Origin of the sequence: Nakamurella deserti (genome assembly GCF_003260015.1) — a bacterium.
Lineage (GTDB): Bacteria > Actinomycetota > Actinomycetes > Mycobacteriales > Nakamurellaceae > Nakamurella > Nakamurella deserti.
On the sequence record NZ_QCXS01000004.1, the window covers coordinates 114,879 to 170,226 of the forward strand.

General features: G+C 73.2%; 60 protein-coding genes (2 of these 60 only partly in view). 31 read left to right on the top strand and 29 right to left on the bottom strand.

Annotated elements, in window-relative coordinates:
• The 4 genes from modA to DB033_RS18980 form a co-directional block, all read left to right on the top strand.
• A protein-coding gene (modA, locus tag DB033_RS18965; RefSeq protein ID WP_240615985.1) for a molybdate ABC transporter substrate-binding protein crosses the window boundary here: on the top strand, window positions 1-619 show its 3' portion. The gene continues 173 nt to the left of window position 1, outside the view; the window shows 619 of its 792 coding nt (coding positions 174-792); its start codon lies off the left edge, out of view; it ends in the stop codon at window positions 617-619.
• Window positions 620-668: 49 nt separating this feature from the next.
• Complete coding sequence (locus DB033_RS18970) at window positions 669-1,427, top strand: ABC transporter permease (protein ID WP_240615986.1); 759 nt, start codon at window positions 669-671, stop codon at window positions 1,425-1,427.
• Window positions 1,424-2,512 carry a sulfate/molybdate ABC transporter ATP-binding protein gene (locus tag DB033_RS18975; protein ID WP_111768531.1) on the top strand — a complete coding sequence of 363 codons (1,089 nt, stop codon included), beginning with the start codon at window positions 1,424-1,426 and terminating at the stop codon, window positions 2,510-2,512. Before DB033_RS18970 ends, DB033_RS18975 begins: the two co-directional genes overlap by 4 nt.
• 86 nt (window positions 2,513-2,598) lie before the next feature.
• Entirely contained in the window at window positions 2,599-3,159 is a 561-nt protein-coding gene (locus DB033_RS18980; protein ID WP_111768532.1) for an SHOCT domain-containing protein, read from the top strand.
• A gap of 33 nt (window positions 3,160-3,192) precedes the next feature.
• On the opposite strand, the gene DB033_RS18985 is transcribed toward DB033_RS18980, so the two are convergent.
• The gene (locus DB033_RS18985; protein ID WP_170315599.1) at window positions 3,193-4,617 is read right to left on the bottom strand and encodes a sensor domain-containing phosphodiesterase; all 1,425 of its coding nucleotides are present in this window, start codon (window positions 4,615-4,617) and stop codon (window positions 3,193-3,195) included.
• 423 nt (window positions 4,618-5,040) lie between these two features.
• Between DB033_RS18985 and DB033_RS18990 the strand changes: the two genes are divergently transcribed.
• Window positions 5,041-5,274 carry a hypothetical protein gene (locus DB033_RS18990; protein WP_111768534.1) on the top strand — a complete coding sequence of 78 codons (234 nt, stop codon included), beginning with the start codon at window positions 5,041-5,043 and terminating at the stop codon, window positions 5,272-5,274.
• A gap of 75 nt (window positions 5,275-5,349) precedes the next feature.
• Here DB033_RS18990 and DB033_RS18995 read toward each other — a convergent pair whose 3' ends face one another.
• Entirely contained in the window at window positions 5,350-5,538 is a 189-nt protein-coding gene (locus DB033_RS18995; protein WP_111768535.1) for a hypothetical protein, read from the bottom strand.
• Window positions 5,539-5,803: 265 nt separating this feature from the next.
• Between DB033_RS18995 and DB033_RS19000 the strand changes: the two genes are divergently transcribed.
• Complete coding sequence (locus DB033_RS19000; protein WP_111768536.1) at window positions 5,804-6,607, top strand: DUF2127 domain-containing protein; 804 nt, start codon at window positions 5,804-5,806, stop codon at window positions 6,605-6,607.
• A 250-nt stretch (window positions 6,608-6,857) separates the two neighbouring features.
• The gene (locus DB033_RS19005) at window positions 6,858-7,805 is read left to right on the top strand and encodes a manganese catalase family protein (protein ID WP_111768537.1); all 948 of its coding nucleotides are present in this window, start codon (window positions 6,858-6,860) and stop codon (window positions 7,803-7,805) included.
• A 163-nt stretch (window positions 7,806-7,968) separates the two neighbouring features.
• Here DB033_RS19005 and DB033_RS19010 read toward each other — a convergent pair whose 3' ends face one another.
• From DB033_RS19010 to DB033_RS19020, 3 genes are all read right to left on the bottom strand, one after another.
• Window positions 7,969-8,664, bottom strand: coding sequence for an NAD(P)H-binding protein (locus tag DB033_RS19010; protein ID WP_111768538.1), 696 nt, complete (start codon window positions 8,662-8,664; stop codon window positions 7,969-7,971).
• 4 nt (window positions 8,665-8,668) lie between these two features.
• The gene (locus tag DB033_RS19015; protein ID WP_111768539.1) at window positions 8,669-9,646 is read right to left on the bottom strand and encodes an aldo/keto reductase; all 978 of its coding nucleotides are present in this window, start codon (window positions 9,644-9,646) and stop codon (window positions 8,669-8,671) included.
• Between the two features lie 83 nt (window positions 9,647-9,729).
• Complete coding sequence (locus tag DB033_RS19020; RefSeq protein ID WP_111768540.1) at window positions 9,730-10,311, bottom strand: NYN domain-containing protein; 582 nt, start codon at window positions 10,309-10,311, stop codon at window positions 9,730-9,732.
• Between the two features lie 57 nt (window positions 10,312-10,368).
• Between DB033_RS19020 and DB033_RS19025 the strand changes: the two genes are divergently transcribed.
• The 4 genes from DB033_RS19025 (at window position 10,369) to DB033_RS19040 (ending at window position 14,348) form a co-directional block, all read left to right on the top strand.
• Window positions 10,369-11,238 (top strand): class I SAM-dependent methyltransferase, encoded by an 870-nt coding sequence (locus tag DB033_RS19025; protein ID WP_157970804.1) that lies wholly within the window; start codon window positions 10,369-10,371, stop codon window positions 11,236-11,238.
• Between the two features lie 80 nt (window positions 11,239-11,318).
• Window positions 11,319-12,941 carry a Na+/H+ antiporter gene (locus DB033_RS19030; protein ID WP_111768542.1) on the top strand — a complete coding sequence of 541 codons (1,623 nt, stop codon included), beginning with the start codon at window positions 11,319-11,321 and terminating at the stop codon, window positions 12,939-12,941.
• Between the two features lie 106 nt (window positions 12,942-13,047).
• Complete coding sequence (locus tag DB033_RS19035) at window positions 13,048-13,566, top strand: DUF2243 domain-containing protein (protein WP_111768543.1); 519 nt, start codon at window positions 13,048-13,050, stop codon at window positions 13,564-13,566.
• The gene (locus DB033_RS19040; RefSeq protein WP_111768544.1) at window positions 13,563-14,348 is read left to right on the top strand and encodes a cytochrome c oxidase assembly protein; all 786 of its coding nucleotides are present in this window, start codon (window positions 13,563-13,565) and stop codon (window positions 14,346-14,348) included. The genes DB033_RS19035 and DB033_RS19040 overlap by 4 nt, the downstream gene beginning before the upstream one ends.
• A 19-nt stretch (window positions 14,349-14,367) precedes the next feature.
• Here the strand turns inward: DB033_RS19040 and rocD are convergent, their stop codons facing one another.
• Together rocD and ddaH are read right to left on the bottom strand one after the other, a co-directional pair.
• Window positions 14,368-15,618 (bottom strand): ornithine--oxo-acid transaminase, encoded by a 1,251-nt coding sequence (gene rocD, locus DB033_RS19045; RefSeq protein ID WP_111768798.1) that lies wholly within the window; start codon window positions 15,616-15,618, stop codon window positions 14,368-14,370.
• 8 nt (window positions 15,619-15,626) lie between these two features.
• The gene (ddaH, locus tag DB033_RS19050; RefSeq protein ID WP_205844075.1) at window positions 15,627-16,490 is read right to left on the bottom strand and encodes a dimethylargininase; all 864 of its coding nucleotides are present in this window, start codon (window positions 16,488-16,490) and stop codon (window positions 15,627-15,629) included.
• Window positions 16,491-16,619: 129 nt separating this feature from the next.
• Between ddaH and DB033_RS19055 the strand changes: the two genes are divergently transcribed.
• Window positions 16,620-17,078 (top strand): Lrp/AsnC family transcriptional regulator, encoded by a 459-nt coding sequence (locus DB033_RS19055; protein WP_111768546.1) that lies wholly within the window; start codon window positions 16,620-16,622, stop codon window positions 17,076-17,078.
• 530 nt (window positions 17,079-17,608) lie between these two features.
• Complete coding sequence (locus DB033_RS19060; protein WP_111768547.1) at window positions 17,609-18,637, top strand: NADPH:quinone reductase; 1,029 nt, start codon at window positions 17,609-17,611, stop codon at window positions 18,635-18,637.
• Between the two features lie 381 nt (window positions 18,638-19,018).
• Here the strand turns inward: DB033_RS19060 and DB033_RS19065 are convergent, their stop codons facing one another.
• Window positions 19,019-19,771 (bottom strand): hypothetical protein, encoded by a 753-nt coding sequence (locus DB033_RS19065; RefSeq protein WP_157970805.1) that lies wholly within the window; start codon window positions 19,769-19,771, stop codon window positions 19,019-19,021.
• Window positions 19,772-20,081: 310 nt separating this feature from the next.
• Here DB033_RS19065 and DB033_RS19070 point away from each other — a divergent pair, with 310 nt between their 5' ends.
• From DB033_RS19070 to DB033_RS19085, 4 genes are read left to right on the top strand one after another with little or no spacing between them, the layout of a single operon-like run.
• Complete coding sequence (locus DB033_RS19070; protein WP_111768549.1) at window positions 20,082-21,245, top strand: AI-2E family transporter; 1,164 nt, start codon at window positions 20,082-20,084, stop codon at window positions 21,243-21,245.
• A gap of 45 nt (window positions 21,246-21,290) precedes the next feature.
• Complete coding sequence (locus tag DB033_RS19075; protein WP_420814096.1) at window positions 21,291-22,148, top strand: cation efflux transmembrane domain-containing protein; 858 nt, start codon at window positions 21,291-21,293, stop codon at window positions 22,146-22,148.
• A 21-nt stretch (window positions 22,149-22,169) separates the two neighbouring features.
• Complete coding sequence (locus tag DB033_RS19080) at window positions 22,170-22,463, top strand: ArsR/SmtB family transcription factor (RefSeq protein ID WP_111768550.1); 294 nt, start codon at window positions 22,170-22,172, stop codon at window positions 22,461-22,463.
• Window positions 22,460-22,846 (top strand): VOC family protein, encoded by a 387-nt coding sequence (locus tag DB033_RS19085; RefSeq protein WP_111768551.1) that lies wholly within the window; start codon window positions 22,460-22,462, stop codon window positions 22,844-22,846. The genes DB033_RS19080 and DB033_RS19085 overlap by 4 nt, the downstream gene beginning before the upstream one ends.
• Window positions 22,847-22,849: 3 nt before the next feature.
• Here the strand turns inward: DB033_RS19085 and DB033_RS19090 are convergent, their stop codons facing one another.
• The 5 genes from DB033_RS19090 to DB033_RS21195 form a co-directional block, all read right to left on the bottom strand.
• Window positions 22,850-23,425: a hypothetical protein gene (locus DB033_RS19090; protein ID WP_111768552.1), complete on the bottom strand. Its 576-nt coding sequence runs from the start codon at window positions 23,423-23,425 to the stop codon at window positions 22,850-22,852.
• 2 nt (window positions 23,426-23,427) lie between these two features.
• A complete protein-coding gene (locus DB033_RS19095) occupies window positions 23,428-24,579 on the bottom strand; it encodes a zinc-dependent alcohol dehydrogenase (RefSeq protein WP_111768553.1) in 1,152 nt (383 codons plus the stop codon).
• A gap of 95 nt (window positions 24,580-24,674) precedes the next feature.
• Window positions 24,675-25,760, bottom strand: a complete 1,086-nt coding sequence (locus DB033_RS19100) for a cation diffusion facilitator family transporter (protein ID WP_111768554.1) — start codon at window positions 25,758-25,760, stop codon at window positions 24,675-24,677.
• Entirely contained in the window at window positions 25,757-26,104 is a 348-nt protein-coding gene (locus tag DB033_RS19105) for an ArsR/SmtB family transcription factor (protein ID WP_111768555.1), read from the bottom strand. Before DB033_RS19105 ends, DB033_RS19100 begins: the two co-directional genes overlap by 4 nt.
• Before the next feature lie 120 nt (window positions 26,105-26,224).
• Window positions 26,225-27,121 carry a Rid family hydrolase gene (locus DB033_RS21195; protein WP_205844041.1) on the bottom strand — a complete coding sequence of 299 codons (897 nt, stop codon included), beginning with the start codon at window positions 27,119-27,121 and terminating at the stop codon, window positions 26,225-26,227.
• A 64-nt stretch (window positions 27,122-27,185) separates the two neighbouring features.
• On the opposite strand from DB033_RS21195, the gene DB033_RS19115 reads away from it, so the two are divergent.
• The 5 genes from DB033_RS19115 (at window position 27,186) to DB033_RS19135 (ending at window position 30,659) form a co-directional block, all read left to right on the top strand.
• Entirely contained in the window at window positions 27,186-28,049 is an 864-nt protein-coding gene (locus tag DB033_RS19115) for an alpha/beta fold hydrolase (RefSeq protein WP_111768557.1), read from the top strand.
• A 26-nt stretch (window positions 28,050-28,075) separates the two neighbouring features.
• On the top strand, window positions 28,076-28,495 hold the full coding sequence (locus DB033_RS19120) for a VOC family protein (protein ID WP_111768558.1): 420 nt from the start codon (window positions 28,076-28,078) through the stop codon (window positions 28,493-28,495).
• A gap of 156 nt (window positions 28,496-28,651) precedes the next feature.
• On the top strand, window positions 28,652-28,837 hold the full coding sequence (locus tag DB033_RS19125; protein ID WP_111768559.1) for a hypothetical protein: 186 nt from the start codon (window positions 28,652-28,654) through the stop codon (window positions 28,835-28,837).
• A gap of 147 nt (window positions 28,838-28,984) precedes the next feature.
• The gene (locus DB033_RS19130) at window positions 28,985-30,043 is read left to right on the top strand and encodes a LacI family DNA-binding transcriptional regulator (RefSeq protein ID WP_205844042.1); all 1,059 of its coding nucleotides are present in this window, start codon (window positions 28,985-28,987) and stop codon (window positions 30,041-30,043) included.
• A gap of 25 nt (window positions 30,044-30,068) precedes the next feature.
• Complete coding sequence (locus DB033_RS19135) at window positions 30,069-30,659, top strand: GNAT family N-acetyltransferase (RefSeq protein ID WP_111768561.1); 591 nt, start codon at window positions 30,069-30,071, stop codon at window positions 30,657-30,659.
• Window positions 30,660-30,714: 55 nt separating this feature from the next.
• Here DB033_RS19135 and DB033_RS19140 read toward each other — a convergent pair whose 3' ends face one another.
• From DB033_RS19140 to DB033_RS19160, 5 genes are all read right to left on the bottom strand, one after another.
• Window positions 30,715-32,316 (bottom strand): carbohydrate-binding domain-containing protein, encoded by a 1,602-nt coding sequence (locus DB033_RS19140; protein ID WP_111768562.1) that lies wholly within the window; start codon window positions 32,314-32,316, stop codon window positions 30,715-30,717.
• A gap of 14 nt (window positions 32,317-32,330) precedes the next feature.
• Window positions 32,331-33,443, bottom strand: coding sequence for a bifunctional glycosyltransferase family 2/GtrA family protein (locus tag DB033_RS19145; RefSeq protein ID WP_111768563.1), 1,113 nt, complete (start codon window positions 33,441-33,443; stop codon window positions 32,331-32,333).
• Window positions 33,440-34,456 carry a phosphodiester glycosidase family protein gene (locus DB033_RS19150; protein ID WP_111768564.1) on the bottom strand — a complete coding sequence of 339 codons (1,017 nt, stop codon included), beginning with the start codon at window positions 34,454-34,456 and terminating at the stop codon, window positions 33,440-33,442. The genes DB033_RS19145 and DB033_RS19150 overlap by 4 nt, the downstream gene beginning before the upstream one ends.
• Window positions 34,457-34,714: 258 nt before the next feature.
• Window positions 34,715-34,930: a hypothetical protein gene (locus DB033_RS21200; protein ID WP_205844043.1), complete on the bottom strand. Its 216-nt coding sequence runs from the start codon at window positions 34,928-34,930 to the stop codon at window positions 34,715-34,717.
• Between the two features lie 30 nt (window positions 34,931-34,960).
• Window positions 34,961-35,191: a hypothetical protein gene (locus DB033_RS19160; RefSeq protein ID WP_111768565.1), complete on the bottom strand. Its 231-nt coding sequence runs from the start codon at window positions 35,189-35,191 to the stop codon at window positions 34,961-34,963.
• A 142-nt stretch (window positions 35,192-35,333) separates the two neighbouring features.
• On the opposite strand from DB033_RS19160, the gene DB033_RS19165 reads away from it, so the two are divergent.
• The 3 genes from DB033_RS19165 (at window position 35,334) to DB033_RS19175 (ending at window position 39,040) form a co-directional block, all read left to right on the top strand.
• A complete protein-coding gene (locus tag DB033_RS19165) occupies window positions 35,334-36,224 on the top strand; it encodes a helix-turn-helix domain-containing protein (protein ID WP_111768566.1) in 891 nt (296 codons plus the stop codon).
• A gap of 162 nt (window positions 36,225-36,386) precedes the next feature.
• A complete protein-coding gene (locus DB033_RS19170; protein WP_111768567.1) occupies window positions 36,387-38,204 on the top strand; it encodes a cation:proton antiporter in 1,818 nt (605 codons plus the stop codon).
• 50 nt (window positions 38,205-38,254) lie between these two features.
• Window positions 38,255-39,040 (top strand): GNAT family N-acetyltransferase, encoded by a 786-nt coding sequence (locus DB033_RS19175; protein WP_111768568.1) that lies wholly within the window; start codon window positions 38,255-38,257, stop codon window positions 39,038-39,040.
• 111 nt (window positions 39,041-39,151) lie between these two features.
• Here DB033_RS19175 and DB033_RS20990 read toward each other — a convergent pair whose 3' ends face one another.
• Window positions 39,152-39,301, bottom strand: coding sequence for a hypothetical protein (locus DB033_RS20990; RefSeq protein WP_170315600.1), 150 nt, complete (start codon window positions 39,299-39,301; stop codon window positions 39,152-39,154).
• A gap of 384 nt (window positions 39,302-39,685) precedes the next feature.
• Between DB033_RS20990 and DB033_RS19180 the strand changes: the two genes are divergently transcribed.
• Window positions 39,686-41,449, top strand: coding sequence for a serine/threonine-protein kinase (locus DB033_RS19180; protein WP_170315601.1), 1,764 nt, complete (start codon window positions 39,686-39,688; stop codon window positions 41,447-41,449).
• Between the two features lie 72 nt (window positions 41,450-41,521).
• Here the strand turns inward: DB033_RS19180 and DB033_RS19185 are convergent, their stop codons facing one another.
• Window positions 41,522-42,073: a DUF2231 domain-containing protein gene (locus DB033_RS19185; protein ID WP_111768570.1), complete on the bottom strand. Its 552-nt coding sequence runs from the start codon at window positions 42,071-42,073 to the stop codon at window positions 41,522-41,524.
• Window positions 42,074-42,901: 828 nt separating this feature from the next.
• Here DB033_RS19185 and DB033_RS20845 point away from each other — a divergent pair.
• Window positions 42,902-43,093 carry a hypothetical protein gene (locus tag DB033_RS20845; protein ID WP_157970807.1) on the top strand — a complete coding sequence of 64 codons (192 nt, stop codon included), beginning with the start codon at window positions 42,902-42,904 and terminating at the stop codon, window positions 43,091-43,093.
• A gap of 308 nt (window positions 43,094-43,401) precedes the next feature.
• On the opposite strand, the gene DB033_RS19190 is transcribed toward DB033_RS20845, so the two are convergent.
• The 3 genes from DB033_RS19190 to DB033_RS19200 form a co-directional block, all read right to left on the bottom strand.
• On the bottom strand, window positions 43,402-44,283 hold the full coding sequence (locus DB033_RS19190) for a manganese catalase (RefSeq protein WP_111768571.1): 882 nt from the start codon (window positions 44,281-44,283) through the stop codon (window positions 43,402-43,404).
• Window positions 44,284-44,438: 155 nt separating this feature from the next.
• The gene (locus tag DB033_RS19195) at window positions 44,439-44,903 is read right to left on the bottom strand and encodes a DUF4383 domain-containing protein (RefSeq protein WP_111768572.1); all 465 of its coding nucleotides are present in this window, start codon (window positions 44,901-44,903) and stop codon (window positions 44,439-44,441) included.
• 187 nt (window positions 44,904-45,090) lie between these two features.
• On the bottom strand, window positions 45,091-46,017 hold the full coding sequence (locus DB033_RS19200; RefSeq protein ID WP_111768573.1) for a hypothetical protein: 927 nt from the start codon (window positions 46,015-46,017) through the stop codon (window positions 45,091-45,093).
• A gap of 165 nt (window positions 46,018-46,182) precedes the next feature.
• Here DB033_RS19200 and DB033_RS19205 point away from each other — a divergent pair, with 165 nt between their 5' ends.
• A complete protein-coding gene (locus DB033_RS19205) occupies window positions 46,183-46,875 on the top strand; it encodes a response regulator transcription factor (protein ID WP_240615989.1) in 693 nt (230 codons plus the stop codon).
• Entirely contained in the window at window positions 46,872-48,374 is a 1,503-nt protein-coding gene (locus DB033_RS19210) for a HAMP domain-containing sensor histidine kinase (RefSeq protein ID WP_111768575.1), read from the top strand. Before DB033_RS19205 ends, DB033_RS19210 begins: the two co-directional genes overlap by 4 nt.
• Here DB033_RS19210 and DB033_RS19215 read toward each other — a convergent pair.
• From DB033_RS19215 to DB033_RS19240, 6 genes are read right to left on the bottom strand one after another with little or no spacing between them, the layout of a single operon-like run.
• On the bottom strand, window positions 48,280-49,122 hold the full coding sequence (locus tag DB033_RS19215) for an NAD-dependent epimerase/dehydratase family protein (RefSeq protein WP_111768576.1): 843 nt from the start codon (window positions 49,120-49,122) through the stop codon (window positions 48,280-48,282). The two genes, DB033_RS19210 and DB033_RS19215, sit on opposite strands and share 95 nt — an antisense overlap.
• Window positions 49,119-50,225 (bottom strand): mandelate racemase/muconate lactonizing enzyme family protein, encoded by a 1,107-nt coding sequence (locus DB033_RS19220; RefSeq protein WP_111768577.1) that lies wholly within the window; start codon window positions 50,223-50,225, stop codon window positions 49,119-49,121. The genes DB033_RS19215 and DB033_RS19220 overlap by 4 nt, the downstream gene beginning before the upstream one ends.
• On the bottom strand, window positions 50,222-50,848 hold the full coding sequence (locus tag DB033_RS19225; RefSeq protein WP_111768578.1) for a helix-turn-helix domain-containing protein: 627 nt from the start codon (window positions 50,846-50,848) through the stop codon (window positions 50,222-50,224). Before DB033_RS19225 ends, DB033_RS19220 begins: the two co-directional genes overlap by 4 nt.
• Window positions 50,845-52,479, bottom strand: coding sequence for an ABC transporter permease (locus DB033_RS19230; protein WP_170315602.1), 1,635 nt, complete (start codon window positions 52,477-52,479; stop codon window positions 50,845-50,847). Before DB033_RS19230 ends, DB033_RS19225 begins: the two co-directional genes overlap by 4 nt.
• A gap of 5 nt (window positions 52,480-52,484) precedes the next feature.
• Window positions 52,485-53,138, bottom strand: a complete 654-nt coding sequence (locus DB033_RS19235) for a hypothetical protein (RefSeq protein ID WP_205844044.1) — start codon at window positions 53,136-53,138, stop codon at window positions 52,485-52,487.
• Window positions 53,139-53,173: 35 nt separating this feature from the next.
• Window positions 53,174-54,202 (bottom strand): ABC transporter substrate-binding protein, encoded by a 1,029-nt coding sequence (locus DB033_RS19240; protein WP_111768580.1) that lies wholly within the window; start codon window positions 54,200-54,202, stop codon window positions 53,174-53,176.
• Between the two features lie 258 nt (window positions 54,203-54,460).
• Between DB033_RS19240 and DB033_RS19245 the strand changes: the two genes are divergently transcribed.
• A complete protein-coding gene (locus DB033_RS19245) occupies window positions 54,461-55,111 on the top strand; it encodes a 1-acyl-sn-glycerol-3-phosphate acyltransferase (protein ID WP_205844045.1) in 651 nt (216 codons plus the stop codon).
• 80 nt (window positions 55,112-55,191) lie between these two features.
• On the top strand, window positions 55,192-55,348 hold the 5' portion of the coding sequence (locus tag DB033_RS19250) for a hypothetical protein (RefSeq protein WP_111768581.1). It continues 569 nt past the right edge of the window; the window shows 157 of its 726 coding nt (coding positions 1-157); its start codon is at window positions 55,192-55,194; its stop codon lies off the right edge, out of view.

Genomic DNA, 55,348 nt, shown 5'->3' on the forward strand with positions numbered 1-55,348 from the left:
CGGCGCCACCTTCGAAGCGGAGAACCCCGGTGTCGCGGTCACTTTCGGTTTCGCCGGGTCGTCGGACCTGGTCACCCAGCTGACCGACGGGGCGCCGGCCGACGTGTTCGCCGCCGCCGACACCGCGACCATGGACAGGGTGGTCGCCGCCGGGTTGGCGGCCGACCCGGTGGCCTTCGCCCGGAACACCCTGGTCATCGTCACCCCGCCCGACAACCCGGCCGCGATCGCGTCCTTCGGCGACCTGGCCGGCGTCGGGGTCAGCGTCGTCGTCTGCGCCGACGCCGTCCCGTGCGGCAGCGCGACCGCGAGGGTCGAGGACGCGACGGGTGTGCGGCTCACCCCGGTCAGCGAGGAGCAGTCGGTCACCGACGTGCTCAACAAGGTCCGCACCGGGGAGGCCGACGCGGGCCTGGTGTACGTCACCGACGCCCGGGCGGCGGGCGACGCGGTCCACACCGTGCCCTTCGCGGAGTCCGGCGAGGCCGTCAACACCTATCCGATCGCGGCCCTCACGGACGCCGCCGACCCCACGGCCGCGGCGGCGTTCATCGCCCTGGTGACCGGCACGACCGGACGGGCCGTCCTCGCCGACGCCGGGTTCGCCCCGGGCGCCTGACGTGGCGGGGCGCCGTCCGGGAGCGGCGGAGTCGGGGGTACCCCGCTGGGTGTTCGTCCCGGCGGCCCTCGCCGTCCTGTTCGTGGTGCTGCCCCTGGCGGCGATGCTGACCCGGGTGCGATGGTCGGACTTCTGGTCGCTGATCAGCTCGGAGTCCTCGCGGGACGCGCTGTCGCTGAGCCTGCGGACGGCCGCGGCGAGCACCGTGCTGTGCGTGCTCCTCGGTGTGCCGCTGGCCCTGGTGCTGGCGCGCGCCGGCTTCCGTGGCCTGCGGGTGCTGCGGGCGTTCGTGCTGCTCCCGTTGGTGCTGCCCCCGGTGGTGGGCGGTATCGCGCTGCTGTACACCTTCGGCCGACGTGGCCTGCTGGGGGACACGCTGGAGTTCCTCGGAGTCCGCATCGCCTTCTCGACCACCGCCGTGGTCATCGCCCAGACCTTCGTCGCGCTGCCGTTCCTGGTGCTGAGCCTGGAGGGTGCGCTGCGGACCGCCGGCCGCCGCTACGAGGCGGTCGCCGCCACTCTCGGGGCGCGGCCGACCACCGTGCTCCGGCGGGTGACGATCCCGCTCGTGCTGCCCGGCCTGGCCTCCGGCGCGGTGCTGGCCTTCGCCCGGGCCCTCGGGGAGTTCGGCGCGACCCTGACCTTCGCCGGCAGCCTCCAGGGAGTCACCCGCACCCTGCCTCTGGAGATCTACCTGCAACGCGAATCCGACGCCGACGCCGCCGTCGCCCTGTCGCTGGTCCTCGTCACGATCGCGGTGGTCATCGTGCTGGTGACGCGCGGCCGCGGCACCGAGGGCAGCCTGTGAGCGCCGGGGCGTTGTCGGTGGACGTCGCCCTCGCCGCGCGCGGTCTCGAGCTGCGCTGCGAGGTCGCCGCCGGTGAGGTGCTGGCCGTGCTCGGCCCGAACGGCGCCGGCAAGAGCACCCTGTTGTCGTTGGTGGCGGGCCTGGAGCGGCCCGACCGCGGCCGGATCGTCCTGGACGGCGCCGCGCTCGTCGACACCGACGCGGGCGGCTGGCGGGCCCCGCACGAACGGCGGACCGTGCTGCTCGCGCAGCAGGCGATGCTGTTCCCGCACCTGACCGTGGCCGCCAACGTCGCCTTCGGCCCGCGCAGCCGGGGCGTGGGGCGCGTCGCTGCCGCCGCCGCGGCGACGGTGTGGCTGGCCGCGGTCGACACCGGTGATCTGGCCGACCGACGGCCCGGGGAGCTGTCCGGCGGGCAGGCGCAGCGGGTCGCGGTGGCCCGGGCGCTGGCCGCCGACCCCGCCCTCCTGCTGCTCGACGAACCCCTGGCCGCGCTCGACGTCGCGGTCGCCCCCGCCCTGCGCCGGCTGCTGCGTACGGTGCTGCGGACCGGCGACCGCAGTGCGCTGCTCGTCACCCACGACATCCTGGACGCCCTGACGCTCGCCGACCGGGTCATCGTGCTCGAGGCCGGCCGGATCGTGGAGCAGGGACCCGTCCGCGAGGTGCTCAGCCGCCCCCGGTCCGCCTTCGCCGCCCGGATCGCCGGCGTCAATCTGGTCGCCGGCACGCTGGACGGACACAGCCTGGTGACCCCTCGCGGCGAGCGCCTGCACGGCGTGGTCGACGCGCCCGCCGGTGGGGCCGGCGTGGCGTTGTTCCGGCCGTCCGCGGTCGCCGTGCACCTGACGCCGCCGGGCGGCAGCCCCCGCAACCGGCTGCCGGTCACGATCGGCGAGATCGAGCCGCGGGGCGAGCTGGTCCGGGTACGGGCCCTGGACGGGCCGGACGGCGCCGCCGGCCCGGTCGCCGACCTGACCGCCGACGCGGCCGCGGATCTGGACCTGGTGCCCGGTCGGGAGGTCTGGTTCGTGGTGAAGGCGACCGAGGTGACGCTCTACCCGTCGGCGTCCCCGACCGGCTGACGGCGCCGGCTCGTCGACCTCGCCCGCCACCGGCGGAATACTGGTCCGGTCGGTGGCGTCGTGGCCACCGGGAGGAGAGGCGTCCGATGAAGAACCCGCTGGCCCGGCTGCTGGCCCGGCCCACCCGGTCCGAGGAGCTGCGGCAGCTGGGCGTCCGCGCGGACCTGGTCCGGGCGGTCGAACGCACCGCCTTCGGCCGCCAGACCGACCGGGACCTGCTCGCCCTGGACGCCGTCCTCGACGACGACGAGGCCGTGCTGCGCCTGCTGGAGGGCCGCGCCGGCCGGTCGGTCGGCCTGCTGGCGCTGACCAGCCGCCGGCTGGTGTTCCTGCCCAGGGGCGCGGGTGACGTGGTCGAGGTGCCGCTCACCGCGGTCCGCGCGGCCACCTCGGCGACGCACCGGGGGATGGGACGGCTGACCGTCGAGCGCGACGGCGACGCGTTCGTCGTCGACCAGATCCTGGGGATCCAGGCCGGCTGGATGTGTGACGACATCACCGCGGCCGGACGGGCACCCGCGGACGCCCCGGCGCCGGTCCGGGACCCGCTGGAGGAACTGGCCGAGCTCCGGGCGCTGCACGCCGGTGGGCTGGTGGACGACAGCGAGTACGACGCGCGCAAGCGGGAGTTGTTCGGCCGCCTGTAGCCACCCCCGGCGCCCGGGGCCGGCCGGCCGGACCTAGGCGGCCGCGTCGCCGACGGACACCGGTGCGACCCGGGCCCGCTCGCCGCCGACCCGCGCCATCAGGGACGCGGCCGCCCCGACCACCGCGGCCCGGTCGTAGGTGAGCACGAACTCGAAGCGGCGGTCGCCGTCCGGCTCCCCGTCGACCTCCCGCGCGATCAGCGCCGCGGCGAAATGGGGTGACAGCACGACGATGTCCCACTCGGCGCAGAGGTAGTCGGACGCGTCCAGGTGGGCGCCCCGGACGCCGGGCGCGACGTCGTCGGGCATGTCGGTGCCGAAGGCGGCCACGAACCCGACCTGCATGCCGAGGGCGGCGTAGCGACGCCGCGTCGCCGGCGTGAAGAACCGCGCGTGCTGGAACGTCGAGAGCACCACGCAGGTGGCGCCGAGGTCGGCCGCCTGCCGTTCCAGGTGCTGGCTCACCTGGATGAGCAGTGGCTTGGTCGCCGTCCGGGTCCGCATGGTCGGCACCGACGCGAACGGGGTGACCGACACCGGGGCCGACGCCACCGCGGGGAGCGTGAGCCGCCCCACGGTCCCGTCGCACCGCGCGTCGGGGGTGGGCCGGCCGAAGTACCAGCCCTGCCCGAGGGTGGCCCCCAGGGCGAGCGCGACCGCGAGGTGCTGCGCGGTCTCGATGCCTTCCGCGAGGATCACGCAGCCGGTCGACTCGGCGTGCGCGTTGACCGCGCTCATCAGCGTCGCCACCGCGTCGTCGGGCCGGCGCTGCACGATGTTCATGTCGATCTTGAGGATGTCCGGCCGCAGCATCGCCATGAACGCCAGCGACATGTCGTCGGCCCCGACGTCGTCCAGGGCGATGCGCCACCCCGCGGCGCGCAGGATCTCGACGACCGCGAGCAGCTCGGCGGGGGCCGTGGCCAGCGCCCGCTCGGTGATCTCCAGGACCAGCTGCCGCTGGGAACCGACGGCGTCGGCCACCTCGAGCAGCTCCTGCAACGCCGACCGGCGCAGGGCCTGCGGCTCCACGTTGACGAACAGCGCCGCCGCCGCGGGCATCTCCACCGCGGCGGCACCGCGGATGGCCGTCACGCGGCACAGCTCGTCGAGGTCGGTGAGCAGACCCGCATTCCGCGCGGCGTCGAACAGCGCGTCCGGCGCCTGCAGCGGCCCTACCGGGCCGCGGGCGAGCGCCTCGAATGCCACCACCGCACCGCCGTCCAGCTCGACGATGGGCTGGAAGACGCAGTGGATCTCACCGCGGCGGATGACCCCCGCGACGTCGGCCATCCGCTCCGGGTCGCCCGGCAGGCTCCGTACCGCGGCGCCGCCGCCGACCCGGCCGGTGGTCCCGAACGGCCGGCTCCGGCCCACGAGCAGGTCGCCCCCGGGCAGCGGCCGCCCCCGGGTGCGGCGCAGCGCCCCGGTGGCGAGTTCGGCGGGATGGTCGATCACGGTCATGTGTGTGGCGACGCCCGGATCGGTCGGCGGTCACGGCGCGGCGACCGACCGGCCCGCAAAGCCCCGGTTCGGGTGGTCGGCGGTCACGCTGCGCAACCGTCGGAGGGGCCCGGCGCTGCCGGAAGGCTGACCGCGCGCCGCCGGGTGGGGACGGCGCCCAGGACGGTGCCCAGGACGGCCGCGGTACGCGACGACGAGGACACCAGGCACCGAAGACGCCTAAAGAAAACGTTTACATTAATTGAGAGCCGTGTCACCACCGGGTCCGCCGCAGCGCGGTGAGCTGCGCTGACAGGACCGGCAGCCGGCCCGGAGACCCGGCTCACACGCCGGAACGGCATTTCCGGTCCGCGCCGGACGTCTCATGGAATGACGGAGCACAGAACGTGCCCCGCACACCTGAGGAGAGAAGCAGCAATGACTTTCGCGGACCGCATCGCCCAGGCCCGTCACGATCGTGGCGCCCGCCGGGCCGCCCGCGCCGAGATGAACAAGCTCACCCACGAGCTGGCCGCCTACTCGAGCCCCGCCGACCGGCGTGAGATCGAGCTGTTGGCTTCCCGCAGCACCGAGCCGGGAGCGGACGTCGTCCGCTCCATCCTGGACCGGATGCGCGTCCAGGACGCCGTCACCGGCCGCCAGGTCCGCTGACGCACCCGCGGCCCGTCGGGCCGCACCGCACCACCGACGCCGGTGTCCGCTTCCGCGGACACCGGCGTTTCCGCGTCAGGCGGGTCCCTCGGCGGGCTCCTGCGGAGCGGCTCCCTCACCGGGAGCGTCGCCGGTGGCGGTCGACCCCGACTGACCGGCGTCGGTCGGGTCGGCGTGCTCACCCGCCGCGACGGAGCCCTCCGCGGGCTCCCTGCTCCCGGCGTCGCCGGCCTGGCTGATCGTCGTCGCGCTGTCCTCGGTCACTGGAACCCCGGTTCCGGGCGGTTCTCCACGGCCCGGCGCCGGACCGGAGGGTCACCGGGGCGCCGGCTCACACCGCCACGGACCTGATCTACCCCGACGCCCGCTCCGATGCGCAGTGCCGCCACAGCTGCCCGGCCGGCCGCCGGGTTCCCGCCGTCGCGTCGCCGGCACCGACCCACGGCCACCGCTCCCCGACCGCCGACCGGCACGGCCCGACCGTCCGGAACGCCCTCGTCCGGCACACCCGCTCCCCCACAATGAGCACATGTCACCCCGATGGAGCGCCTGGGAGCTGCGCGCCTGCGCGCGGCACGGCCACCTCACCTACCGGCCGGACGAGACCGAGCTGGCCGCGCGGTTGTCGGTGTCGACCGCCGTCGGCGAGGCGTGGCGGTGCCTGCGCTGCGGCGACTTCGCCGTCGGTCCGCCGCGGTCGTCCGGTCCCGCGGAGGACGCGCCGCTCGTGCTGCGCGGCGCCGCCCTCCGGCAGGCCGTCGTGATCCGTTTCCTCGCCGTCGAGCGGGACTTCCGGTTCGTACTGCTGGGGCTGGGGGTGTGGGGGGTCCTGCAGTTCCGCGACTCCCGGCAGTCCATCCAGGCGACCGTCGACCGCGACCTCCCGCTGCTGTCGGCGATGGGGATCCACGTCGAGCAGTTGGCGCTCGTGCGGGACCTGCAGAACGCGCTCACCGAGTCCCCCGGGCGGCTCACCCTGGTGGCGGTCGGGCTGGCCGCGTACGCCCTGCTGGAACTGGCCGAGGCGGTCGGTCTGTGGACCATGAAGCGCTGGGGTGAGTACCTGGCGGTGGTGGCCACCTCGGTCTTCCTGCCCTGGGAGATCCGTGAGCTGGCACGAGGTCTCACGGCGTTCCACATCGGCCTCTTCGTGGTCAACCTGGCGGCGGTGGGATACCTCCTGTGGTCCAAGCGGCTGTTCGGGCTCCGTGGTGGCCGGGCCGCCTACGACGCCGGACGCCGCGGCGAACAGCTCCTCGAGGTCGAGGCCGGTGCCGTCCGTGGCGCGCCGGTCGGCCGCGCTCCCCGCCCGCAGGCCGACGCCGCCCGCTGACCGCGGCACCGTCCCGCGGCGGGTTTGCCGCGCGGAGGGGTCGGGCAGACACCCGGTTGTCGATCCAAACAGCGGTCGGCCGCCATGCCGTCAGGTCGTCACCGGTGGACCGACGGCGAATGGGAATAGCCCTCAGGACGATCCGCGACGCCGGCCGACGATCCCGTCGGCGCGTCCTCTCCGCATCAACCGCGTTCCGCTCCCGGCGGGACGGGTTGATCTGCGCCTTCCGACAGCGAGGAGCCCGTCGATGTACCTGCACACCGAACTCTTGATCAACCAGATCGCCCAGGACGAGCCGGACCCGGCAGCCGCCAACGCCCTCCAGGAGGGCCTCGGCGGACAGTTCGGCGAGATGCGCACGATGATGCAGTACCTGTTCCAGAGCATGAACTTCCGTGGTGACCCCGCCTCCAAGCCCTACAAGGACCTGATCCAGGGCGTCGGCACCGAGGAGATCAGCCACGTCGAGCTGATCGGCACCACCATCGCCCGGCTGCTGGACGGCGCCCCCGGCTACAGCGGCAAGAAGACCGACCCGGTCGACGCCCCCGGCGCCAAGGGCGCGACGCCGCTGACCATCGCCAAGGACACCGGCAACATCCACCACTTCCTGGTCGGCGCGCAGGGCGCGCTGCCGGTCGACTCCGTGGGCAACCCCTGGTCGGGGTCCTACGTCTACAACAGCGGCAACCTGGTCCTGGACCTGCTGTACAACCTGATGCTGGAGTCCACCGGCCGGCTGCAGAAGTGCCGCATCTACGAGATGACCGACAACAAGACGGCCCGCTCGACCATCGCCTACCTGATCGTGCGCGACCAGGCCCACGAGAACGCCTTCGCCAAGGCGCTGGAGAGCCTCGGGGTGAACTGGGGTGCGATGCTGCCGATCCCCAAGACCAACGCCGAGGCGTTCCCCGAGGTCAAGGCCCTCACCGACAAGGGTCTGCAGAGCATCCAGTACACGTTCAGTGCCGACAACAAGAGCGAGGCGGACAAGCTGTACCGCGGCGCCTCGCCGTCCAACGACGGCACCGAGCTGACCACCGAGTTCATGCCGCAGGGCGGCGAGCCGATCACGATCGCCCCCGAGCGGCGTGAGGAGTTCGCGCCCGGTCTCGATCCGGCGCTGCTGGCGCTGATCCAGGCCACCGCCGAGGAGGAGATCCGCACCGCGGACCGCCCGACGATCAGCTGATCCGTCCGGCCACAGCGGCGCCGGTGTCGGGACTCCCGACACCGGCGCCGTCGTCGTCTGGTGACCACCTCGGGCAGGCGGACACCGGGCCGGCGTCGGGACTCCCGACACCGGCGCCGTCGTCGTCTGGTGACCACCCCGGGCAGGCGGACACCGGGCCGGCTCAGAGCCGCTGCAGTGCGACCGGGATCGGTTCCGGACCGCTGACGACCTCGAACTGGCGGCGGATCGCGAGCCCCTGGTCGAGGGCGACGGCGATCACCTCGGCGACGTCGGACCGCGGGATCGTACCGCGGCCGGTCGACGCCGCGACGGTCACCGACCCGGTCGGGGCGTCGTCCACCAGACCACCCGGCCGCACGATCGTCCAGTCCAGGTCACGGTCGCGCACCGCGGCGTCGGCGGCGCCCTTCGCCCGCTGGTAGACGGTGAACACGTCCAGACCGTCGGGATCGTCCCGCAGGCCGGCGGCGACGTCGGCGTCCAGGCCCTCGGCGGGACCGAAGTCGTCGGCGCCCATCGACGAGACCACCAGCAAGCGGCGCACTCCCGCGGCGACCGCGGCGTCGGCCAGCAGGACGGCCCCGTCCCGGTCGACGGCCAGCTTGCGCGCCGCTCCGCTGTCCGGGCCGCCGCCGGCCGCGAAGACCGCGGCATCCGCCCCGGCGAGCACCGCGGCGACGGCGTCGACGCCGGACGACTCCAGGTCCAGCACCACCGGTTGCGCACCGGCGGCCGCGAGATCGGCGGCGTGGTCGGCGTTGCGGATCAGTCCGACCGGCTCGTGACCGCGGTCGCGCAGGCGGCGGGCGAGCAGCAGGGCGATCCGGCCGTGACCGCCGGCGATGACGATGCGCACGGTCTCAGAACCCTTCCGGATCGCGGCTGACGTAGGAGCTCCCCAGCCTCGACAACTCGTCGCCGGTCAGCTCCACGTCCACGGAGGCGACCGCGTCCTCCAGGTGCGACATCTTCGTGACCCCGACGATCGGCGAGGTCACCGCGGGCTGCTGACGCACCCAGGCCAGCGCGACCTGGGCCCGCGGGATGCCGCGCGCCGCCGCGATCTCCGCGACCGCCGCGATGGTCGCGCGGTCGCTGTCCTCGCGCTGCCGGTACAGCTGCCTGCCGAACTCGTCGGTCTCGCTGCGACCGGTGGTCTCGTCGGGATCCCGGGTGAGCCGGCCGCGGGCCAACGGCGACCAGGGCAGCACCCCGACCCCCTGGTCGAGGCAGAACGGGTGCATCTCGCGTTCCTCCTCCCGCTGGATGAGGCTGTACTGGTCCTGCATGGAGACGAACCGGGTCCAGCCGTTGAGGTCGGCGGTGTACTGCGCCTGCGCGAACTGCCACGTCCACATCGACGACGCCCCGAGGTAGCGGGCCTTGCCGGACCGGACGACGTCGTGCAGCGCCTCCATCGTCTCCTCGATCGGCGTCTGCGGGTCCCAGCGGTGGATCTGGTACAGGTCGATGTAGTCGGTGCCGAGCCGCCGCAGGCTGTCGTCGACGGCACTGAGGATGTGCCGACGGGACAGCCCGCCGCCGTTGGGCCCCGGCCGCATCCGGCCGTTGACCTTCGTCGCCAGCACGACCTCCTCGCGGACCGCGAAGTCGCGCAGCGCCCGGCCGACGATCTCCTCGCTGGTGCCGTCGGAGTAGACGTCGGCGGTGTCGAAGGTGGTGATGCCGAGCTCCAGGGCCCGCTGGATGAAGGGCCGCGACTGCTCCTCCGGCATCGACCAGGGATGGCCACCGCGGTCCGGCGTCCCGAAGCTCATGCAGCCGAGGGTGACCGTCGAGACCTGCAGACCGCTGCGGCCGAGGCGTGCGTACTCCATGGGGATGTCCTTCCGTCGTCGGCGGCCGGAACCGCCCTGCATGGTCTACCCGGGACACACCCGGTCGCGACGCCGGGGTGCGGTCAGATCGGGCCCAGGAACTGCGTCGGGTCGAACTCCTCGATCGGGATGACCCGCAGCCGCGGCAGTTTGCGGTTGAACGCCTGCACGTCGTACTCCAGGTCCAGGAACTCCAGCCCCTGCGACCGCAGGTCGAGGTAGCGGCTGTTGAAGTGCTCGGGGAACCCGAGGAGGCCGACGCGCCGGGCGCCGCCGAGCAGCGGGGTGAGGCCGGGCAGGAAGTCCTGGTCGTGGCTGGCCAGGATGACGTCCGCGCCGTCCTCCTGCGCGGCGATCGCGGCCAGCGTGCGCAGGATCGCCGCGTCGACCACCTTGACCTCCGACGGGCCGCTGAGCAGCACCGGCCGGTACCGCATCCCCACCAGTGCCTGCACGAAGGCGCTCGGCAGCTGCAGGTTGGCGGCGTTGAGGAAGAACAGCGGCCGCACGTCGCCGCCCCACCGGGTGCGCGCGTACTCCGTGAGCCGCTCCCAGCGCGGCCGCTCGCTGGACTCCGGCCGGTGCCGCAGGATCGTGTTCCCCAGGGTGCTGTCGAGGTTCTCGCCGTCGACCAGGATGTAGACGACGCGCGCGGGATCGGTCATCGGCTGAGTCTGGCAGGCGCGGGGCCGCGCGTGGGGCGGGCCCGGGATACTCGGGCGATGCCGCACCGTCCCGTGGTCACCGCCCTGCAGGCCCTCGTCGACGACGACCGTGGCGCCGCCCGCTCCGCGCTGACCGGCGACCCCTCACTGCTGGGTCGCGCCCTCAGCCGGTTCCTCGACGACGATCCCCTGGCCGGCTCGGTCTACGACCGGCCGGCGGCGTTCGCGGCGTTCATCCGTGGTGGCGGCAACGTCGCGCTGTACGAGGCGACCAGCGCGGCCCTGGCCGCCGAGTACGCGACGCACGGGGTCGGCGCGCTGCTGGACATCGGCTGCGGGGACGGCACCGCGCTGCTGCCCGCCCTGACCCGTCGACCGGTCCCCCGCGTCGACGTGGTGGAGCCCTCCGGTGAGCTGCTCGCGGCCACCGCCGCGGCGCTGGCCGCGCTGTCCGGGATCACCGCCACCACCGCGGGCACCACGGTGCAGGAGTTCCTCGGCGACCTGGCGCCCGACCGCCGCTGGGACCTCGCGGAATCGACCTTCGCGCTGCACGCCCTGGCGCCGGGCGAGCGCACCCGGGTTCTCGAGGTGCTGGCCGGACGCGTCCGCCGGATCGCCGTCGTCGAGTTCGACGTCCCGGATCTGCCGCCCCGCGGTCCCGCGGCGCTGGCCTTCCTGGCCGACACCTACGAACGCGGCCTCGCCGAGTACACCGCCGACCGCGACCTGGTCGCCCAGGGGTTCCTGATGCCGGTGCTGGTCGGGCAGTTGGCCCCGGGCGCCGTCCGGTCGACGTGGGAGCAGCCCGCGCCCGCGTGGGCCGCGCAGTTCGCCGCCGCGGGGTTCACCGACGTCGCCGTCCGTCCCGTGGACGACTACTGGTCGTCACCGGCGTTCCTGCTGACCGCCGCCGGCTCCGGCTGACCGCGTCACCTCCCGGACTTCCGGCCGAGGGAGACTGCAGGGACCGACGCGCCCACCGGGGTCGCCGGAGGAGGGTGCTGATGACGACGATCCTGATCTTCGTGGTGGCGTCGGTGGCGGTGGTCGTCACGGTCGAGCTGCTGGCCGAACGGACCGGACTGCCGGCGGCGGCCATCCTGACGTTGGTCGGTGTCGTCTACGCGCTGCTCCCCGGGCCCAACGTCGAGCTCGACCCCGAGGTCGTGCTCGCGTTCGTCCTGCCGCCGCTGCTGTACAGCGCCGCGCTGCACGCCTCGCTGACCGCGATCCGGACGAACCTGCGGGCCGTCATCAGCCTGTCCGTCGGACTGGTGCTGGCCACCGCGCTGTTGGTCGGATGGGGCGTCGAGCTGCTGGTACCGGGGATCTCGCTGGCCGCCGGTATCGCCCTGGGCGCCGCGGTGGCGCCGCCGGACCCGGTGGCGGCGCTGGCCATCGGCCGCCGGGCGGGGCTGCCCGGACGGCTGGTGACGCTGATCGAGGGCGAGGGCCTGCTCAACGACGCCACCGCGCTGACCACCTTCACGGTGGCGGTGACCGCCGCGGTCAGCGGCACGTTCTCCGGTCTGGACTTCCTCGTCGAGTTCGCGGTGATGGCCCTCGGCGGCCTCGTCGTCGGACTGCTGGTGGCGTTCGGGGTCCGGCTGGTCAAGTCGCGGCTGCACGAGCCGGTGCTGGTCAACAGCGTCAGCCTGGTGACGCCGTTCGCCGCGTACGCGCTCGGTGAGGCGGTCCACGTGTCGGGCGTGCTGGCGGTGGTCATCGCCGGGCTGGTGGTCGGCCACGACACCCCGCGCTACAGCTCCGGGGCGAGCCGGCTGCAGACCAGCGCCGTGTGGCGGCTGGTCGACTTCCTGCTGGAGGGGTTCGTCTTCCTGCTCGTCGGACAGCAGCTGCCCACCGTGGTCGCCGGTCTCGGCGCCTACGAGACGTCGACCGTGGTGACCGCGGCGGCGGTCACCCTGGGCGTCGTGGTGCTGCTCCGGCCGCTGTGGCTGTTCGTGACCCAGTACCTGCCCCGGGGCCTGCACGCGCGCCTGGGCGGTCGGTCGAACAGCCCCGACCGGCGGCTGGGGGCCCGCCAGATCGTCGTGCTCAGCTGGGCCGGCACCCGCGGCATCATCACGCTGGCCGCGATCTTCACGCTGCCGCTGACCGTCGCCGACGGCTCGCCGTTCCCCGGACGCGACCTGATGCTGTTCTGCGCCTACCTGGTGGTGCTGTTCACGTTGGTCGTGCAGGGCATGACGTTCGCGCCCATCGCCCGGGCGACCGGGCTGCGACAGGACGCCGCGGCCGACGCGTTCATCCGCAACGAAGCCCGCATCGGCGCCGTCTCCGCGGCGCTGACCCGGTTGGACCAGCTGGCCGACGACCCGGAGCTGCAGCTGTCCGACACCGCCCGGGAGGCGTTGCGCCGCATCCTGGACCACCGGCTGGAGCGCTACCGGTCACGGCTGGAGCTGCTGGAGACCGCGGAGAACGGCGAGATCCCGGAGTCGCCGACCTACGACGCCGCGGTCCGGGCGCGCCGGATGCTCATCGAGGCACAGCGCGACGAGCTGCTCCGCTGGCGCGACGCCCGGCGCCTCACCGACGCCAACCTGCGCATCCTCGAGCACGAGCTGGACCTCGAGGAGCGCACACTGCCCCGCGCCCGCTGACGGTGCGGTGCCGCTGGGTAAGGCACCCCTAGACCCGGACACCGCCGCGAGGCCGTGCCCACGCAGACAGCGCGTGCCCCCGGGGTCGCCTCGACAGGAGGCGCCGATGGCCGCGCGCACGACCGACACGAGAAGCATCAGGGCTCCCGGGATCGTCCTCGGGGTGGGGCTGGGCGGCTTCGTCGACGGCATCCTGCTGCACCAGCTGCTGCAGTGGCACCACCTGCTCAGCAGCACCGACACCGACCGGGTCGGCGTGCCGACGTATCCCGTCGACACCGTCGAGGGACTGCAGATGAACACGCTCTGGGACGGGCTGTTCCACACCGTCACCTGGCTCGCGGTGCTGACCGGGCTGGGACTGCTGTACGGGAGGGTGACCCGGTCCCGCGGGCGGCTGTGGACCTCGCGGGCGCTGTGGGGCTGGATCCTGGTCGGCTGGGGCGCGTTCAACCTCGTCGAGGGCGTCGTCGACCACCACATCCTCGGGATCCACCACGTCCGCGGCGGGCCGCACCAGCTGTGGTGGGACCTCGGCTTCCTGGCGCTGGGCGTGGTGCTGATCGCGCTCGGGTGGCTGCTCCAGCGCAACGCCCGGGTGGTGGACACCACCCGGTCCCCGTGAACCACGGTGACGCCGGGGCGGGTTACGGCGGTTCCGGTGTCGCGACCATCCTGCTGCTGACGGCGGCGCTGCTGGCCTACGTGCTGCCGGCGGTGGACCGTCGCGCCGAGCCGCGCGGCTGGAGCGGTTGGCGCACCGCCAGTTTCGCCCTCGGGGTGGTGCTGGTCGGCGTCGCCCTGCAACCCGGGCTGCTGCCGACCGACGACTTCCGCGGGCACATGGCCCAGCACCTGGTGATCGGCATGGTCGCGCCGCTGCTGCTCGTGCTCGGCGCGCCCGTGACGTTGCTGCTGCGGTCGGTGACACCACGGGTGGGGCGGTTCGTCGGTGAGCTGTTGCGGTCCCGCCCGGCACACCTGATCGCGTCACCGGTCACCGCCCTGGTGCTCAACCTCGGCGGGTTGGCCGCGATCTACGGCACCCCGCTGTACGCGGAGATGCTGCGCAACGGCGCCGTGCACACCCTGGTCACGGTGCACGTCTTCCTGGCCGGCTACCTGTTCGCCTGGGTCGTCGCCGGTCCCGACCCGGCGCCGCGGCGGCCGTCGGTTCCGGTGCGTCTGGTGGTACTGGGGATCGCCGTGGCCGGCCACGCGGTGCTGTCGCAACTGCTCTACGCGGGCGTCCTGGACGTGCCGGTGCCGGCCGACCAGCGCCGGGGAGCCGCGGAGCTGATGTACTACGGCGGCGACATCGCCGAACTGCTCGTCGCGGTCGCGCTCGTGAGTCGCTGGCGGCCCCGGCGGCGGGCGCGGACGGGTACAGCCGGGGCGGGCGGCTGAGCCACCCGCCCCGACCGCGTCAGGAGGCCAGTACCTCGGCCAGTTGCGCCACGGCCCAGTCGATCTCGTCGGCCGTGACGACCAGCGGCGGCGCGAAGCGCAGGGTGTCGCCGTGGGTGTCCTTGACCAGCAGGCCGCGGGCGGCGAGCCGCTTGCTCACGGCCTTGCCGCCACCGGCCGCCGGGTCGATGTCGACCCCCGCCCACAGCCCCAGGCCGCGGACGGCGGTGACGCCGGAGCCGATCAGCCCCCGCAGACCCGCCTGCAGCTGCGCGCCGCGCTCGCGGGCCATCGCCTGGTACTCGCCGCGGGCCAGCATCCGGACGACGGCGGTGCCGACGGCGGCGGCCAGCGGGTTGCCGCCGAACGTCGATCCGTGCTCGCCCGGGTGCAGCACGCCGAGCACGTCGCGGTCGGCCACGACGGCCGACACCGGGACGATGCCGCCGCCGAGCGCCTTGCCGAGGGTGTAGATGTCGGGCACGACGCCCCAGTGCTGGGAGGCGAAGGTGTACCCGGTACGGCCGAGCCCGGACTGGATCTCGTCGCAGACGAGCAGCACGTTCTCCCGGGTGCACAGGTCGCGCACGGCGGGCAGGTAGTCCGCCGGCGGGACCAGCACGCCGGCCTCTCCCTGGATCGGCTCGAGCAGCACGGCGACGGTGTGCTCGTCGATCGCGTCGGCGATCGCCCGGGCGTCGCCGTAGGGCACCGTCCGGAAGCCGGGGGTGAACGGACCGAACCCGCCCCGGGCCTGCGGGTCGTCACTGAAGCTGACGATGGTGATGGTGCGGCCGTGGAAATTGCCGCTGGCGACGATGATGTTCGCGCGATCGGCGGCGACGCCCTTGACGTCGGCGCCCCACTTGCGGGCCACCTTGAGCGCACTCTCGACGGCCTCGGCGCCGGTGTTCATCGGCAGCACCATGTCCTTGCCGGCCAGCGCGGCCAGTTCGGTGGTGAAGGTGCCGAGCTTGTCGGAGTGGAAGGCGCGGCTGGTGAGCGTGAGAGTGTCCAGCTGTGCGTGCGCGACGGCCGTCAACTCCGGGTTGCGGTGACCGAAGTTGACCGCCGAGTACGCGGCCAGGCAGTCCAGGTAGCGCCGTCCCTCGACGTCGGTGATCCAGGCGCCCTCGGCGGACGCGGCCACGACCGGCAGCGGCGCGTAGTTGTGGGCGGCGTGCTCGTCCACCCGCGCGATCTCGCGCTCGGTGGCCGCCCGCTCGGCGGCGTAGCCCAGGGCGGGGTCGAGGGTCGCGGTCGGCTCCATGGTCGAGGTCACGCCCGGATCTCCAACGTGCAGCACTTGACGCTCCCGCCACCCTTGAACAGCTCGGACAGATCCACGCCGATGGGCGCGAAGCCGCGTTCGGTCAACTGGGCGATCATGTCAGTCGCGCGCTCGCTGAGGATCACGTGGTATCCGTCGGACACGGCGTTGAGGCCGAGCACCACCGCGTCGGCCTCGGTCGCGATGAGTGCGTCCGGGTAGAGCCGCTGCAGCGTGGCCAGCGCCGCCGGGCTGAACGCCGGCGGGTAGTAGGCGATGGTCTCGTCGGCGAGCACCGACAGTGCGGTGTCGAGGTGGTAGAACCGCGGATCGACCAGCTCCAGGGTGACGACCTCCATGCCGCTGAGCTCGGCGAGCTCCCGGTGCGAGGCGACGTCGGTGCGGAACCCGGTGCCGGCGAGGATGCGGGACCCGACGACGAGGTAGTCGCCCTCCCCCTCGTTGGTGAAGTGCGCGTCGCGGACGGGGCCGAGATCCTGGGACTCGAGGAACGCGGCGTAGGCGTCGGCCTCACCGGCGCGTTCCGGGTAGGCGAACTTCGCCCTGTACGAGAACCCGGGGAGGCTGACGGCACCGTTGGCGGCGTAGACCATGTCGGGCAGGCCGGCCACCGGCGGCACCAGGTCGACGGTGTGGCCGAGCTCCAGGTAGAGGTCGCGCAGCACCTCCCACTGGGCGACGGCGCGTGCGGTGTCGACCGGCACGCTGATGTCCATCCACGGGTTGATGGCGTAGGTGACGACGAAGTGGTCGGGGCGCGTCATCGCGTAGCGGCGCGCGGTGGGGCGGCGGGATCCGGTGGCTGCGGACCCGGTCGACGCGGTCTCGGTGGTCGGGAAGGGCGCGGTCATCGTCATCCCTCCAGGCTAGGAGCGGTGATCGGCGCAAACAATCGCCGTCCGTTGCGTTGTTGATCTACGTTCGTTGCGTGACAACGGTTCGGACGGCGATCCGTTGCGCACGACGACGGGGAGAGCGGGATGGGCGAGCTGGACCAGATCGACCGGCAGATCATCGCCTTCCTGGTGCGTGACGCCCGGGCGACGTTCGCCGAGATCGGCACGGAGGTGAGCCTGTCGGCCCCGGCGGTGAAACGGCGGGTGGACCGGCTCGTCGAGACCGGGATCATCCGGGGCTTCACCGCGGTGGTCGACGCGGCGGCCGCCGGCTGGAGCACCGAGGCGATCGTGGAGGTGTACTGCTCGGGAACCGTGGCGCCGCAGGCGCTGCAGCGCGCCTGGGAGGGCGTGCCCGAGGTGGTCGGCGCGTGGACGGTGACCGGGGCTCCCGACGCGGTGCTGCGGGTGGTGACCCGGGACGTGCGGCACCTCGAGCAGGCGCTGGAGCGGATCCGGTCGGCCGAGCACATCGACCACAGCGAAACGGTGATCGTGCTGTCGACGCTCATCGACCGGCACAGTCCGGCGACGACCGACTGATCCCGCGCGGATCCGGCGTGGACGGCGCGCGCTGTCCGTGGGGGCGGCTCGCTGCGGCGGCGACGATCACGGGTCCCGGACCGGGTGCGGGCGGCGATCTGCGGCGCGGACGACGGGCTCGGCCAGGGCCCACCGGCTGGGCAGCGACGGCGTTGTCGGACACCGACCGGCCGCGCGTCGTCGGCGTCGCGGACGCCGACCTCGACGCCGTCGCACGGGGTCGGCGCGAGTGGGCCACCGGTTCCCGACGGCCGGCCGGGCCAGCCGCACCGCGATCTCCCGGTCCATCTCCGGGCGGCCCTGCCGACACCGGGAGCACGCGGTCGCGCGTGGAGCAGGTCGGTCGGCACCGGAGCCGCCGGGTGTCCGGACCGCTGCGGTCCGGCGTCGTGCGGTCGGCGGGTCGGCAGGGGCGCCGACGGCCGGGGTCGGGAGTCCCCGCCGCATGAAGCATCGCGGGGTCCGGTGGCGGAGCCGTGCCCCCTGACCACCGCGGAAGCATCAGGCCCCCCGGTGACGTTGCACCCCACATGAGAGCAATCGTCTACCGCACCACCGGTGATCCGTCCGTCCTCGAAGCCGTCGACCGCGAGGTCCCGACGCCCGGTCCGGGCGAGGTCCGCGTCAGGGTCGTCGTCTCGGCCGTCAACCCGACCGACTGGAAGTCCCGGGCCGGCACCGGCGCCGGCGGCGGCCTGCCGTTCGCCGAGGTCGTGCCGAACCAGGACGGCGCCGGGATCGTCGACGCCCTCGGCGACGGGGTCACGGGCCTGGCCGTCGGCGACCGGGTGTGGACCTATCTCTCGGCCCACCAGCGCCCGACCGGCACCGCGCAGGAGTTCACGGTGCTGCCCGCGGAGCGGGTCGTGAAGCTCCCCGACAACGCCACCTTCGACCAGGGCGCCAGCATGGGCGTCCCCGCGATGACCGCCCACCGCGCTCTCACCGTCTCCGAGTTCGGCCCCAGCCGTCTGCACCCGGGCGCACTGACCGGTAAGACCGTGCTCGTCGCGGGCGGCGCCGGCGCCGTCGGTCATGCCGCCGTCCAGCTCGCCCGCTGGGCCGGCGCCACCGTCATCACCACCGTCTCCTCCGATGCCAAGGCCGCCCTCGCGACCGCGGCCGGCGCGCACCACGCGGTCAACTACCGCGAGCCCGGCGCCGCCGGGACGATCCGCGGCATCGCGCCCGAGGGCGTCGATCTGATCGTCGAGGTGTCCGCGGCGGCCAACGCCGCCCTGAACCTCGAGGTCGCCGCCAACCATGCGTCGATCGCCGTCTACGCCGACAACGGCGGTGACGAGGTCGGGCTGGCCATCGTCCCGCACTTCGTGAAGAACATCCGCTATCAGTTCCTGCTGCTGTACACCGTCGGACAGGCCGCCCTCGACAACGCCGCCCAGGACATCACCGTCGCGCTGGTCGACGGCGCCCTCCCGGTCGGCGAGGACGCCGGGCTGCCGCTGACCCGGTTCCCGCTGGAGCGCACCGCCGACGCCCACGCGGCCGTCGAGAACGACACCGTCGGCAAGGTCCTCATCGACGTCAGCGCCGCCTGAGCCGCATCCCGCGGTCGGACCGGTGCGCGCCCCGGACCTCGCGGTCCGCAGGGGCGCGTCCGGTGCGTCGCATCGGCGCGACACCGACGCCGTCGCGGTGTTCACGGGTCGGTGTCACGTCGGACCGCGGGCGAGACGGCGTCGGACCTCCGGCACAACCCCGGTCGGCAGCTCGAAGGGCCGGGGTTCCGGCCTGTGCGGCGCGACCCGTGCCGTGCCGCACCCAGCGTCGTCGACGGTCCGCCGCGGGCGACTCCGTGACCAGGGCGCGACCGGTGCGGCAGGAACGGGGTGCAACTCCCGGACCGTGCCGTACCCGAGCTGCACTGCGCTCCTTCCGGCGCGCATCGCCACCCGCCGCACTCCCCGGGTGAGTGCCGCTCAGTAACGCTCGAGCAGACGCTGCAGCCCCGTGACGGCCCCGTCACGGGTGGCGGTGGGCCCGCCGAGCTGCACGGCGAAGGTGCCGTCGGGGTTCTGCGCCTGCGCGGTCCAGGTGTCGCCGGTGCCCAGGACGAAGGCGGCGTCGGCGATCCCGTCCAGCACCTCGGCATCGCCCGGCGGCGCGTACCGTGCCGGGTCGCCGAGCATCTGCAGCTGCAGGAAGCTGCTGTCCGACGTCGCGCCCGACCACAGGCAACCGGTACCGGACGCCGCGTCCACCGCTGCCCGTACCGGCGCCCCCAGCAGTACATCGACCTCGTCGACCGACAGCACCTCGCACAACGGGTTGGTGGCGACGCCCTGCGCCTCCACCTCCGCCGGGTCGGGGAACACCGACGGCGCCGCCGTCACGGTCGCGGCGACCGGCGGGGAGGACAGCGCGGTCGACTCCGCGAGCGTTCCGATCGGCGCCCCGCCGCCGGTGCCCACGGCGTCGGCCGGGGCCACCGCCGAGGTCGGCACGTCACTCGACACGGCTGACGGCGGCGGCGCGGGCGATTCGACCGAGGTCGGCGGCGGCACCGTCGCGGTCCCGGCCGCAGAACCCATGGCCGACGCGGGCGTCGGAGGCGCCGACGCGGTGGACACGGTGGACACGGAAGCGGGCGGCGCCTCGTCCGGCGTGCCGCAGGCCGCCGCCAGGGCCAGGACCACGGCGACGCCCACAGCACGGAGCAGAGCGATCCTCATGCCGGTCGAGCTTTCCACGACCCGGCCCCGCTGCACACCCTTCGTGACCTACTTGGTACTCACAGTCGTCGATCGTCACGAAGCTCGGGCGGTGCCGTCCGGCTGTGGTGGGGTGGGACGACGGTCCGGGCCGGACCATCCGGGGTGTCGAACCCGGACGGGTGGCCGGCGGCCGCGCAGACCCGGCCGGCGACAGCCGTCGCTGACCGGCGGGGACGGGGCAGTCCACTACCGGGTGACAACCCCGCACCGACGGCGGACACCGTTCGCCCACCGCACCGAGACGACAGCAGTGAACAGAGGAGAGTCCATGGACGAGCAGCGCACCCGCGACGACGGGAAGGACGCCGCCCCCGTTCCCGACCTCCAGAAAGCCCCCGCCGGTCGCGGCGGCGTGGCGGCCCGCCGTCAGCTGGAGAAGGGCGTCGTCGCGCTGTTCCGCTGGACCCTGAGGGTGCTGGTCATCGCCGCCGGACTCTGGTTGCTCGGCTGGCTGGTCGGCCAACTGTGGAGCATCGTGCTGCCGGTCCTGCTGGCCCTGCTGCTCTCCACCGTGCTGTGGCCGCCCGTCCGCTTCATGCGCCGCAAGCTGCCGGCGGCGCTGTCCGCGCTGGCCGCGGTGCTCGGACTGATCGTGGTGATCGGCGGACTGATCGCGCTGTTCGTCCCGGTGATCTCCAACGAGGGCCAGAACCTGGCCTCGCAGTTCTCCAGCGGCCTCGAGTCGCTGCAGAACTGGCTCTCCGGGCCGCCGCTGAACCTGGGCGACAACGCCGTCGGCACCCTGCTCGACCAGGCGGTGAGTTACCTGCAGGAGAACGCCCAGGACCTCGCCGGCACCGCACTGACGACGATCGGCACCATCGGATCCGCGGTCGTGACCATCGTGTTCGCGCTGCTCTTCACCTTCTTCATGCTCAAGGACGGCCCCCGTTTCCTGCCGTGGCTGCGCGGCTGGATCGGCCGCGGCGCGGGCCGGCACGTCGGCGAGGTGTCCGGCCGGGTCTGGACGGCCCTCGGCCACTACGTCTGGTCGCAGGCCGCGGTCGCGGCCATCGATGGCGTGCTGATCGGCCTCGGGGTCTGGATCGTCGGCGTCCCGCTGGCGCTGCCGATCGCCGTGCTGACGTTCTTCGGCGGCTTCATCCCGATCGTCGGCGCCTTCGCCGCCGGAGCGGTGGCCGTGCTCGTCGCGCTGGTGACCAAGGGTGTGGTGCCCGCCCTCATCGTGCTGGCGATCATCGTCGTGGTGCAGCAGCTCGAAGGGAACGTCCTGCAACCCATCCTGGTGAGCAAGAGCCTCAAGATCCACGCCGCCGTGGTGCTCGGCGGAGTGGCGCTCGGCAGCACCCTCTTCGGGGTCGTCGGCGCGTTCCTCGCGGTGCCCGCCATCGCGATCGTCATGGTCGTCGCCAACTACCTCCGCGAACAGGTCGTGGGCCGTCCCGCCGGCGAGGCGGCCGACGCCGACTGACCACCTCGTCCGGCCGTCGCGCTGCCTACATCCAGCACTGAATTCATCGTCGGGTGTACCGTTTGCACGGTGACGACCATCCCGCCCGACCGCCGCGCCGTCCTCGTCCGCCGCGTGCGCTGGTTCGTCGCCGCCACCATCGCCTACAACGTCGTCGAGGCCGCGGTGGCCGTCACCGCCGGCACCGTCGCGTCGTCGGCGGCCCTGATCGGCTTCGGACTCGACTCCGTGATCGAGGTCGCGTCGGCCGCCGCGGTGGCCTGGCAGTTCGCCGGTCGTGATCCCGGGGCGAGGGAGAAGGTGGCGCTGCGCGTCATCGCGATGTCCTTCTTCGCCCTCGCCGCCTACGTCACCCAGGACGCCCTGCGGGCTCTGGCCGGGGCCGGGGCGGCGCGGCACTCCACCGTCGGACTGGTACTGGCCGGCGTCAGCCTCCTCGTCATGCCGTTCCTGTCCTACGGGCAGCGCCGGGCCGGCCGCGAACTCGGCTCCCGGTCGGCGGTGGCGGATTCGCGGCAGACGCTGCTGTGCACCTACCTGTCGGCCGTGCTGCTCGTCGGGCTGGCGGTGAACTCGTTGTTCGGCTGGTCGTGGGCCGACCCGGTGGCGGCCCTGGTCATCGCCGTCGTGGCGGTCCGGGAGGGCCGCGACGCCTGGCGCGGCGACGCCTGCTGCGCACCGAACGCGGCTCTGCACGCCGCCGACGACCCGCACGACGGGTGCGGCCCGGGCGACGAGCCGGCACCGCCGTGCACCTGCTGCGCGATCGCCGCCCCCCGCCGGGCGGCGCTGCCGCTGACCGGGACCCGACGGACCCGACCCGACGGACGGCACGCCCGCTCCGCTCAGGGCGGCTCCGCGAAAGCCCGATCGGCGCCCCCGGCTCCCTTGACAGGCAAGTGAGCGCTTGCCTATGGTCGGTGCGTGGACGACGATCCGGCCCTGTACCGGGCGCTGTCGGACGCCACCCGGCGGCTCATCCTGGACGAACTCGCCGGGCGTGACCGCCAGACGTTGTTCGAGCTGTGCGCCCGGCTCGCCGGCCGGCACGGCATCACCTCGACCCGACAGGCGATCTCGCAGCATCTCGACGTCCTCGCCGACGCCGGCCTGATCCGCACCGAGCGGTCGGGGCGGTACCGGTTCCTGTCCCTGGACACCACACCCCTGCGCCGGATCAGCGCCCGCTGGCCGGCACCCGAGGAAGGACCGCCGTGAGGATCACCCTGATGAGCCTGTTCGTCGCCGACCAGGCCGCCGCGCTCGAGTTCTACACGCGGACGCTCGGATTCGTGAAGAAGACCGACGTCCCGATGGGCGAGTTCAGCTGGCTGACGGTGGTGTCGCCGGAGGACCCGGACGGCACCGAGCTGGTGCTCGAACCCGATCAGCACCCGGCGGCCCGCGCCTTCCAGACCGCACTGGTCGCCGACGGCATCCCGTTCACGTCGTTCGCCGTCGACAGCGTCGCCACCGAACACGAGCGGCTGTCCGCGCTGGGAGTGGTCTTCACCCAGCCGCCGCTGTCGATGGGACCCGTCACCACCGCCGTCTTCGACGACACCTGCGGCAACCTCATCCAGATCGCGGGCGGGCCCTGACCGTCAGCGTCGCGACGCCCGGACGATCCGCCGGGTCAGCACCGCGACGCCGGCGCCGATCCCGACCCACGGCCCCGCCACCAGGATCGGGTCGATCCACTGGTGCTTGACGTCGGCACGGCGGTGCCCGAAGCGGGACGCCAGGCCGTGCCGTCGGCCCTCGCTGAGCACGCCGGTCTCGGTCACCGGGTTGTCGGGCCGCAGCGAGGCCAGGGACCGCAGATGGCTCCCCCAGGCGTCGACGCGGTCACCGGCGACGAGCAGCAGCCAGTGCGCGGCCCGACCCTCGCTGTACCGGTCGTAGGCGTAGCGCCGGATGGCGCCGGACACCCCGTGCAGCGGTGCGACCGTGCCGAACACCGGGGTCAGCATCGCGTGCTCGATGGACCGCTCGCGACTGCCGTCGTCCGGTTGCCGTTCCGGGAAGTCCCAGTGGGCGCCGGTGGCGCCGGGGTCGAACCGCTCCCGGGGGAACGACGGCCGGTCGGCCGGGTCGAGATCGGCGCCCCATCCGGGGATCTCGGCGCGCAACTGCTCCGAGGACCGCGCGCGGCTGGGCTTGTCGGCGGTGTACGGCATGATCAGGCCGCCTTTCCGGGAACGACGACCGGCTTGATGCAGCCGTCGAGCTTGGCCGAGAACATGTGGTAGCCCTCGGCGATGTGTTCCAGCGGTATCCGGTGCGTGATCAGGTCACTCGGGTCGAAGTGGCCCGCCCGCAGGTGTTCCAGGAGCCGCGGCCACTGCCGTTTCACCGGCGTCTGGTTCATCCGCAGTGTCAGGCCCTTGTTCATCGCATCGCCGAACTTGACCGCGCTGAACAGCGGCCCGTAGGCGCCGATCACCGACACGGTGCCGCCCTTGCGGACGGCGTCGATGGCCCAGTTCAACGCGATCGGTGAGCCGCCCTGCAGCTTGAACTTCGCCGCCGTGACGTGCTGCAGGAAGTTGCCGTCGGCCTCCGCGCCCACCGCGTCGATGACGACGTCGGCGCCGAGATGGTCGGTCTGCCGCTTGAGCTCGACCACGATGTCGTCGACCTCGCCGAAGTGGATGGTCTCGGCGTGGGCGAAGGTGCGCGCCTTCTCCAGCCGGTAGTCCAGGTGGTCGACGACGATGACCCGGCCCGCCCCCATCAGCCAGCACGACCGGGCGGCGTACAGCCCGACCGGGCCCGCACCGAAGACCACGACCGTGTCGCCCTCGACGATGTCGCCGAGCTGGGCGCCGAAGTAGCCGGTGGGCAGCGCGTCGGTGAGCAGCAGGGCGTTCTCCGCGGAGAGCCAGTCCGGGATCTTCGACGGTCCCACGTCGGCGAACGGCACCCGGACGTACTCGGCCTGGCCGCCGTCGTAGCCGCCCGTCGTGTGGGAGTAGCCGTAGATGCCACCCACCGCCGTCGCGTTCGGGTTGACGTTGTGGCAGTTGGAGAACAGACCCCGCGCACAGAAGAAGCAGGAGCCGCAGTAGACGTTGAACGGCACCATGACCCGGTCACCCGGCACCAGGGACCGGACGGAGGAACCGACCTCGTGGACGACGCCGATGAATTCGTGCCCGAAGGTGGTACCGATCCGGGTGTCGGGCATCATGCCGTGGTACAGGTGCAGGTCCGATCCGCAGATGGCGGCCAGCTCGACCCGGACCACGGCGTCGTTCGGGTGCTCGATCCGGGGCTCGGACTTCTCCTCGACACGGATCTTGTAGGGACCTCGGTAGACCATGGCGCGCACGGCGTCTCCTCCGGCGGTCCCGCCGCGGGCGGCCTGCTCTCTGACCTGGACGGCGGTCGGGACACCCGGTGTCTACCCAGAACCGGCCGGAAGGGTCAGCTGTGGTGGCCGGCCTCGTGCGTGAGGTGGCTGGCCGGCTCCAGTTGGAACGTCGAGTGCTCGACGTCGAAGTGGCCCTGCAGGCACTCCTGGAGGTGGTCCAGGATCATCGGCGAGCGGCCGTTGGTGAAGCAGTCGTCGTCGATCACCACGTGCGCCGAGAGCGCCGGCAGGTCCGATGTCACCGTCCAGACGTGCAGGTCGTGCACCCCCACGATCTCGGGCACCCCGAGCATGTGCTCGCGGACCTCGGCCAGCGCGACCGACTTCGGCGCGGCCTCCAGCAGCACCCGGCCGGAGTCACGCAGCAGCCCCCAGGCCGACCGCAGCATCAGCGCCACCACGATCAGCGACGCGATCGCGTCGGCCCGGACGTAGCCCGTGGTGAGGATGACGATGGCCGCGATCAGGGTGCCGATGAAGGCGTACAGATCGGTGAGGATGTGCTGGAACGCGCCCTCCACGTTGAGGCTGCCGCGGTCGGCCCGGCTGAGCACCCAGGTCGCCACCACGTTGACGGCGACCCCGAGCAGCGCGACCGCCAGCACCGGGCCGCCGTCGACGGCCGGCGGGTCGAACAGCCGCTCGACGGATTCGATGCCGACGAGGATGCCGACCACCAGCAGCGTGATGCCGTTCACCGCCGCGGACAGGATCTCGGCACGTTTGAAGCCGAACGTCCAGTCGCCGGTGGCCGGACGGGCCGCGAGCCGGATCGCCCACAACGAACCGGCGATGGCCCCGGCGTCGGACAGCATGTGACCCGCGTCGGCGAGCAGGGCGACGGACCCGGACGCCAGCGCGACGACGACCTCGACGATCAGGAACCCGACGATGAGCGCCAGGGCGACGGCGAGGTGGCGGGTGTCGGCGTTCGCGCTGATCGCATGGCTGTGCCCGCCGTGCCCGCCGCGGCCGCCGTGCCCGCCGTGCCCGTCGCCGTGCCCGTCACCGTGGCCGCCGTGGCCGTGCCCGTCACCGTGGTCGGCGGTGGCGTGCACGTGCACCGGCGCGGCGGGTCCGGGTCCGGGTCCGCAGAGCGCGTCGCGCCGCGCGGCGTCCCGGGGGTCGTGGGCGGTCATGCGGTGGCCGCGCGGTCGAGATCGGGATCGAGGTCGGGCAGGTCGCACGACGCGGGGTCGACCGCGAGCACCACGCTCATCAGATCGGTGAGCGCGTGCGCCAGCCGCGGGTCGGCCAACTCGTACCGCGAACGGCGTCCGTCGGGCACCGACACCACCAGACCGCAGCCGCGCAGGCAGGCCAGATGGTTGGACAGACTCTGGCGGGACACCCCGATCAGGTCGGCCAGACCGGCCGGATAGGCCGGGCTCTCGCGCAGCGCGAGCAGGATCCGCACCCGGGTCGGGTCGGACAGGGCGTGCCCGAAACGGGCGAGCACCGCGGCGTGGGTCAACGTGGTCACCCCGCCGACAGTACATCTGCCGCTGTACTCAGGGCCAGGTGACCGCCGTCATCCCGCCCCGGCACCGCCGCGCGCGGCGTCAGTGCCGGGGCGCATCCACGAACCGGCCGCCCCGCCGACTCAGTGCCGGGGCGCGTCCACGAACCGGCCGATGGTGGTGTCCTTGCGGACCGCGTCGGCGGCGAAGATGCGACCGCTCATGGCGATCCAGACACCCGGCGGCATCGTCTGCAGGGCCGCGACGGCCAACCCCAGGTTGAAGGCGGCGTCGGAGTCGGTCATCCGCGCGGGCACCATCGCCCCGGTCAGAACCACCACCCGGTCCGCGACGTCGGACAGCACGGTGGCGGTGTCGACCATCGTGTCGGTGCCGTGGGTGATCAGCACCCGGTCGGCCGGTGCGGCCAGCACGTGCCGACGGATCAGCGCCCGGTCTTCGTCGGTCAGGTCGAGACTGTCCTTGCCGCAGACCGCCTCGACGCTGAGGTCCAGCCAGGACCGCCCGGTCGCGAGGATCGCCGGCACCATCGGGTCGCCGATCTCCAGTTCGCCGGCGACCGAGTACTCCTTGTCGATGGTGCCGCCGGTGGCGATGACGTGCACCCGCAGGTCACCGGTCACCGCGCGCCGGGTCGGCGATGCGACCGCGGCCACCGCGTCAAGCTCGATCCGCGCTCCGAACGGCAACTGCGCCACCGCGACGCAGGTGCGGGCCGGCCGGGGCTCGCCCAGCGTGGCGACGTAGACCTCGTCCATCGCCGGCCGGTCGGCCATGTCCACCAGGTAGACGGTCACCTTGACCAGGTCGGCGGTCGTCAGGTCCTCGGCGGACAGCGCGGCGGTGAGGTTCGCGAACGCCTGCCGCGCCTCAGCCACCACCCCGCCCGCCACGATGTCGCCGCCCGCGACCCCGAGCTGCCCGGCCACGAACAGCACGTCGCCCGCGCGGCGCACCGTGCTGTAGGGGTGCTGGGCATCGGAGAAGCGGCGCGGCGCGGTCCCGGGAGTCGGTGTCATGCCGACGATCATCCCGCGGAACGCCCGAGGTGCCCGCCCGGCACAGCGGCGGCATGATCGGAGGATGTTCGAGGGTTTCGTCACCGAGCGCGTCGACGTCGGCGAGGCCGAACTGCTCGTCCGCCACGGGGGCGAGGGTCCCCCTTTGGCGCTGCTGCACGGACACCCCCGGACGTCGGCCACCTGGCACCGCGTCGCGCCGCGGCTCGTCGCGGCCGGCTTCACCGTGGTCTGCCCCGACCTGCGCGGCTACGGCCGCTCACGCGGGCCGGATCCCGCTCCGGACCACCGGCCGCACAGCAAGCGCGTCGTCGCGGGCGACATCGCCGCCCTGATGACCCGTCTCGGGCACCCGACGTTCGCGGTGGCCGGCCACGACCGGGGCAGCTACGTCGCCCTGCGGCTGACCCTGGACCATCCGCGGCGGGTGACCCGGCTGGCGATGCTGGACGGCATCCCGATCACCGAGCACCTGTCCCGGATGGGCCCGGAGTTCGCCACCCGCTGGTGGCACTGGTTCTTCTTCGCCCAGCCGGACATCCCGGAGCGGGTCATCACCGCCGATCCGGACGCCTGGTACCGCGCCGATCCGGCGGTGATGGGTGCGGACAACCACGCCGAGTTCCGCGCGGCCACCCGCGACCCGCGGGTGGTGCGGGCGATGCTCGAGGACTACCGGGCGGGGCTCACCGTCGACCGGGCCGACGAGGCGGCCGACCGCGCCGCGGGGGTGGGCGTCGACGTCCCGCTGCTGGTGCTGTGGTCGCTGCGTGACGACCTCGCACAGCTCTACGGTGACCCGCGGGCGGTCTGGGCCGGCTGGGCGGCCGATGTCCGCGGGCACGGCATCGACTCGGGTCACCACATGGCCGAGGAGGCACCGGAGGAGCTCGCAGCGGCGCTCGCCGGGTTCTTCGCCGGGCGGTGACGACGTTCCCGGCCCACGATGAGGGCATGGGACCCGACCGCGCGCAACTCCGGCAGATCGTGCTGGACACCACCGACGCCCGCGGGCTGGCCGAGTTCTACCGGCAGCTGCTGGGCCTGGTCTATCGGCCGGGTGACGAGCTCCCGCCCGACGGGGACGACGTCCGGGGCCGCGACTGGCTGGTGCTGCGTGACCCGGCGGGTGGCGTGTCGGTGGCGTTCCAGCAGGTGGCGGGACTGCCGCGGGCGACGTGGCCGACCGGTGACCGTCCGCAGCAGCTGCACCTCGATCTGACCGTGCGCGGTGTCGCAGCCCTGGACGCCGAACACCGGCGCATCCTCGGGCTCGGCGCGACCCTGCTGTCCGACCGCGCCGACGATCCCGAGGAACCGTTGCGCGTCTACGCCGATCCCGCCGGCCACCCGTTCTGCGTCTTCGTCGCCTGAGGGCCGCCCCGCCCGAGGGACACATCGCCCGAGGACCGCGCGACAGGGGTGGTGAGCAGCGGCACACCGAATTACTTGACCGGTACAGTCGGCCGCCGTTACCGTGGTGGCAGTCCTTCTGTAGCGGTACAGAAGCCCGACCCCCGAGGAGTTCCCGTGCAGTACAGCCCGACCTTCCACGTGATGGCCCTCAGCGCTCAGCAGCGTGAGTTCGACCTCGTCCGGCCCGACGGACCCACCGTCGCCGAGCGCCCCGCCGGCCGCCTGCGGACCGTCCTGGGCCGCGGCCTCCCGTCCCGGGTGCACCTCCCCCGCGCCACCCGCCGGCACGCCACCGCCTGAGACTCCGGTGCGGGCCCCGCGGACGGTGACCGTCCGGGGACGACGGGTCGGTCCCGCCCCCCGGGCGGCGCCGGATCGGCTTCGCGCCGACAGCTGTGACCGCTACCGTCGTCCTCACCGACGAGGGAAGGTGGGCCGGTGGGCCGCGTGACGCTGCAGACCGTGGCCGACAAGGTCGGCGTCAGCCGGATGACGGTGTCCAACGCGTTCTCCCGTCCCGACCAGCTCTCCGCGCCGCTGCGCGACCGGATCCTCGCCGCGGCCGCCGACCTGGGCTACATCGGCCCCGACCCCGCCGCCCGGGCGCTGGCCCGTGGCACCACCAGCACCGTCGGCATCGTGTTGACCTCGCTGGTGCAGAGCGCTTTCGCCGACGAGGTCGCCACGGCGTTCCTCGGCGCCATCGCCAGCGAGCTCGCGCCGTCCGGATTGTCGCTGACCCTGCTCTCCACCGTCGAGACCGCCGGCCGGGTCCCGGCGCGCGACGTGCCGATGGACGGCGCCGTGGTCTTCCACTGCGATCCGCGGTCGCCCGCACTGGACTGGCTGCAGCGCCGCCGGCTGCCGATGGTCTACGTGGACCAGATCCCCGCGCCCGACATCCCGAGCGTCAACGTGGACGACCGCGGCGGCGCCCGCGCCGGCGCCGAGCACCTGCTCGGCCTGGGTCACCGCCGGATCGGCATCGTGAGCGCCGACATCGTGCCGCCGTACGGCGTGGTCAGCGGGGGCGGGGCACCCGACCGGCAGTCCTACGTCGCCTACGAACGCATCGCCGGCTGGCGGGAGGTGCTCACCGCGGCCGGGGTCGAGCCGGTCGTCGTGAACCGCCCGCACCCCACCGAGGGTGACGGCTACGAGGCGCTGGAGGCCCTGCTCGACGCCGACCCGTCCGTCACCGGGGTGCTCTGCTTCGCCGACACCCTCGCCCACGGGGTCATGCTCGCCGCCCAGAACCGCGGACTCGTGCTCCCGCAGGACCTCTCGGTGGTGGGGTTCGACGACAACCCGCTGGCGTCCCGGTTGCGCCCGGCCCTGACGACGGTCCGGCAGGACGTGCACGCGAAGGGCCGGCTGGCGGCCAGTGCGCTCGTCGAGCTCGTCGAGGCGGCCCGCTCCGACGAGCCGCCGGCCGCGGTCGCTGCCCAGATCGTGCTGCCCACCGAACTCGTGGTCCGGGAGAGCACCGCGGCGCCACGGTCGTGACCGGCCCCCGGACTACGGTCGGCGCGTGGACATCCTCGACCCCGTCACCCTGTCCGGCGATCACGTGGTGCTCGAGCCCCTGTCGCACGACCATCTGGACGGCCTGATCACCGCCGTCGAGGACGGCGAGCTGTGGAGACTCAGCTACACCGCGGTGCCGAGTCCGGAGGGGATGGCCACCGAGATCGACCGTCGGCTCGGCGAACACGCGGCCGGCCGGATGCTGCCGTTCACCGCTGTCCGGCGGGACACCGGTGCGGTGATCGGCATGACCACCTTCATGAACGTGGACACCCGGAACCGGCGGGTCGAGATCGGCTCGACGTGGAACGCCGTCTCCGCCCAACGCAGCGGTACCAACACCGAGAGCAAGCTGCTGCTGCTCGAACACGCCTTCGACACCCTGGACTGCATCGCCGTGGAGTTCCGCACGCACTGGCTCAACCTGCAGTCCCGGCGGGCCATCGAGAAGCTCGGCGCCAAACAGGACGGTGTGCTCCGCAGCCATCAGCGGATGGCGGACGGCTCGCTGCGCGACACCGTGGTGTTCTCGATCATCGCCGTCGAGTGGCCGGCCATCCGCACCGAGTTGCGGCGGCGGCTCGCCGCGCACTGACGCGGCGCGTCGGGCACCGCGACCCTGGCGGGACGGCGGATCGCCGACACCGGACTCAGCGGCCGGGGCGTTGCCCGCCACGACCGGGACCGCCGCCCGCGGTGTATTCGCCGGCGACGACGGTGCCGACCGTGGTGGCGCCGTCCAGCGTGCCCGACCCGAGGCCCGCTGACACGTCCGCGGTCGCGCCGGTGGACACCGTGTACGTCTGGCTCGCGACGATGTCCGCCGACGAGAAAACAAGCGACTGGGTGGATTTGGTGGGGACGAAGGTCGCGACGACGGTGCCTGCGCTGTCGGAGAGCGAGACCACGGAGCCGGCGGGCACCGCCGAGCCGAAGCTCACCTGCACCGACGACTGCGGCGACGCGACGGCGGGCGTGACCACCATTCCGGCGCTGCCGGCCGCCGCCAGGGTGCCACCGCTGACGGTGAGCTCACCGTTGACGTCCAGCGCTCCGTTGCCGCTGCCGGCGGGCCCGTTGACCACCACGGTGCCGCCACTGACGACGGCCGAGCCGTTGGAGTCCAGACCGTCGCCCTCGGCGGTGATCGTCACGCTGCCGCCGCTGATCTCGACCAGCTGCGCACCGGCCTGCTCTCCACCGGTGGCGGTGCCGCCGGCCGCGTTGACGCCGTCGTCGGTGGAGGTCACGTCGACCGTCCCACCGGACACGGCGATGGTCATGGCCTCGAGGCCCTCGGTGGACCCCGTGACGGTGACGGTGCCGCCGGTGACGCCGAGCTGATCGACGGCCTTGATCCCGTCGTCGCCGGCCGCGACGGTGAGCGAGCCACCGCTGACCAGCAGCCAGCCCAGGTCGGCGTCCTCGTCGTTGTCCGACGTCACGCCGTCGCCCCCGGCGGTGACGGTGTGACTGCCGTCGAGCAGGGCCAGGTAGTCCTTGCCCCTGATGCCGTCGTCGACCGCATCGACGGTCACGGTGCCGGATGCGAGGACCAGTCCGTCCTTGCTCACGATGCCGTCGGCGTACCGGCCCTGGACGGTCAACGCGCCGCCGCCGGCGATGGTCAGGTCCGCCATCGAGTACAGCGCGGCATCCGGCGCGTCGTCGGCGGTGTCGGCGTAGGACGCGGCGTCGTCGAGGCTGTTGGCGCTGCCGTCGGCCAGGTACAGGATCGCTTCGTCCGCGCTGGTCACCACGAACGCCGATCCGGTGGAGCTGGACACCGACACCCCGTCCAGGATGACGCGCACGACGTCCTCCTCGCCGGCGGCCACCACGATCCGGCCGTCGGTCAGGCTGCCGCTGAGGCGGTAGGTGCCGGCGGCGGAGATGGTGACGGTGTCGGCGTCGACGGTGACCCCCGCGGCGGGGGTGGAGGCGTCGTCGGCCAGGGTCACCGCGACCTCGGAGGCGGTGTCCCAGGTGAGGTCGTCGCCGTCGAAATGGGTGGCCGCGGCGATGTCGGCGGCCACGGTCGTGACGACGGCCGCGGTCGCCGCGGTACCGGCCGACGACGTCCCGGTGGCGGACGACGAAGTGGCCGCGGTCGTCGACGAGGACGCGCTGGTACCGGCGCCGGTGGAGCTGATCTGCGAGCTCTCGGCGGTGGTGGTGGTCGCGGCCGAGCAGGCGCTCAGGGTGAGCACGGCGCCGGTGGCGAGAGAGGCGACGAGGGAGCGGAGACGCATGGTGGAGGTCCTTGTCAGGGGTGGGGTCGGGCGGGGACGGAGGGCCGGGCGGCGGGCGGGCCCGCGTCCGGTGCGGGCGCGGGTGACGGCGAGACGCCGAGCCGGCCGGCGAAGACGTACCGGCTCTGCGCGGTGTAGCCGAGGACGGCGAGGGCGATCTCGGTGGCGACCTTGGCCACCGGGAGGGGTACGGCCAGCGCGGTGAGACCGGCCAGCACGCTGTAGTTCACGGTCAGCAGGACGGCGACCAGGGCGGCGTAGCGCACCGCGGCGGGACCGACCGGCCGGCGCCCCTCCCGGTCGAAGACGACCCGCCGGTTGACCGCGAAGTTGACCGTGGCGCTGAGCAACCGTGCTCCCAGCACCGACAGCAGCAGCGATCCGGTGAGCGCGGTCAGCGCCAGCAGCGCGACGGCGTCGATGGCGAAGGCGGTGAGGGAGGAGCCGGCGAACCGCAGCAGCGGCGCCCAGATGCGCACCGAGTCGACCACCGGCCGGAAGTGCGACGAGCGGTTGTCGTCGAGGTAGACGGTGGCGATGTCGACGCCGGCGATGGACCGCCCGTCGCGGCACGCCTGCAGCAGCAGGTTCAGCTCGTACTCGTAGCGGTCACCCCGGACCGACCGGAGCCAGCCCAGCATCGCGGGCGGGTAGCCACGCAGGCCGGTCTGGGTGTCGTGCAGGCGCCGTCCCGTGGTCAGCCGGAACAGCAGCCGCGTGGCGCCGTTGCCCAGACGGCTGCGCAGCGGGACGACGCCGGTGAACCGGCGTTCCCCGAGCACCATGTCGGCACCGGTGCTCCCGACGGCGTCGGCGACCCGCAGGATGTCGCTGACGCGGTGCTGACCGTCGGCGTCGGCGCAGACGATCGTGCGGCCCGGCAACCGGTGGGCGATCTCGGCGAAGCCGGTCTTGAGCGCCTGACCCTTGCCGCGGTTGTCCGGCAACGTCAGCAGCAGGCAACCGAGGCCGGCTGCGGTGGCGAAGATCTCGCCGGAGCCCGGGCCGCTGCCGTCGTCGACGACGACCACGACCAGGTCGGGGTCGGCGGCGTGCAGACCGCGGATCAGCGTCAGCAGCTCGGGGCCGGGTTCGTAGGCCGGGACCAGCACCACCGCGGCCGTCACGACGGCCCCGCGAGCCAGAGGATGTCGGAGGTGCCGCGTTCGGAGTTCCTGCCGAGCGGGTTGTTGACCAGCCGACCGTCGAAGTACATGGTGGACGACCCGCCACCGTCGATGTTGTACGCGACGGTCGCCCCGAGCTCCTGGAAGAGGGCGGCGAACCCGGTCATCGTCACCCCGGCGCTGTAACCGTCGCTGCGGCCGTCGACGACGACCAGCACGAGGTGGTTGCGGTCGAGGAGCCCGACACCGGTGCGCGGCTGCCGCCCCTGGATGGAGTGGTTGCCGACGTTGGTGTCGACCTCGACGTCGTCGATGCCGTCCACGATGCGGCCGTCGACGAGCAGTGCGGGTCCGAACGACAGGGTGTGCCAGACCCCCTCGGCGACGAGACGGTCGGCGGTGGTGGTGGTCTCGTCGTAGACCGTCATCGACCCGTCACGGTGGAGGGCCAATCCGGCGCGGGCTCCGGCATTTCGGAAGGCGATACCGTTGCGGATGACGATTCCGGTGTCGCGGAAGCCGTAGTAGTCACCGTTGACGGCGAAGATCGCGTTGTTGTCCCTGGCGATGTCGGAGGTGTTCTCGACGATGTTCTCGCCGAAGCTGTCGTCGGCGAAAGCCGATCGCAGTACGGTCATGTCGCTCAGGATGAGATCGGCGACGAAGTAGGTGACCTTCTCCGCGCCCGATCCCGTGGTCACGGTCGAGATGCTGACCGACGCGGCGTCGGAGACGTAGGACGTGGCACCGACGACCGGGGCGCTGCCCGCATCCGTCGTCGGGACCGCCGCGACCGACGATGTCGCCGACGCGCCGGTCGCCGGAGCGGTGTAGGTGGACTGCAGGGCACTGACGTCGGAGACCTCGACGTGGTCGATGACGAAGCGGTCCAGGGCCCAGGCGGTCGCTCCGCCGGCCGAGACGCCGGCGGCGACCGCGCCGCCGAGGAGAGCCCGCCGGAGGAACCGGCGGCGGGAGACGTCGGGAGCTCCCGGCGGGGTGGTGGGTTCCATGCGGTCAGTTCTAGGCAGCCGCGCTGTGCCGATCCTGAGCGACGACCCAGGCCCGCCCCAGAGTCCATCCGCGACCGCGACGTCACCTCGCGGACGGCTGCGGTGCCGACCACGTGCTCAGCGATGTGGACCGCGTCGTCGGCGGTGCCGGTCAGCACCGCTCGGTGCGGTCCCCGTCAGCACCGCTCGGTGCGGTCCCCGTCAGCACCGCTCGGTGCGGTCCCCGTCAGCACCGCTCGGTGCGGTCCCCGTCAGCACTCAGTCACCACCGCCGCCACCACCGCCGTCTCCCCCACCCCCGCCGTCACCCGGGTCCCCCCAGGAGCCGCCGTCCCCACCACCGCCGTCTCCGGCGGACCCACCGGTCCGCCGGCGGGCGAGGCCCGGGGAGCCGGCGCCTGTCGAGCGACCCCACCACAGCCCCAGCCCGACGACCAGGGCCGCCACCACCAGGAACAGCAAGGCACTGTCCATACCGCTCAGCCTGCCGGACCGGGCGGCGGCTCAGCAGCCGCCACCGCCGCCGTCACCACCACCGCCCCCACCACCGCAGTCGCCGCCCCAACCCCCGCCGCCGCCGTCGCCGCCCCAGCCGCCGTAGGTGGCGCCTCCCCACGCGCCGGCGGAACCACCGCCGGCGGTCCAGGAGCGCCGCCGCGACGACGACGAGCGCCTCGATCCGAGGATCACCGCGACCACCACGATCACTGCCGCCACCACCACGAATGCGGTCATCGGACCGCCCTCCCGTCGGACCCGGACGAGCGGCCCGGCGGGCCACCGACGATGCGTTCCGGTCGTACCCGGAGCGTGCGACACCAGGGAGATCCATGAAAGGCTGATTGCAATCTTGCAGGCAACCCGGCAGAGAGTCACCATGACCGATCCCGTCCCACCGTCCGTCCGGGAACGCCGGCTCGCGCGCGAGCTGCGGGAGGCGCGGGTCGGCGCGCAGCTCACCGGTGACCGCGCCGCACGCGAACTGGGCTGGTCGGCGTCGAAGGTCTCGCGCATCGAGACCGGCCGGATCGGCGTCAACGCGGCCGATCTCGACCGCCTGCTGGCGCTGTACGCGGTGCCCGAGCGGCACGCCGAGTTCCTGCGGCGGCTGGCTCCGGCGGCCCGTGCCCGCGGCTGGTGGGACGCCTACGCCGAGTCGCTGTCCCCCGGGTACGCGGGGCTGCTCCGGCTGGAGGCCGGGTCGCGGGCGCTGCGCACCTACTGCGCGGTGGTGCCGCACGCCCTGCTGATGACGCCGCACTACATCCGGAGGGTCATCACCGCGACGTGGCAGGTGCCGCCACCCGCGGAGGTCGAGCGCCGAGTGCGGGTGTGCCTGCGACGGCAGGCCGTCCTGGGTGACGGCCGTACCGGCGCCGACGCCGCGCTGGCGTTCACGGCGGTCCTCGACGAGGCGGTGCTGCGGCGGGCGCTGGGTCCGGCGGACGACCCCATCGCCGAGCCGGCCCGGGTCGAGCAGCTGCGGCACCTGATGACGGTGTCTCGCTGGCCGGCCGTCTCGCTGCGGGTGCTGCCGTTCAGCGCCGGGATCCCACCGGTCAGCGCCGGGTCGTTCTCGCTGCTCGAGTCACGTGCGACCGGCGCGCCCGACGTCGTCTACCTGGAGAACAAGACCCGGATCTCGTTCGTCGACGGCGAGAAGGAGGTCGACCGTTACGTCCGTGACGTCGGGATGCTGCTGTCGATGGCGCTGTCGGAGGACGATTCGGTGGGCTTTCTCGACGAGATCGCCTCCGGTCGACGCTGATCCCGCCCCCCGGTGCGGCCCCGGCTGTCACGTCGACGACGGAAACGGGCAGACACTCACCGACGGCGACCGCATGGACGGGCGGTGTTTCACACCTGGACGGTCGCGCGCTCCCCTCGATCGCGTCGTCGCCCGGACTCCAGCGGAAGGACCGGTGACAGCATGGAATCCCTGCTCCCGGTGATCGGACTCATCGTCGGCGTGCTGATGGTGACCACCCTCGCGGCCCGGTACAACGCGCCCGCCCCCATCGTCCTGGTGGTGGTCGGGTTCGCGGTCTCGTTCATCCCCGGGGTGCCGACCTTCGCGGCCAGCCCCGACCTGGTGCTGTACGTGCTGCTCCCGCCGCTGCTGTTCAGCGCCGCGTTCGAGTCGTCGGCGGTGGCCATCCGGCAGCTGATCCGGCCGATCCTGCAGATGTCGGTGGTGCTGGTGCTGCTCACGGCGTTCACCGTGGCGGCGGTGTTGAAGCTGGTGCTGCCGGACCTGCCGTTCGCCGCGGCCGTGGCGCTCGGCGCCATCGTCGCCCCGCCGGACGCGGTGGCCGCGGTCGCGGTGGGCCGCAAGGTCGGACTGCCACGGCGGCTGGTCACGGTGCTCGAGGGCGAGTCGCTGTTCAACGACGCGACGTCACTGGTGACCCTCAAGGTCGCCATCGCCGCGATCGGCGCCACCTCCCTGTCGTGGGGATCGGCTCTGGGCGAGTTCGGCTGGGCAGCGCTCGGCGGCCTGGCGATCGGCACCGCTCTGGGCTACCTGCTGTCCTTCGTCCGGCGGATCGCCGGCTCGCCGTTGACCGTCACCGTGCTGTCGCTCGTGTCGCCGTTCGCGGCCTATGCGATCGGCGAGGAGGCCCACGTCTCCGGCGTCATCGTGGTGGTGGTCGTGGGGCTCATCCTCGGGCACCGGTCGCCGCTGGAGGTGGCGGCCTCGGTGCGGTTGACGGAGGCCGCGAACTGGGCGGCGCTGCGCTTCGCGCTCGAGGGACTGGTGTTCGCGCTCATCGGTCTGCAGCTGTGGGAGATCGTCAACGACCTCGACACGAACCAGTACCACGTCTTCCTCGCCATCTTCGCGGTGGTGGCGACGGTGCTGGTGAGCCGGCCGCTGTGGCTGTCGGTGATCCACCTGCTGACCCGGCTCGGCCCCGGCTCCACCACGGTCGGTCCTCGCGGGGTCGCCGCACTGTCCTGGGCGGGGATGCGCGGCGTGGTCTCGCTGGCCGCTGCGCAGACCCTGCCCGTGGACACCCCGTACCGGGCGCTGCTGCTGGTCTGCACCACGACGGTGATCATCGGGACCCTCGTGCTGCAGGGCCTGAGCCTGCCGTGGGTGATCCGCCGGCTCGGCGTCGTCGAGGACCACCGCGCCGACGACCTGCAGCAACGCACCGACGCGCACGCCCGCGCCGCCGAGGAGGTCAACTCCCGGGTGGACGCGATGCTGGCCGCCGGCGAGGTCTCCGACCACCAGGCGGACCTGATGCGCCGCTGGGCGTCCATGCGCGACTGGCGCAACTGGGACGACGACGCGGCGTCCCGTGAGTTCGGCCGGCGACTCAGCGTCGTGTCGGACTGGCGGCTGCGGCTGCTCGCCATCGAACGGTCGGTGATCGTGCAGATGCGCAACGACAGCGAGCTCACCGAGGAGGTGCTGGCGGAGATGCAGCGCGACCTCGACCTGGAGGAGGCGTTGCTGGAGCGCCGGTCGGAGGCCGTCGACGGGCATCTGGACGAAGCGCCCGAACGGGCCGCGGACAACCTCGAGCCCGAGGGCGACAGCACCCGCGAGGACGTCGACACCAAGACGCGGCAGGACCCCGACACCGGCCCGTCGGGATCGACGATGCGCGACCGCGAGGACCCCGCCGACAGCGGTCCGCGGGATGTCGAGGACGTGGGTGACCTGACCGAGGACGCCGCCGGGATCGACGCGTCCGAGGTGCCGACGGGTGACGCGCGGGGCTCCTCCCCCGCCTGACCGCGGAACCCACTGGCCGCGGGGCTCGGCTGCTGCCACACTGCTGCACCGTGCAGATCCGCTCCCTGGGGTACCGGACCGACCTCGCGCTGCTGCGGCTGGGCGGGTCGGTCGTCGACGACCGCGGCGACCACCTGGTGGTGCGGAGCCTGCACAACCCGCACCATTTCTGGGGCAACTTCCTGCTGCTGGACGCCGTCCCGGCCCCGACGGACGTCGACCGGTGGGTGGACCGGTTCGCCGCCACCTTCCCCGGGGCCGGGCGGCTGACGCTGGGGTTCGACGGCACCGACGGCACGGTGGCCGATCTCGCCGCCTTCACGGCGCGTGGCTGCTCCGCCGAGGCGCAGGCCGTCCTGACCGCCACCGAGGTACGGCCGCCCGGACGGCGCGACCCCGCGGCCGAGTTCCGGCCCCTACGCGACGACGCGGACTGGGCACAGAGCGTCGAGCTGCGCCTGCGCTGCAACACCGACGATCCTTCGTACGACCGGATGTTCGTCACCGCCCACGCCGCGACGCAGCGACGGCTGGTGACCGACGGCCCCGGCGTGTGGTTCGGCGCCTTCGTCGACGGGCACCTCGTGGCCCAGCTGGGCCTGGTGCGGACCGGGGCGGGACTCGCCCGCTACCAGTCGGTCGAGACCGATCCCGCGTTCCGCCGGCGCGGGTTGGCCACCGGCCTGCTGCACGACGCAGGGCGGCACGGACTCGAGCGTCTCGGCGCGCGGACGCTGGTCATCGTGGCCGACTCCGACGACGTCGCCGTCCACCTCTACCGGGCCATCGGGTTCCGTGACGCCGAGACGCAGTGCCAGGTGGAGGGCCCCGGCTGATCCCGTGGCCCGGGGGGCGGCGCGTGCCCGTCGGCGCGGAACGATTCCCGAACGCAGAAGCGCCCGGACCTGGACGGTCCGGGCGCGGCGGTCGAGCGGCGGTCGGTGCGGTCAGCGACCGATGACGCCCTGGTTCTGGGCGATGACGATCAACTCGTTGCGCATCGCGGGCGTCGAGGCCTCGTCGATGGCTCGGTTCACCGCGCGCCGGTTGCGAGCGGCGATCCGGTGATTGCGGATGGTGCGTGCGACGTTGCTCATGATCGAACCTTTCTCTCCGGCGCTGTGCGGACCGTGACGTACCGGTGGTGCAGACTGCCGAACCCTGGTGGTGGACGCCCCGGCGGCGTCACTGGGTACGACGCCGGAACCGCACCGGATGTTACCCGATTCGCCGGTGAACTGGGTCACGCGCCGTCAGATCGCCGGTCACCTTCCGTCTCGACAGGTGAACGACCGGTGAACACCGCTATTCACCGGACGCGAATCAGTCGCCCGCCGGGCCCCGGCCGCCGGCCCCGTCCATCGGTGTCCGCCGTGGCCGCCGGCGCATCGGGAGGCCGGGCACCACCGTCGCGGTCACCCGGAGCAACCGGTCCGCTGCACATGCGCCGGACCGGACCGAACCGGGTAAAAGGCCCGCCGATGGACGAATCGAGCGACACCGCCACCTCCCCGACCGCAGCCACCACCGACCGGACCGGCGCGGACACCGGCACGGACGCCGCCGCAACCCGACCGTGGAGTCCGGCGCCTGCAGGGGCGACCGCACCGGACACCCGGGTGCTGGGCACGCGGTACCGGCTGCGCGAACGGATCGGCCGCGGCGGGACCGCCACCGTCCACCGGGCCTGGGACGGCCTGCTCCACCGTGAGGTCGCGGTCAAGGTCTTCGAGCCGTGGGCGGCCCCCGGCCCCGCACACCGCGACGACCGGCTCCGCGAGATGCAGGCACTGGCGGCGGTGGACCACCCCGGCCTGGTGTCGGTCTACGACGCCACGGTCGCCGACCCGGCCGATCCCGACGCGACGACCTACCTCGTGATGGAGCTGGTGGCCGGCAGCACCCTCGCCGACCGACTCGCCGACGGCGCGGTGCCCGAGCCCCTCGTTCGGTCGTGGGCCGTCACGTTGGCCGGCGCTCTCGCCGACGTCCATGCGGCCGGCCTGGTCCACCGCGACGTCAAACCGGCGAACGTGCTGCTGGGCCCGGCCGACGGAGTCAAGCTGGGTGACTTCGGGCTGGCCCGCTCGCTGCACGCCGACGCGCGCATCACCCCCGGGCCCGACGTGGTCGGCACCCCGGCGTACCTCAGCCCGGAGCAGGCCGCGAGCGACCCGGTCGGACCTCCCACGGATGTCTACGCCCTCGGGCTCGTGCTGCTCGAATGCCTGACCGGGCGCCGTGAGTACCCGGGCGAGGCGATCAGCTCGGCGCTGGCCCGGCTGCTGCGCTCGCCCGACGTTCCCGACGATCTGCCGGCGCCGTGGCCGCGCCTGCTCGGCGCGATGACCGCCCGGGATCCGGAACGGCGGCCGGACGCCGCGACCGTCCTGCGGGTCCTCACCGCCGGTTCCGACACCGTCGCGGTCTGGCCGCCGTCGTTGGAGGCGCTCTTCACCGCCGACGACCACGCCCCGAGCCGGCGGCGGCGTCGGATCGGCATCCTCGCCACCGCCGGATCCCTCGCCGCGATCACCGCCACCGTGATCGCGACGCTCGTCGGCCCCGGCGACCCCGGTGCACCGCCGCCGGCCGCGGTCGCCGATCAGCCGGCTGTGATCGCCGACGAGCCCGCGACGACGTCAGGCAGCACGGCGGGCACTCCCACCGGCACCGGGGGGGCGGCCGCGTCGACCGCGCCGATCACCTCGACCGTGGTCGTTCCGCCGGCCCCCGCCTCCTCGACCCCGGACGGAGCCGTCGTACCGGTGACCGCGTCGTCGACGGGCTCGGCCGGACCGACAGGGTCGGCAACGTCGACAGGGTCGGCAACGTCGACAGGGTCGGCAGGGTCGGCAGGGTCTTCCGGGTCGGCGACGTCACCGGTCGGCACGCCGCCGGCGGAGCCGACCGCGGCCGGCGCGGCCGAACCGGTACCGGTCGAAGTGGTCCCGGACCGGCCGGCCACCGCGGTGCCGACCACGGCACCCGCCGACGCATCCACGGTGCCGCCGGCTCCCGACGCCACCACGCCGGACGTGGAACCTGCCGACACCGGCAACGGCGCCGGCAACAACGGCAACGGCGGCAACCAGGGCAATGGCAACCAGGGCGGCGGCGGCAACCAGGGCGGCGGCAACCAGGGCGGCGACAACCAGGGCGGCGGGCGGGGTCAGGGCGGGGACGGTACCGGCAGCCAGGGCAACGGGAACGGCGGCGGCCGGGGTCAGGGCAACGGCCGCTGACGCAGCCCGACGCCCGACGCCCGACGCCCACCGACGCGCGAGCGCGAGGATCTCAGCTCGAGCGCACGGGTGTCAGCGCGCGGCGATCCTCGCCGGGTCGTTGCCGGCGACGTTGGCGCCGAGCGCGTAGGACAGGTGCCCGCCGAGGTAGCCCCCGGCCGCGAGGGCCACCGCGCCGGCCACCGCCACCACGGCACCCGCACGGTGCTTGCCGGCGGCGCGCAGACGCCAGGACGCGACGTAGGCACCGAGCGCCACCGAGTTCGAGGCGGCGTGCACCAGACCGACGCGACGCCCGGCCCCGGTGGTCGTACGCCAATCGGCCAGTCCGGTCACCGCGGCACCGACGGCCCCGATGATGCCCGCCCCGACGAGCTGCTGCGCCGCCCGCGGGCTGCGGCCGCTCACGTCGAGCAGGCTGGCGGAGGCCCAGCACCCGATCGGCAGCGTGATGAGCAGCGGGTGCACGGGATGTCCCAACCAGGTGCCGTGCAGGGCCGCCCAGACCGGCGGCCGCAGCGCGGAGTCGAGTGCGGCGGCCACCGCGTCGGCGGGGCGGTCGAGGACCGTGGCCTGCTCCACGCGCTTGACGGTCGTGGCGAACAGAGGCGAGGTCATGGTCATGGCAGCTCCCGGCAGCGCAGTTCGTACCGCCGCCTGGGTCAGGCCGGTCGGTACACCGGAAGGAGTGACCCGATGACTGCCGTGGCAAACACCCGCCGGGTACCGGGGACCTGGTTCGCCGCACCCGAGAACGGGGGCATTCGGCCGTCAGGTCGAACCACGGCCTCCGAGCGATCGTGGGACGTGGCACCGGCACGACGGCCTGTCGCCGGCCACGTCCCCGGCCGCGGACGCCACCGTCGCCGCCCCGCACCGGTGTCGATCACTGCCCGGCGACCCGCCGCCCCGGCCGTCCGGAACCTGATGACCGTCGTCGGCGAGCCGACGTCGGGGGGCACGATCGACCGGGTCCGCCCGGCATTCGCGATGTGGAGCAGCTCCGGCATCACGCCGCCCACCTCCTCCGCCGCGGCTCGGACCCGACCTGTCGGCGTGACCGACGGCGGTCCCCCGCCCCCCGCCCCGACCGGAGGAACCGATGGATCTCACCGCCCGGCTGGGCGCGGAAGTGGCTCGCCTCCGACGAATCTCGGTCGACCGACCCGAGCTGGCGGCGGACCGGCTCGCCCGGGCGTGCGTGTCGATCCTGCCCGCCGCCGCCGCCGGGGTCAGTTGTTCTCCCCGGACGATTACCGGTTTCCGGCGGGTGCGAGCGACGTTGGCGCGTCGGTGGCCGAGCGCCTCCAGTTCACCCTCGGCGCCGGTCCTGCCTGAATGCCCACGACACCGGCAAGCCCGTGGAGGCGAGCGGGGCGGCGATGGCGCCGGTGGCCCGAGTTCCACCTGCAGCCGGTCAGCCGCACTCCGTGCCGCGCCATGTCGCCGCCGATGAGCGCTCATCCGCACGGGATGGGTTGCGGGGATCTGTGCCTCGTCGACGACGCCGCGTTCGGCATGCTCGACCGGGCGGAGACGGGTGCCGTCCTCCGGCACATCCGGACCCTGCTGCTCGTGACGACGCCGACGTCGAACCGGCATGGGTGGGTGGCGCGGTCGGCTCTCCGCGAATCCGCGTTCTGACGGCGATCGGCATGCTCGACGTGGCCCTCGGGGTGACCGCCGCGCCGGCGCTGGACGTCCCGCGCACGCGTTCAGCGCGGACACCACGGTCGACGACATCGCGGCACGGCTGGTCAGCCGCGAGCTGCCCCCTCGCACCGGATCCCGGCAGCGACCGCTGACCGCTCGCGCGGGCCCCAGCCCGCCGACCCCGTGGGAGACCCGGAACGCCGACGACCCACGCCGCAGCGTGGGTCGTCACATCGCCGTCCCGGACGGTCCGGCACTACGGCAGACCTGCCGTGGACCGGACCGCGCCCGCGGATCGCTCAGCCGATGTTGAACGTGTCCTTGATCGTCGCGCCGGCCTTCTCGATGAGGTCGGGCCGTTCCGTGGTCCCGTAGAAGCGGGAATCCGGATGGGTGGGCGCCGGCATCGGGACGCCGGCGGGGGGCTCCGCCACATAGCTGAACTCGCCCTTGCCGTCGGGAGTCGGCCCACTGGCCCATTTCCCGTCCGCGGCGGCGGCCCCGTCGGAGAAGTTGATGTACTGGTAGTGCACGTCCTGGTCCTCGTGGGACTGCGGGAACTTGCCCGGTACCGGGAACTCCTCGACCCCGTTCTCCTGCAGGTCCTGGATCGCGGCGAGCCACTGGTTCTGGTGCATGGTGTCGCGGGCGATGAGGAACCCCAACAGGTCTCGCACACCGTGGTCGTCGGTCATGTGGTAGAGCCGGGCGGCCTGCAGCCGGCCCTGCATCTCACCGTTGGCGTTGGCGGTGAAGTCGGCGAGCAGGTTGCCGCTGGCGGTGATGTAGCTGCCCATCCACGGGTTGCCGTTGCTGTCCACGGCGCGCGCTCCGGCGCCGGCCACGATCGCGTGCTGGACATCCATACCACCCACGACCGCGGCGACCGCCGGGTCCGCCTGCAGCCCGTCGTCGGTGATGCCGATCGGTGCCTTCTCCAACAGCTGGGCGATCATCGTGGCCAGCATCTCCACGTGTCCGAACTCCTCGGAGGCGATGCCGTACAGCAGGTCCCGGTACTTGCCGGGGATGTGGGAGTTCCAGGCCTGAAACCCGTACTGCATGGCGATGGTGATCTCGCCGTACTGGCCGCCCAGCACCTCCTGCAGCTTGCGGGCGTAGACGGCGTCGGGGCGGTCGGGCTTGGCCTGGTGTTGCAGTTCCTGGCGATGGAGAAACATGGCGCTCCTTCGTGTCCGGGATCAGACGGGATCGTGAGCAGGGCGACGCGCCCACCCGCCGCCCGCGGCTGGCGGGCGGTCGGGCAGGCGGATCGCGGTCCGCCGCACGTGTCGACGGACAGGTGCCGGGTCGCCCCGGCGGGGAGTGCGTCCGGTCAGCGGCTGCGCGGAGCGGCAGCCGCGTGGGAACGGCCGAGGATCGCGCCGAGCGCGATCATGCCGATACCGAGCACCAGGTGCAGCCAGTTGTCCGCGTTGTTGACGGGGACGAAGTTGGCCGAGCTGTCGTGGTCGATCACCAGACCGTAGATCCACAGCACCAGGTAGATGGCGCCGCCGCCGATCAGGTACGTCTTCGCCGAGGAGGACCGGCGCGACATCGCCAGCCCGGCGACGCCGAACAACAGGTGGACGATGTTGTGCAGGATCGACACCTGGAAGATGCCGAGCAGTTTCGCGTCGGACTCGTGCCCGGCGAAGCTGAGGGTGTCGTAGTCGCTGGTGATCCCGGGGATGAACCCGAGGACACCGACGAGCAGGAAGACGATGCCGACGATTCTCGCTGCGGTGCGCAGCAGGGAATGGGTGTCGCCGGTGGTACGGGGGGAGCTGCTGGTCATTGTCGGTTCCCGGAGGTGTGTCCCAAGCCGTGTCTGTCTCAGCTGCTTCCTGCGATGCCCCCGGTGACGGAGCGCGAAACACCCTCACGCCACGTACGTCCGGCGGGACCGCCGGCCGGGCGATGCACCGCGCGTCGACACCGGGCCCACCGGGGCCGCCGGCAGTCGACCGGCGGCCCCGGGCGGATCACGTCGTGGGCAGCACGGCTGCCGACGTGGCGACCACGGTCGTGCCGGCAGCGTCGACGGACCCGGTGATCCGCACCTGATCCCCCACAGCGGCGGTGGTGGTGACGCCGGACAGGTCGACGGCGATGCGCAGACCCTCCCGGTTCGTCACGGTGGCGACGGTCGACGAGAGCGCGGTGACCGTGCCGTCGACATGGGCGACGACGATGCGCGCGCTCAGGATCTCGCCGCCGAGGACCCGGATCTCGACCCGGGAGCCGGGCACGAGCTCGGCAGCGGTGGTCCGGACCGGTGCCGCGTCGCCGTCCGCCGGCTTCGGGCCGGCGGGGCCGAACCGGGTGTCGTCGGTGAACGTCGCGCTGACGCTGTCACCGCTGTCGGACCGGACGGTGAGCCCCGTGTCACTCGAGTCGACGACGACCCCGACCGTCGCGGTCGAGCCGTCGGCGGCGGGCCCGGCCGTCGGGCCGCCGGGGGCGACACGGCCGGGACCCCCGGGGGGTGTAACAGGCGGGGTGGGCGCCGAGCCGTCGACCGGCGGGGTGGGCGCCGAGCCGTCGACCGGCGGGGTGGGCGCCGAGCCGTCGACCGGCGGGGTCGGCGGCGTGCCGTCGACCGGCGGCGTGGGTGCCGAGCCGTCGACCGGCGGCGTGGGCGCCGCACCGTCGACCGGCGGGGTCACGGCGGAGCCGTCGGGAGCCGGGCCGGCGGCGGCGGACGCCGCCGGGACCGACGGTGCGGTGGGAGTGCCGGTGGCGCCGTCGTCGGCGGCGGCCGTGGTGGTGAGCAGCAGACCGGCGCCCAGCACGCCACCGATCAGCGCGGTGACCGGCAGCCGGCGGCGGCGCGCCGGGGCGACGGCGGCCGTGTCGACGGCCGGCGGGACGTCGGTGGAGCGGGGGGTGTGGTCGAACGGGTGGTTCACGCTGGCTCCTCGGATCGGTCACCCGGAGTCGACCGGGTGCTCGACGACGACGCTGCCGGGCGCACCTGAAGCGGACCTGAAGGCGGCGGCCACCGCGGGCAGACTTCAGGAAACGCTCAGGTCCGGCGCAGCCGCCCCGCCGGCGGGCTCACCACAATGGAGCGGGTGAGCCCACCCCGATCCGCCACCGCCGCCGCGCGCCCCCGGGTGCTGCTCGTCGAGGACGCGGACGCCATCCGGATCCCCGTCGAGGCCGCCTTGACCGGTGCCGGCTACGAGACCCTGGCGCTGCCCGACGGCGAGCGGTTCGAGGAGCACCTGGCCGGCTTCCGGCCCGATCTGGTGCTGCTGGACGTGATGCTGCCCGGCAGGGACGGGCTCGCCCTGCTGCAGGTGACCCGGTCGGGCACCGACGCCGGGGTCATCCTGGTCACCGCCCGGGACGCTGTCCCGGATCGGCTGACCGGCTTCGGCGCGGGCGCCGACGACTACGTCGGCAAACCGTTCGCGCTGGCCGAGCTGCTGGCCCGGGTGTCGGCGCTGCTGCGCCGGCTGGGCCGGGTGCCCAGCGTCGTGCAGGTGGGGAACGTGGTGATCGACGCCGGAGCGGGTACCGCGCTGCGTGGGAACGTGCCGCTGGACCTCACCGCCACGGAGCTGCGGCTGCTGGGCTATCTCGCCGCCCAGCGCGGGCGGACGGTGAGCAAGGTGCAGATCCTGACGTCGGTCTGGGGTTACGACGACTACGACCCGAACCTGGTCGAGGTCCACGTCAGCGCGCTGCGGCGCAAGCTGGAGGCGCACGGCGACCGGATTCTGCACACCGTCCGCGGCCTCGGTTACGTGCTCCGCGGATGACCGCGCCACGCCCCGGACGAGCGCTGAGGACCACGTCGCTGACCCGTCGGGTGCTGCTCTCCTCACTGACCGTGTTGATGCTGGTGCTGGGCGCCGCCGGCATCCTCACCGACGTACTGGTGGGTGCCCAGTTGCGCTCCGACGCGATGAACCGGCTCACGAGCCGGGCCGATCTGGCGCAGCAGGCCCTCACCGACGGCGCCGACGCAGGAGAGATCGTGGCCGCGGCCAAGGGCGACGGCGTCACCGTGTCGTTGCTGCGGGGGGACGGCCGCGTCGTCGGTGACCCGGCGGTACGGCCGGCGCCACCCGGACCCGGTGGCCCGGCCGGCCCGGTCCCGCCCGTCGCGGCCGACACCCTGTCCGCCGACCGCGAGACCCTGACCCGCCGGCTCAGCGACGGGACCCTGCTGACCGTCGCGGTCGACACCGCCGGGATCGGCCAGGTGCGGGGCCAGCTGCGGGCCGTGCTCTACCCCCTGCTGATCGGCGCCCTGGTGCTGGCCGGGCTGCTGCTGCTGGTCGCGACGCGCACCGCGTTGCGGCCACTGGACCGGATGACCGCACTGGCCGGCTCCATCACCGGCGGACAACGCGGCCGCCGCCTCGGCCCGTCGCGGACGGACACCGAGCTGGGTCGCACCGCGGCCGCATTCGACGGGATGTTGGACGCCCTGGAGGGCGCGGAGGCGGCGGCGCGGCAGTCGGAGCGACGGACCAGGCAGTTCGTCGCCGACGCCGCGCATGAGCTGCGGACGCCGATCGCCGGGGTGCGGGCGGCGGCCGAGGCGGTCCTGTCGGCGGGCGCGGACGTCGCCGCGCAGGAGCGGGAGCGGCTGGAGCTGCTGGTGGTCCGGGAGGCGCGGCGCGCCGGCCGCCTCGTCGAGGACCTGCTGTCGCTGGCCGGGATCGAGTCGGGCCTGGCGCTGCGGGTGGAGCCGGTGGAGCTGTCGGCCCTGCTGGCCGCCGAGGTCGAGCGGACCCGCCTCGTCGGACGGGCGGGTCTCGGTGTCGAGCTCGACGCCCGTCCGTGCACCGTGCCAGCGGATCCGGTTCGCCTCGGGCAGGTCGTGGCCAACCTGCTGGACAACGCCCGTCGCTACACCGACCGGCCCGGACGGGTCCGCGTGCACCTGGACCGCGACCCCGACGGGGTCCGGGTGCTCGTCGTCGACGACGGCCCCGGGGTCCCCGCGGCCGATCGCGAGCGGATCTTCGACCGGCTGGTGCGGCTCGACCGTGCGCGCGTCCAGGAGACGGTCACCGGCAGCACCTCCGGGTCGGGGCTGGGCCTGTCGATCGCCCGCGGGATCGCCCGGGCCCACGGCGGCGATCTCCTGTGCGTCGAGCCGCCGGCTCCGTGGACGGGAGCGGCGTTCGTGCTGTCGCTGCCGACGCGGACCGTCAGCCGAGCTGATCCCGCCACGAGTGCCGAGGCTCCCAGCCGAAGAGTTCCCGGGCCCGGTGGATCGCGTAACCACCGGCATCGGCCCGGCTGACCGCGTCGACCCGGACATCCGGATGGTGCGCCGCCAGGGCCGCCCGGATGTCGCGGCCGCCGATGTTGTCCGCAGCGGCGGCGAAGACCGCTTCGTGGCCGGTGCTGTCGGACTCCACGGCACGCACGATGAGGTCGGCCAGATCCCGGACGTCGAGGTAGGACCAGAACACCGCGGTGGTCAGGGTCGGGTCGTCGACGAACGGACCGAGATGCCGGCGGTAGGTGTCCGGGGTGATGACCCAGGTCGCCCGGATCGACACCGCCGCCATGCCGGACCGCCGGCAGGCCGCGGCGCAGAGCTGTTCACCGACCAGCTTGGACTGTCCGTAGGGGTCGACCGGCGTCAGCGGGTGCGAGTCGTCGATGGGGAAGGACGCCGGTCGCAGGGCCCCACCGGACCAGGTGTAGCCGGTGACGCTGTCGCTGGACAGGTTCACCAGTCGGCGCACCCCGGCCCGCACACACGCCTCGGCGACGTTGAAGGTACCGACGGCGTTGACCGCGAACACCCGGTGGGCCGGGTCGCGGGTCGGTTCCGGGATGCCCGCGGTGTGCACGACGGCGTCCACACCGGTGACGGCGGCGAACATGTCGCCGGCATCGGTGACGTCGGCCCGCACGTACGGGGCTCCGTCGTAGTCCGGGACCGCGAGGTCGAGGCCGACGACGGCGTGGCCGGCGGCGGTCAGGGCCTCGACCGCGGACCGGCCCACCTTGCCCCGCGCCCCGGTGACGAGGACCCTCACGGCAACCGGCTCGCCTCGACCACCGCGGGTGTCAGCGTCACCCCGAGCCCCGGCCGGTCCGGGATGGGCAGCCGCCCGTCCTCGATGGACGCGATACCGAACTCGTCGCCGCCCGACTGGGTGCGCAGCACGGTGTCCAGGTGCACCGGGTATTCGAGCAGATCCACCTCGGGAGCGGCGGCGGCGGCCTGCAGCACCGCACCCAGCCCGATCAACCCGGCGTGGTAGTGCAGCACCGCCCGGACCCCGAGACCGGCGGCCATCCGGGCGATCTCGCACGCCTCCGCGATACCACCGGAGATGCACGGATCCGGCTGGACCACCGAGATCTCCCCCGCGGTCAGCGCGGCCAGCGCCTCCTCGGCACTGAACAGGTGCTCACCGGACGCCAGCGGCACCCGGCTGCGGGCGGCGGCCCGGGCCATCGCGCCGTGCCGGCTCTGCAGCAGCGGCTCCTCGAGCCATCGGATGTCCAGTTCCGCCATCCGGTCGGCCAGCCGCGCAGTCGTCGGCAGGTCCAGCGACTCGCTGGCGTCGACCATCATCTCGATGTCGCGGCCGAGCAGCGTCCGCAGGTCCCCGAGGACGTCGACCGCGCGGTCGGGACGCGGCCCGGTGCGCAGCTTCACGTGCCGGACGCCGCGGTCCAGCATCGGCTGCAGCCGTCCGAGGTGGAAGGCGGCGTCGTGATCGTCGAGGAACGGGCTGCTGCCGGCGTAGACCGGGATGCTGTCGCGCACCCGCCCCAGCAGCGACGAGACCGACCGCTGCCGCTCCTGGCCGACGAGGTCCCACAGCGCGATCTCGATCGCGCTCCGGGCCTGGGCACTGGCCCAGCTCTCCCCCAGTTCGCGGCGGGTGGCGCGGCGCAGCCGACCGATCAGCGGGGCGACCGCGGTCAGCTCCTGCCCTTCCAGCAGCGGACCGAAGGCGTCCCGGACGATCGCGGCGTGCACGGTGGGATAGGAGATGCCGAAGCAGTCGCACGCCTCCCCGTGGCCGACCAGACCGGTGTCGGTCTCGATCCGCACCGCGAAGAAGGTCATCGGCCCGTTGGCCGACCGGGTGGTCATCGGCAGCGGGGTGATCCGCGAGATCCTCATTGCGGTGGTTCCTCTCGGTCGTGGACGGAGCGGGCCTCCAGGTCGGCGTCGTCGTGCGGTCCGGCCTGGACGACGAGGACGCGACTGGGCCACTTCGTCGGGATGCGCCAGCGGTGGTGGAGGAGTTCCGGGACGTACATCGAGTCGCCCGCCTGCAGGGTGTGCACCCCGCGGTCGTCGAGGTCGACCAGGAGCGTGCCCGACAGCACGTGCAGGAACTCGGCCACCGCGTGCCGCCAGTAGACGGTCTCGTAGCGGTCCGACGTCACGTGGAACTCGAGCGGGTTGAGACTGCGCACACCGCGGACCAACGGCCGGGTGTAGCCCATCTCGTGGACGCTGACCAGCGGATCGTCGGCGCGCACGATCGAGATGTCGGTGTCGGACTCGCCCGCCGAGGCCTGCGCGCTGGCCGTCAGGACGGCCATGGTGGTGCCCAGCGCCGACGCGATCCGTTGCAGCGACTGCATGCTCGGTTGCGCCTTGCTGCGTTCGATCTGGCTCAGGAAGGGATTGGACAGCCCGGTGAGGCCGGCCAGCTGCACCAGGGTGAGCCCCTGTACCTGGCGCATCGAGCGGATGGTGGCGCCGAGATCGGTGCCGACGGCGGGGGTGAGCGTCATACGGTCGCCGCCGCGGGCGCCCAGGCGGAGTCACCGGCGTCGGGGACGTCCTGGGCGGCCCCCGTGACCCGGCCGCGGTAGCGGCGGGCGGCCAGTTTCTCGAGGAGCCCGACACCCGCGTACACGGCGAAGGACAACAGCGTGACGATGACGACCTCCGTCCACAGCAGGTCGTAGCGCGCCGACGTCATGGACAGGATCATGTCGTACCCGAGCCCGTCGCCGGTGGCCAGCCACTCGGCCAGCAGCGCCCCGGTGAAGGCCAACGGGGCCGCGATGCGCAGCGACGACAGCAGCCCGCTCAGGGCCACCGGGGCCTGGACGAGCACGAAGGTCCGCCACCGGCTCGCGGCGTAGGCGGCCATCAGGTCGGCGGAGTCCCGGGGGATCCGCTCCAGCGCGAGCAGCACCGTGACCAGGGTCGGGAAGAACGTGACCAGGCCACCGATCACCGCCACGCTGCCGACGCCGCGCCCGGCCACCAGCACGATGAGCGGTGCCATCGCCACCATCGGCACGGTGCGCAGCGCCAGCACCACGCCCATGAAGGCCGCCCGCAGGGTCCGGGACAGCGCGAACGCCGACGCCACCACGATGGCCGCGACCACCCCGGTGACCAGTCCGATCAGCGCGTCCCCCAGCGTCGCGACGGACAGCTCGAACAACCGCGCCCGGCGGTCGGGCCCGGCCGCCGGGCTGGTGGTCAGGAACGTCCACACGTCCAGCGGCGACCGCCCGATGAACGACGAGACGCCGGTGACGGACAAGAAGGCGGTCCACGCCAGCAGTACGGCGGCGAGACCGGCCAGCGCGCCGAGGGTCCCGGACACCAGCGCCGGCACCCGGCGCACCGGCGGCCGCGCGGCGCCGGCCACCGCCTGGGCGGTCAGCTCGCGCGACCACGGCACCAGCAGCCGGGAGACCCACCCGAGCACGCCGTAGGCGACCCCCGCCAGCGCCGCCCCCACCAGGGCGACCGCCCACGTCCGCGGGATCTGCATGGACTGCTGTGAACTGATCATCAACACCCCGAGACCGCTGTCGGCGCCGATGTACTCGCCGATGATCGCCCCGAGGAGCGCCGCCGGGGCGGCGATCTGGAGCCCGGTGAACAGCGCGGGCAGGGCGGCGATGCTGCGGACCTTCCGCAGCGTCATCCACCGGCCGCCGCCCTGCGCGACGATCAGGTCCACGCTCGTCGGGTCCGCGGCCCGCAGGCCCGCGGCGGCGCCGACCAGGGTGGTGAAGAAGACCGACAGCGCGGCCAGCACGATCCGCGCGGTGCCCTCGGCGAAGACGATCGCAAAGAGCGGACCGATCGCCACCACCGGGAGGCAGTAGGAGAACACCCCGATGTGCATGATCGGCCGCGCGAGAGCCGGCACGACCAGCGCCACCACCGCCAGCGCGACGGCGGCCAGGTTGCCCCACAGGTAGCCCTGCGCGGCGGCCGACACCGTCACCCAGGAGTTGGTCGCGTACAGCCCGGCTCCGTCCCTGACCATCTGGGCGATGATCTGCACCGGCCCGGGGACGGTGCCGCCGGCGCGCAGCACCGTGACCGAGGCGAGCTGCCACAGCAGCAGGATCACCGCGGTGCCGATGGCACCGGCGACCCGTGGTCGGCGCAACGGGTTCACGACATGGTGTCCAGCGCCGCGTCGACGGACTCCCGCGGCGCCGGGGCGGTGTACCGGTCCTCGGTGTCCGGGTCCAGACCGTCGCCGCCGAGCAGCGTCCGGACGTAGGCCGACCAGGGCGAGCCCTCGGGGTGCAGCTCACCGGCCAGCCGGTGGCCACCGGCGGCCCACCAGAAGTCGGTGTCACGACCCAGCTGGACGCCACGCCGGGTGTGGTGGTCCACGTGCATCTCCCGCACCACGACGGCGCGCTCGCCGCTGTCCACCAGCGTGGAGGCCCAGAAGGCGAGCTCCATCGTGCTGCGGTCCTTGGCCGCGCCGGCGAGCAGCTTCACGGCGTGCGCGGAGTACATCCAGCGCTCCAGGTCGGTGGTCTGGCGGGTGCGCTGTTCGTTCATCGCGTACAGCAGGGCGGGAGCGTTCGGCAGGCCCTCACCGACGTCCTCGACGGCGATGATCTCCAGCCGTCGCCACAGCAGTTCCTCGGTCTGCACGCCGGTCCGGAACAGTTCGTACGCGGCCAGCGTGGCCTCCTCGATCAGCCCGCGGCGGATGGACTTCTGCAGGACGGAGCGGACCTCGTCGACCCGGAATCCGCCGACGGTGACGGCGCGGCTCCAGATGTCGGCGTTCTGTTCGGGTTGGGGCACGGGCGATCTCCTCGGTTCGGTGGGACGGGACCGCCTCAGGCGGCGTGGACCTCGGCCAGCACGCTCATGTCGAACAGGTCCTCGGAAGCGGTGATCCCGCCGGCCGCCAGCGTCGCGATCGACTCGCTGATCAGCGCCGGGGTCATGGTGAACAGGCCGTTGGCCGTGGTGTCGGGGGTGACCATCAGATCGTTGGACGCCTTGCACGACGCGGTCTGCCCCCCGAGGTCGAGACCGTTGTCCTTGCCGTAGGTCTCGACGGCGAGCTTGGCCCCCAGGGCCGGGTCGGCGATCGCGTCGGTCCAGCCCTTCACGTCGGCCTTCATGAACGCCACGATCTGGGCACGGGTGGTCGGGTCGGCCAGGGCGGCGGTGCGGACGGTGTAGGTACCGGTGGGCAGCAGGTAGCCGTGGTCGGCGAGGAGCATGACGGTGATGTCGTTGCCCTTCTCGCGCAGCTGGACGGCGTCGTCGTTGGAGTAGCCCCAGAAGCCGTCGACCTCACCGGACACCAGCGGAGTGAGGTCGTGCTGGACCGGCACCTGGGTGAAGGTGCCCGCGTCGATGCCGCTCAACTTCAGGAAGGCGTCCCAGGCCACCTGGTTCACCGCCTGGATGCCGATCTTCTTGCCGGCCAGATCGGCGGGCGAGGTGATCGGATCGGCCATCGAGATGATGGAGAACGGGCTCTTCTGGTAGCTGGCACCGATGATCTTGAGGTCCGCCCCGGCGGCGACCGCGTTTGCGGTGAAGTCAGGCGAGCTCTGGGTGACCAGGGCCTTGCCGGACTCGGCCACCGCGTCGGTGGCCACGTTGGGACCGCCGGCCAGCAGGTCGACGGCGAGGCCGGCGTCCCGGTAGTAGCCCTTGTCGTCGGCGATGTACTCGCCGGCGAACTGGAAGTTCTTGATCCAGCTCAGCTGGTACGCCATCGCGGTGGCACCGCCGGCGGAACTCGAGGGCGCGGCGGCGGAGGAACTGCTGCCGCAGGCGGACAGCAGCGGGGCGCCGACCACGAGGCCGGATGCGGCGATGCTGGTGCGCAGGAAGGCACGACGGTCCATGGGGACTCCTCGGGGATGGACGGGCGGGCGGCCGGGCCACGCTGAACGGCGCTCGAATCTTGACGTGATCAAGATTGGCAAGGGCTCGTTTCGCTCACGTTTCCACCGGTAACGATCGTGCGCCGGACTTCTCACCACCGTCAGCGCACAACGTTCTCGGTGTCGCCAAGATCGGTCGTTCCGGCGCGTCGCCTGCGGCCCGCTTGCCGGTGGTTCGGGAGATGCCCGCAGGCCACCCTGACGCCGTAGGGTCGCCTCGTGAAGAGATGGGCTATCCGACGGAACCTGACCGCCGGGCTGTGGCGGGTGTTCGGCTGGCGTTTCGTCGGTCAGCCCACCGAGAGCCGGGCGGGCATCCTGATCGGCGCACCGCACACGTCCAACTGGGACTACGTCGCGATGCTGGCCATCTGCTGGCGGTCCGGCATCGCACCGAAGTTCCTCGGCAAGAAGGAACTGTTCAGCGGGCCCATGGGCGTCCTGGCCCGCCTCAGCGGCGGCATCCCGGTGGACCGCGACAATCCGCACGCCCTGGTCTCCGAACTCGTCGAGCTGGTGCGCCACGGCGACGAGTTCTTCCTGGTGATCGCACCCGAGGGCACCCGGGCGAAGAAGGACTACTGGAAGTCCGGCTTCTACCGGCTCGCCGAGGACACCGGCCTGCCCGTGACGCTCGGCTTCATCGACCGGGCGACGAAGACGGCGGGCTGGGGCCCGACCCTGCACGTCACCGGCGACGTCGCCGCCGACATGCAGGTGCTGCGCGACTTCTACCGCGACAAGGGTGGAGTGCACCCGGCGAACAGGACCGAGCCCCGGTTCCGGGTCGAACGACCCACCCGGGCCGCCCTGGCCCGCGAGAAGGCCGCCGGCGACGTCCCGCCGACCGGACCCGGGCCGGTCGTCTGATCCGGTACTAGTACCAAGGTCGGATACCGCACTGCACACCTTCCGGGGGACAAAGGAGGTCGACAGTGAGGAGAACGGACATGAAGCGGATCGCCATCCTGGGCGGCCTGATCGTCGCGGCGTGTGTGCCGGCGATCGCGGGTCTCGTCGGCAACGCGTCCTTCGGTGACAGCGTCCCGGTGCGGGTGCCGACGTCGGCGGTGCTGACCACCGGGCCGCTCGACGACCGGGGCGGTC

Bases quoted from the DNA above. Each gene is read 5' to 3' on its own strand.
- DB033_RS19000 (WP_111768536.1), top strand. From the start codon at position 5,804: ATGTCACCCCGATGGAGCGCCTGGGAGCTGCGCGCCTGCGCGCGGCAC.
- DB033_RS19020 (WP_111768540.1), bottom strand. From the start codon at position 10,311: ATGACCGATCCCGCGCGCGTCGTCTACATCCTGGTCGACGGCGAGAAC.
- DB033_RS19100 (WP_111768554.1), bottom strand. From the start codon at position 25,760: ATGACCGCCCACGACCCCCGGGACGCCGCGCGGCGCGACGCGCTCTGC.
- DB033_RS19170 (WP_111768567.1), top strand. From the start codon at position 36,387: ATGGAATCCCTGCTCCCGGTGATCGGACTCATCGTCGGCGTGCTGATG.
- ddaH (WP_205844075.1), bottom strand. From the start codon at position 16,490: ATGACCGCGCCCTTCCCGACCACCGAGACCGCGTCGACCGGGTCCGCA.
- DB033_RS19225 (WP_111768578.1), bottom strand. From the start codon at position 50,848: ATGACGCTCACCCCCGCCGTCGGCACCGATCTCGGCGCCACCATCCGC.
- DB033_RS21195 (WP_205844041.1), bottom strand. From the start codon at position 27,121: ATGACACCGACTCCCGGGACCGCGCCGCGCCGCTTCTCCGATGCCCAG.
- DB033_RS19210 (WP_111768575.1), top strand. From the start codon at position 46,872: ATGACCGCGCCACGCCCCGGACGAGCGCTGAGGACCACGTCGCTGACC.
- DB033_RS18980 (WP_111768532.1), top strand. From the start codon at position 2,599: ATGAAGAACCCGCTGGCCCGGCTGCTGGCCCGGCCCACCCGGTCCGAG.
- DB033_RS19190 (WP_111768571.1), bottom strand. From the start codon at position 44,283: ATGTTTCTCCATCGCCAGGAACTGCAACACCAGGCCAAGCCCGACCGC.
- DB033_RS19035 (WP_111768543.1), top strand. From the start codon at position 13,048: ATGGCCGCGCGCACGACCGACACGAGAAGCATCAGGGCTCCCGGGATC.
- DB033_RS19030 (WP_111768542.1), top strand. From the start codon at position 11,319: ATGACGACGATCCTGATCTTCGTGGTGGCGTCGGTGGCGGTGGTCGTC.
- rocD (WP_111768798.1), bottom strand. From the start codon at position 15,618: ATGGAGCCGACCGCGACCCTCGACCCCGCCCTGGGCTACGCCGCCGAG.
- DB033_RS19160 (WP_111768565.1), bottom strand. From the start codon at position 35,191: ATGACCGCATTCGTGGTGGTGGCGGCAGTGATCGTGGTGGTCGCGGTG.
- DB033_RS19090 (WP_111768552.1), bottom strand. From the start codon at position 23,425: ATGCCGTACACCGCCGACAAGCCCAGCCGCGCGCGGTCCTCGGAGCAG.
- DB033_RS19060 (WP_111768547.1), top strand. From the start codon at position 17,609: ATGAGAGCAATCGTCTACCGCACCACCGGTGATCCGTCCGTCCTCGAA.
- DB033_RS19195 (WP_111768572.1), bottom strand. From the start codon at position 44,903: ATGACCAGCAGCTCCCCCCGTACCACCGGCGACACCCATTCCCTGCTG.
- DB033_RS19115 (WP_111768557.1), top strand. From the start codon at position 27,186: ATGTTCGAGGGTTTCGTCACCGAGCGCGTCGACGTCGGCGAGGCCGAA.
- DB033_RS20845 (WP_157970807.1), top strand. From the start codon at position 42,902: ATGAGCGCTCATCCGCACGGGATGGGTTGCGGGGATCTGTGCCTCGTC.
- DB033_RS19220 (WP_111768577.1), bottom strand. From the start codon at position 50,225: ATGAGGATCTCGCGGATCACCCCGCTGCCGATGACCACCCGGTCGGCC.
- DB033_RS19140 (WP_111768562.1), bottom strand. From the start codon at position 32,316: ATGCGTCTCCGCTCCCTCGTCGCCTCTCTCGCCACCGGCGCCGTGCTC.
- DB033_RS19180 (WP_170315601.1), top strand. From the start codon at position 39,686: ATGGACGAATCGAGCGACACCGCCACCTCCCCGACCGCAGCCACCACC.
- DB033_RS19185 (WP_111768570.1), bottom strand. From the start codon at position 42,073: ATGACCATGACCTCGCCTCTGTTCGCCACGACCGTCAAGCGCGTGGAG.
- DB033_RS19070 (WP_111768549.1), top strand. From the start codon at position 20,082: ATGGACGAGCAGCGCACCCGCGACGACGGGAAGGACGCCGCCCCCGTT.
- DB033_RS19065 (WP_157970805.1), bottom strand. From the start codon at position 19,771: ATGAGGATCGCTCTGCTCCGTGCTGTGGGCGTCGCCGTGGTCCTGGCC.
- DB033_RS19055 (WP_111768546.1), top strand. From the start codon at position 16,620: ATGGGCGAGCTGGACCAGATCGACCGGCAGATCATCGCCTTCCTGGTG.
- DB033_RS19165 (WP_111768566.1), top strand. From the start codon at position 35,334: ATGACCGATCCCGTCCCACCGTCCGTCCGGGAACGCCGGCTCGCGCGC.
- DB033_RS19120 (WP_111768558.1), top strand. From the start codon at position 28,076: ATGGGACCCGACCGCGCGCAACTCCGGCAGATCGTGCTGGACACCACC.
- DB033_RS19025 (WP_157970804.1), top strand. From the start codon at position 10,369: ATGCCGCACCGTCCCGTGGTCACCGCCCTGCAGGCCCTCGTCGACGAC.
- DB033_RS20990 (WP_170315600.1), bottom strand. From the start codon at position 39,301: ATGAGCAACGTCGCACGCACCATCCGCAATCACCGGATCGCCGCTCGC.
- DB033_RS19240 (WP_111768580.1), bottom strand. From the start codon at position 54,202: ATGGACCGTCGTGCCTTCCTGCGCACCAGCATCGCCGCATCCGGCCTC.
- DB033_RS18990 (WP_111768534.1), top strand. From the start codon at position 5,041: ATGACTTTCGCGGACCGCATCGCCCAGGCCCGTCACGATCGTGGCGCC.
- DB033_RS21200 (WP_205844043.1), bottom strand. From the start codon at position 34,930: ATGGACAGTGCCTTGCTGTTCCTGGTGGTGGCGGCCCTGGTCGTCGGG.
- DB033_RS19015 (WP_111768539.1), bottom strand. From the start codon at position 9,646: ATGGAGTACGCACGCCTCGGCCGCAGCGGTCTGCAGGTCTCGACGGTC.
- DB033_RS19005 (WP_111768537.1), top strand. From the start codon at position 6,858: ATGTACCTGCACACCGAACTCTTGATCAACCAGATCGCCCAGGACGAG.
- DB033_RS19150 (WP_111768564.1), bottom strand. From the start codon at position 34,456: ATGGAACCCACCACCCCGCCGGGAGCTCCCGACGTCTCCCGCCGCCGG.